Source organism: Streptococcus sp. ALY_208, from assembly GCF_058314295.1.
The window spans coordinates 1-57,671 of record NZ_JBZFUI010000001.1 but is presented as its reverse complement, the minus strand read 5'-3'; the positions used below and the strand labels follow the sequence as shown (position 1 = coordinate 57,671).

Below are 57,671 nucleotides of genomic sequence, written 5' to 3'. Positions count from 1 at the left end.
ACTTTGGTAAAGATGGCTATGGGGTTAAAGGTTTCCAAACTATCGATGGCAAACGCTATTACTTTGGAGATGGCGGTCAATCCGTTTCCAGCAATTATCCACGCCCTGTCACTGTAGAAGATGATCTTTACTATATCAAAAATGACCAAGTGGTCACAGACACTTTGGTGCAGTATGGTCTCGCATCATTTGGCTATAATCCATCTTATAATAATCAGGTGGGCTACTTTGGTGCTGATGGTAAACTGCAACAAGGCTGGTATGAAAAAGATGGCAAAACCTACTATACCGTAGAACCTGAAAATGCAGACATCTATCAGCCGTCATACACACGCGCCAACGGAGTTCACGGCGTTGATCAGGATGTTTATGGTTTTGATAAAGACAGCGGAGAACTCAAGCCAAGCGGTTGGTATCAAGCATACCCAGATAGAAATGAGTGGCGCTATCTAGATGCCAATGGAAAAGTCCTGACCGGCTGGCAGGTAATTGATGGCAAAACCTACTACTTCAGTCTTGGGCATATTGATAAGGGGGTCGGTGACGAATATAAGCGCCTGCAATTTACAGAAAGCACTGGTATCCAAGTCAAGGGAGAATTGGTCGACATTGATGGCAATCAGTACTACTTCGACCCTGATTCTGGTGAACTTTGGGTCAATCGCACACTGGACTACGAGGGACATACCTATCAGCTTGACGATAAAGGGAAGGCTACTTTAATTCATTAAACCTCGCCAAAAAGGGAAACTCTTTTGAGTTTCCCTTTTTATTATATACTCACTATAAACAATACTGTTCAATAGCACGGCTGACAAAATCAGCAGTTCCTGCTCCGCCAGCCTGATCAATGGTTTGACTGAAACGATTATCAGTCGCATACATCTTCCCAAGTCCGGCTAAAATTTCTGGGCTACAAGGGTAGAAATGCTCTGAGATATAATCCTGCAGAATCTTGACTTGGGCTTGAACCTTATCATCAGCGACATCCAAATCTCTCAGGCGTCCAAACTCAGCCATGATAGCCAACATCTCATCAGTCACTTGTGCAAAAGCTTCCTTATCCGTCTTGGCCTCAAAAATTTGATAAGCCTGAGTATCACCCCAACGCTCCTTGGCTTCAGTCTCAAGGGCTTGCAGCTGAGACTTATCATAAGCGGTAAATGTCATCGTATCTCCTCCTTCTTGCAGACGACGAGCATGAGCTAAAACGCCTTCCAAATGTGCCTTCTTGGCCTCCAAAAGGGCTATCTGCTTGGTCAAAGCTACCTTGCGGTCATAACTCGGACTGTCCACAATCTTCTTAATGGTTTTGAGGGGAAATTCCAGCTCCCGAAACAGCAAGATTTCCTGAAGGCGCTCTATTGCCTCATGATCATAATAGCGATAGCTATTCTCAGCCACCTGACTGGGTTTGAGCAGATCGATTTCATCATAATAATGCAGCGTGCGCACACTGACACCCGACAGCTGACTCATCTCCTTAACGGTCTTCATAGGAACCTCCTCTCTACTGAGGATACTAAGCTCTTACACTCCCAGAACCTTAGTAAGCCTGACAAAAGTAATCAAACACTTAGAAAGACTTAGCTATGTTCACAGAAGTGTAGGCTCTGTTCACCTCAACTATGAGTATAGACCATGACGCAGCGTAAGGGTCAAGGGGGAAGAAGGAAAAATCCCAAAAAAAATTTGGAGATTAGATTTAGTAATGATCTCGTAGTGAAATGAAAGTGACTCCATCATCTTCAATTAGATAGACAAGACGATTTTCAGCATCAATTCGTCTTGACCATGCTCCTTGATAGTCGTGCCTTAAGGGTTCAGGCTTACCGATTCCTTCAAAAGGAGAACGTTGAACATCTTTTAAAATCCTATTAATGCGCTTGAGTGTCTTTTTATCCTGATTCTGCCAATAACAGTAATCCCTCCACGCAGAATCTGTAAATTTCATAGGCATAACTAATCCTCAATCTCATGAACTTCAACCTGACCCGCTCTTGCTTGAGCAAGCCCTTCAATAATCTTATCCGAAAGATATTTATTTTGTGAAATTCGAAGGGTCTCCTGAATACTATCCCACTCACTTTTTGAAAGAACAACGATATCTTCATCAGGATTTTTATTAACAACTATAAGCGGTTCAAATTCATTATTGACCTTTTTCATATAGTCTTTGAGATTATTACGAAAAGTTGAATAAACGACTGCTTCCATGATAAAACCTCACTAATTCCTAATATTTAACCACAGTATAAAATAAAAGAAAAAACTTGTCAATAAATTGTACAAGTTTTCATATATAAATCCTTATCTGGAATAATATTAATTACAATTACATAAGTTCTTATCATTCTCAAAATAAAAGCTTGCAAAATCTACAAAAACCTTTAAAAACTAAGTTTAATAAACTGAATCACCATCATTGATGAGGCAACTTGATCTCTCACCACAAATAGCTTGTACTAAATCCCAAATAAGCCATACACTTCACAATATGGACATAGATTGAGTCAGACATCTAAATAAATTTCTACAAGATAAAATTTAATTTAGCAAAGCCTCTGCCAAGATTTTATCAAATCTCCGAATATCAACATCTTTTTTTAAATTAATTTTAATATGTCCTGCACGTGTCCATAGTTCAACTTCTGAGTTAAAATCCAATAAACCTGCATTCTCTGTAGACCACATATTTATGGATGAATATGGTAAAGAGTAAATTTCAACCTTTTTACCAGTTAAACCTTGAGCATCACGAACAATTAAACGTTTGTTTGTAAAAATTGCAACATCCCTGATTGTTTTGTAAGCAGCATAAGGTACTTCATCAGTTACAAGGGACGACGAAACATCTTCTGGAATCTGACATTCTGAAACAAAAGTCCACTCAAGTAAATTATTAATTAATTCCATTATATTCTCCTAAGACTTAATATTTACTATATCAGTATAACTTTTTATACTTAACTATTTACTAATTAATCAGAAAACCATCTTAATCATTGGAATTTCTCACCGGCACCCGCCCCCAGTTTTGTTCCTGAATATTGAGATCGCCTAGTTGATAGACTCTGTCGGCTTGCTGGGTCATGGCATCCCACGGTTTGGCACCAATACGAGCGGTCATTTTCACAGATTCTTTCACGGACTTGAGATGTTGCTGACCTTTCTGCGTGAAGCCCAAGACATGGATTTCTTCTGGTAAGGCTGTTTCTTTAGCATTGACCAAAATATAGGTCAGAATACGTCGCACACGCGCCTTAGTGTAGCGTTTGGTCGCCACCTTATCCACCAAATCATCAAAGTTAACCGCCGTCTTAACAGCCTCTTTGATTCGGCTAGCCAGCTCCTCATTGACCTGAAAAATAGCAGTCAGATCAAGATTTGTCAGGATTTGATACTTGAGTAGAGGAAAATAATTCGCCCAATTGACCTTCGTTGCCTGCTCTAAGAGCTGAGGAGCAGGCATAGTTTTCCCTAAAAACTCTCGATCATTCAAATGTTTACGAATAGCAGTGGCTGAGGCAATTTGCTCTCGCTTGCTTTCGGAATGATAGCCTGCTCCAATGCGCGAAATAGGCGCTAGTTTGATACCGTAGGCTGCGCAAGCCTTGGCATAAGCTAGACCCAGAATATGATTAGGAGTATTTCCAGAAAAATCTACACCTGCAAACTTTTCCCACATTTTCTGAGTCTTCTGGGGATAAGACAGACTGTCAGGTAACTGGGAAAGAAAGGTCTCCATCTCAGTCCCCCTCGCTGCATAAGTATCTGAAATAGCTTGGTAATCCAAAGCTTCCTCAGTTCCAAAGACCAACTGATCAATGCCCAATCGTGCCAATATATCCACAGCCCCCCGAGCAAAATAATCAGCTGACTGAACCGACACCAAAAACGGCAACTCAATCACTAAGTCAGCACCGCTTTCTAAAGCCATCTGGGTCCGTGTCCATTTATCAATAAGGGCAGGCTCCCCCCGCTGGACAAAATTACCAGACACAGCAATGATCTTGATACCTTCTGCCTGATCCAACAGATACTTGTGCCCATTGTGAAAGGGATTGAATTCAGCGATAATGCCTGTTGAGGTCATGAGGTTTCCTCCATTTTAGCCTAAAAGCCAGCTATCTAAAAAACAATAAGATGATAAATCAGTTATCAAGATAATAGCTGATAAAAAAATCATTCCTGTTATGCCACATCTGATAGGTTGCCTATATCTTTTATAAAAAGCATTAAATTTATCAATAAAAACATGATGTTTGTTGCACATAACAGCTAAAATCAGCAAGAAGAGCGGACTTTGGCTGATGAGTACCCAGAGAAAATTGTAAAGCAGTGATAAGAAAGTATCATTTACTTGACCGGACAAGGCTAGCACAGCTAAAAAAGTTGGATCCACGATGGCTGTATAAATCATGAAGACCGCTGCTGCATAGATTCCCTTACTGCTCTTTGGGCTATTTTGACGGTCCAGATCTTTTACTGCCAGCAGGCGTTTGACTCCCCAAGCTATTAAGACAGCAATAAGCACCAAATAAATCCAAACCCATACTCTATCAGGAAGTTGACTAAGGGCTTGCGCTAGATTCGATATCTCATTACCCAATATGAGTGATAAAATGAAACCCAGCAAAGCCGTTCCAAACAGGACTAAACCACCAAAAAGATAGATTTTTTTAAGTGATAAACCCACTGCCTGCATGGTCATCAGCAATATCATACCAACAGGATCAATGCCCGCTAACGCCAAGCCTATGACAAAAGCCAAATCCTTCATAACTGTTCCTTCCTACTTCTCACACACAAAGAACCATCTTTTGCTTGTTTCTGTCGGCTCTTTATCTTCAAAGTCAGCATAGACCTTGACTGTTTTAAAACCAGCTTGTTCCAATAAGATGTCGTAGGTCAAGAGCTCATAGGTGCGCTCTTCGTGAACTTCATCGTAGCGAGTAAATCGACCATCCTCATCCTGAATAAAAAAGGTTAACTCATGTACGATGGAGTGAGGCGCCTCGTCCTCATAACTATCCCAAACCATGGCAAACTCTTCCGCATTTTCATGATAGGAATAGCCCGGAAAGGCCTCATCAATCTGGTAAGTTGAGTGAACATCAAAGATAAAGATCCCACCGTCATTGAGGTGATTGTAAACCTCCTGAAAAGTGTCACCTACCTCTACTTCATCTTGTAAATAGCAGAGCGAATCCGAGTAACAGGTCACAAAATCGAATGTCCCAAGACCAGAGAGATCCAGCATATTCCCCTGCTGGAAATCGATCCTTTGCTTAGCAGATGTCGCCCGCTTTTTAGCAAGATCCAGCATCTCCTGACTGAGGTCAAAGCCTGTCACTTCAAAGCCAGCCTGCGCAAAACGAACCGACTGAATCCCTGTCCCACAAGCCAACTCTAGCAGCTTTTTCCTGCCCTTTGGAAAATGGCGCAGCGAAAAGTCCGTCCATTGATCATAAAGTGAATCGTCCATGATACTGTCATAGACGGAAGCAAATTTTTCGTAATTTTTTTCCATAGTCTTTTTCTTTTTTTGATATTGTCCTTAAGCAGTACGGACGTATGCGAACCTTTGGTTCCATTACTAAACTTCAAGTCAAAGTCTTGAAGTTTCCGCCGTCCTATAACCATGAACGGTTATAGGACTCTTACTGCGGCGGACAATATCTTAACAGGCGACCTACGGTCGCTAATACTTTCCATTCAGTTGTTCAAAAACCTTGCCCGGCGGCAAGGTTCTCGTTTACGCTAAGTATTCTGATACATCCACCATTGGTGCTTCGTGCCAGAGTTTTTCCAAATTGTAGTGCTCACGTGCCTCTCCAGTAAAGATATGAACGACCACGTCGTTGAGATCAAGGAGAACCCAGCCGGTTTTGTTATCACCTTCAATGTGGCTAGCATCAGCACCAGCTTCCTTGACCTTTTCACGGATATTATCCGAAATAGCTTCCAGCTGACGGCTATTCATAGCACTCATAATCACAAAATAATCGGTCAAGCTGGTCAAACCCGCCAAGTCCAAAGCCACAATATCCTCAGCCCGCTTTTCATCTGCGGCCTCTACAACAATTTTTAACAATTCATCTTTAGTCATTAATTTTTATTTCCTTTAATCAAATAGTCTCTCCAGAGGCAAAACCTGCGCAAAACGATTATGCCATAGCTTTTCGTAGTAAGGAACAAGAAGATCAGCTGAAATCAAGCCATCATCTATCTTTGTCGTACCACTTTTAGGTACAAAAACTTCATACCCCAACTCAAAGGCCACCTTAATTGTCGTATCGATACAGTAATCAGTTGCCATTCCTACAATGATTAATCGCTCCACACCTTTGCTCTCTAAATAAGCTCGCAAACCCGTCTCTTTAAAAGCCGAATTATAGGCTTTATCAATAACCAATTCATTTGCTTGAGGCGCTACTGAATCATGTATCTTCCACTCCCTGCTGCCCATTGGCAAGTCATCATCATGATGGCGGACATAAATTACCTCAATCTGACGTGTACGTGCTTGTTTTATGGTTTGCGCCACAGTTTCCAAGAAAAGCGACACCTGATAAGGCTGCTCCGCCATTAATCCATTCTGCACATCTACAACCAATAAAGCTGTCACCATCTAGGTCTCCTTCAAATAATTGACATAAGCATTGTAGGTCTCAATGGTCTGTGGATAGATGGGGACAGCTTGGTGAGCCAAATGCTCAATGGTATGGGCTGTTTCATAGGCAACAGCCTTATCCAAAGATACTTGGGCCAGTTGACGCGCTTCTTCAACGCCTGGAAAATGACGATTGTCTTCGATATAGTCAGCTACATAGACAATCTTAGCTAAGACACTCATATCCTTGCTTCCTGTCGTATGATCTTCAATAGCAGCTAGGATTTCAGAATCTGTTATCTCTAGATCTTCCTGAATCTTATAAATACCGACCTTGCCATGCCAAATATTATTGCCCCAGTTTTTCAAGTCTGGATCCAGACCATGCTTGTCAATCAGAGCCAGAAACTCCTCATCAGAGAGTTCCTTGGCATAGTCATGCAGAAGCCCTGCTAAGCCTGCTTTTTCAGGATCATAAGCATTTTGCCCAGCTAATGTCATAGCTGATTTTTCCACACCTAGACAATGTTGAAAACGCTTCTGACTGAGTCTTGATGCCATCAGAGACAGAAGTCTGTCTCGATCATAGCCAAAACCAATATAATCTTGATACATCAGCGATAGAGCCCCGCTTTCTTGATATAGGCTAAGACTGACTGAGGCACCATAAAGTTGGGGGTATGGCCAGTCTTAATCAAGTCACGCACACTCGTTGAGGAAATATCCATTAGAGGCACATCAACCCAGATAACCGGATAAGACGTTCCAACCTTATACTTAGGACGCTGCACCCCAACAAACTGCACCAGCTCAACCAACTCGTCAATGCGGTGCCACTTAGGAAGATATTCCACCATATCCGCCCCGATGATAAAGTAATAATCCGTATCAGGATTCTTCTCCGTCAAATACTTCATCGTATCATAGGTGTAGCTAATGCCTTGGCGTTCCAGCTCAATCGTCTCGATATCCAAACCTTCGATACCATTGATAGCCAACATGAGCATATTGAGACGATGTTTTTCATCAATCGTCTCTTTCTTATCAACATGAGGAGGGGTGAATTCCGGCATGAGAAGGACCTCGTCCAAACACAGCTGCTGACGGACCTGATCAGCGACCAACAGATGAGCATTATGAACAGGGTTAAAATTACCACCGAGAATACCAACCTGTTTGCGACCAGTTTCTTCGACCTTTTCCTCCAGCTCTACCTTGGTAAAGGGAGTGACTAAATCCAGAGCCATAGCATCCTCCTCCTAGCTTTAATGACCTTCATTATAGCACAAATAAGGGTAAAGAAAAAGTTGGAACCAAGGTCTATACGGAGACCTCCTCCACTGATTTTATCCTCCCCAAAAATTCAAAAACAGCAAAAAATTTTTCTTTAATGTTATCTCCTTTCTATCACACCAACCGACTTTTTTAATTGCCCATTATTAATTTTTTTGATAATTTTTATAAGTAAAGGAGATCACATATGAAAGAAAAAGAAACCCTAACAACCTTGCAAACATCTCAGCAAGAAACAGAAGAGATAATAGCTGATGAACAGCTGCCACCTCTCACAGCCAAGGAAAAGCTCATCACCTTAACACCAGTGCAGATCCAAGGCTTTAAATTAGCTGCCATGGTCAGCCTGCCTTTAGCCTATCTTTTAGTCTTAGGTTTTTTAGACCACATTGGTCACTTCCAGTCTCCCTACTTCCTCTATAGCACACTAGGGATACTGGTTCTCTTTGAATACCTCTGCCATATCATGGGAAAGACCTACGCTAGTTTAAAGGAAAAAGGCACTCGGATTGATTCCCTCATCCTAATAATCTTGATCATCTTACAAGCACTATCCCTAAGCCGATTAGCTGGCTTCTCCCATTCTGCTTTACCAAATGAATTTGGCTTCTTCCAACTTGTAGCACTGCAAGTCAGTATGGCTCTCTACATCAGTGCACGCACTGGCTGGCTTTCCCAAGGACGCATTGGTATCCTGATCGGACATGTCTGGCGCCAGTCCAGTTTCATCTTCCCCTTGAAAAATATCAGCTTGCAGCTACAGACACTGGCCCTCCAGTCAAAAAAAGATGAAGACCTCGAACACGCTGACTCTGAAACAGAGCCTAAGAATTGGCTCTTAGTTTTAGGAAGTCTGCTGGTTGCCTGCCTACTGGTAGGATTTGTATGGAGCCAGCTCAATACCGTATCCACTCGCTTTGCCCAAACGACCTACGCCATTCGAATCTCTCTGGAAAATATGATCCAGCATATTCCTATGTCCGAACAAGCTTGGATCTATGTCATACTCACTATACCAACCAGTCTGTGGTTATTTGGTCAAATAGCAGGCAGCTTCCTAAGTGATTCCTCTCAAAAAATCAGTTACCAAGATTTTGAAAAGGAAGTCAAAGCCTACCGCATTTTTCCCAACTACACAGCCTATATTATTATCGTAAGTCTTTGCCTGATATACACGCTTTTCTTCAGTGTGGCTCTCAGTGAGCTAGGGAGCCTCCTCTCCGATCAAAATATAGCACCCTATCAAGCATCAACAACTGCAGTTTCAGGATTTTGGCAGCTCGTTCGTGTAGCCCTAGTCAATTTTGCAGTCCTTGTTGCCTTTTACTTCCTGACAAAAAATCCCCTGCAAAACAGATCTACGGATCGGATACTTATCAGCCTTCTCTTTATCTTTTCAAGCCTCTTCGCCCTACTAGCTGCTTGGAAACTCTTTGGAATCTACATTGCCAGTTATGGTTTGACAGAGCTGCGCTTGCTATCTGGATGGTTCATTCTCGTTCTTTTAGTCTGGTGCCTCCTAATTCTCATCCGCCTGCACAAACCTATCCAAGCCATTCGCATTGGTTTTATCTATGCACTGACTAGCTTCACTCTAGCGAGCCTCATCTACACCTTTTTCCTATGATTTTAAAAACACATAACTAAAACCGCCTGCTTTGTCTAAAGCAGGCGGTTTTAATCTATCAGAGTTCTAAGAGTTTTTGCGAAATTTTGCGATTCTCTTTTCTAGCTGATTTTTTATACAGGGTCAAGATACGACCAGTCTTAGCCACAGGATCCGCACCAATTTCTACTTCCAAGATTTCTGCCACTTCATGGATATTCTCATCAGTATTTTGAAGCAGCTTAACCTTGATCAATTCACGCGCATCTAAAGCATTGCGGACGCTAGTTTTAATCTGATCATTGAGCCCGTTCTTACCGATTTGTACGATCGGTTTCATGGCATGCGCTTGACTATTGAGATAAGCCCTTTGTTTGGATGTCAACATGTTAGATTCCTCATCTTTTCTTTTTTAAATTAGCGCCTTGCGGACAACAACCCCAACCCCTTCGGGTGCCCAAGCCACAGCTGACACCGGATTTTCAGCTGTCGCCTTAATCCGGATCCAACCCAGACCCGAATAGACGATATCCATCTTATCCTTGATGGTAAACTCATGAGCGACTAGCCTTGGAAAATCTGTCACATCCTTGGCCTGCGGCGGTGTCAACAAACCACCCTTATGCTTGTCATAAAAGGCTGTTGCCCCATCGAGTTTGGTACGATGAATCTTGAGATTATTATCAAAGTATGCCGTAATGCCTTGTCTATCTCCCCGGGCAAAATCAAAGCGAGCTAGACCTCCCAAAAAAAGCGTCTGTTCAGCATTAAGCTGGTAAGTTTTAGGCTTGATTTCCTTTTTAGGACTGACATACTTGAGATCCTTGGCACTCAAATAGTGCGCCATCTGGTGACGATGGATAATCCCCGGTGTATCAAAGATATAGCTGCCATCATCCAGCGGAATCTCGATTTTATCAAGTGTCGTTCCAGGAAAGCGTGAGGTTGTAATCACATCCTTATCCCCAGTGATCTCTCTGATGATCGCATTGATCAGGGTTGACTTACCAACATTGGTCACACCCACCACGTAAACATCACGACCAGCACGAAGCTCTTCAATGCGTTCGATCAATTCCTTGATAGCCTGATGGTTTTGAGCACTGGTCAGCAGGACATCTACTGGACGCAAGCCTTCCTCATGAGCACGCTCACGCAGCCACTGGGTGACCTTGCCATCCTTCACAGATTTAGGCAAGATATCCTTTTTGTTACCGACCAAAAGCACATCATTGCCGGAGACGAAACGACTAAGACCTGGAATGACAGAGCCATTAAAATCAAAGATGTCAACCACATTGACCACTAGTGCCTGACTGTCTCCCACTTCATGAAGAAGCTTTAAAAACTCATCATCCGTGATGTTGACATCAACAATATCATTGTAGTGACGCAGCCGAAAACAGCGCTGACAATAGAGCTCACCGCTCTCTTCAGCCTTAGCAATACTGGATTGGGGGGTGTAGCCTACGGCTTCCTTATCCTCAGTCTGAATTTTAGCACCGCAGCCGATACAAAATAACTCTTCCATTAAATTTCCTTTTTGTAAGTAATCTCACCGTATTTAGCAGCGATCTTGCGCATCACACGACGCTCTCTTGCCCGGTTGAACTTTGTATTCCATGCATCCGACTCGACCAAAGGCTTAACCAAGATAGAGCGGATACCTGCACGATGACTAGCCCTAATATCGGTCATGAGCTGATCACCAACCAAGACAACCTCACTTCGATCAAAACCATAGCGTTTAATAGCCATATTAATCCCACGCGTAAAAGGTTTCATCGCACGGCTGACAAAATCAACATGAAAGGGCTCAACCGCTCGTTGGACACGCTCAGCCTTATTATTAGATACCACTACCACAGGAATATCAGCTTCTGTCATCGCATCTAACCATTCCCTAAGCTCAGGCGTGCCATCGGGGTTGTTCCAAGCAATCAGGGTATTATCCAAATCCACCAAAACAGCCCCAATCCCATGCTTGCGCAAACTCTCAGGCTTCAAATCATAAACAGCTTCCACCGCAAAGGTGGGTAGATAATCTTCAATACTCACAACTTTCTCCAAAATATGATAGTTCTCCTCATTATAGCATATTTTCAACCAAGATAGAGGGACAAAAAGAAGACAACCACAGCAAAAAATCCCTTCGAGATGAGTCAGCAGACACCATACACAAAAGGATTAAATTCTTATTTATAATAATGGAAAATAGGTGACGGTTACTCTTGAAACTTGACGCTAACCTTTGCCTTCTCGTCAATCGATGTCATTAGTTGCTTGTAATAAGCTTTGGCAGAATCCTTGACGAGATTCTGATAGTTCTTCAAGTATTCCTTCTGCTCCTTATTAGAAAGGCTATCTGCTACAATTTTTCCAGTATCAACATCCTCGGTTGAATAACTCAGTAAACCGCCAGACTTATCATATAATTGATACGGGTGATTCTTATCAAGTTCAAACCCAATAACATCAAATTTAGGGAGGGTAACCTCATAGCGATGTCCCTTCTTTTCATCTATCTGAACCGGCTGCTTGATACCAAATTTAGCCTTATAGTTGAGAATAATAATAGCTTCCTTCTCAGAAAATGGAATATCCCAATCTGTAAAAAGGACCTTAGTCGTTTCCTTCGATGTGACTATTTTTTGAATACCAACATCTAAAAAGACGGTTTGCTGAACCTTTTCAATGGAGGTAATTGCGGAAAAATCTTTTTGCTGCTCTTGTTTATTGTCGGTACTTTTCTGGAAAGAAGCAACCCAGGTAGAACAAACAATTAAAGTAATTGCACCCAGCAACAGCCAAGTAGGTATTTTTAACAAAAGCAACTTTTTTAACATTTTTGGTAATTGGATTAAGTATTTTCTCAACATATTATTTTTCCTTTAATGTAACACCTAACGCAAATAGTCCTAACATCACTATAACAGTACCAATCACTGGATTAAGAAAAAAGAGAGCAATTCCTAAAATTATCATCACAATGGATAAAATAGTCTTTTTCATCATACATAGCCTATCTTTCTAGTTTAACAATGACCGGATCAACATATACAGAAAATGATGGTGCAATTTCCAATTCCAAATTGCCATTCCCATTGACACCAAAATATTGAGTAGCTCCTTGATAAGAACGTCCTGATGAAATAGTTTCAAACGTATTATTATTTGGATAACTTTCCATCTTTTCATCACCAGAATAGAGTTCTAATTCACTACCAATAACATAGTCTTCACCTGACAAATTATTAATATCATAGGTAACCTTCAAAACTTTCTCTGGTTGATTATCTGCAAACTCATTCCTTTCATCCGTCCATTCTACGGCTGTAATAGTCACTTCTAATTTATCTTTAAAAGTGATTTTATCACCAACTTTATAAGTAGCTTTTTTACCCGAGTCAGAGTTTTGAATCTTACTTGCATCATTTTCTTTATTCTCTTTTTTCACTACAGATGTTGATGTTGTTGTTGAAACCGTTTGAAATGACTCAGTAATAGAATGAAGCATTGAATTGGCATAGATAGTCTGTGTAACCAAAACAATTAGAAATGCAAGAGTGGCAATGCCAATCGAAATTAATGAAAGCCAATTCTTATTCCTCCAATTCATAATCAAAGCGATTATTCCGAGTATTAAAGCAATAATTGCAACTAACGCCGATATGTTATTTACATAGGGAATCCATGAGGTCAGCAATGCTACTGCTCCAAATACTAAAGCAATAATTGCTATAACTTTTCTCTCTTCACTTTTAATTGGTTTCATCTCATCAGCCCTTTCATTAATTTTACAAAATAATTATATATATATATATAATGTCAACATCGTAACAACTATGTTTCAGTGAGATTTAAGAATACTCAAAAAGCCAGAATCTACTTCTGGCTCTTCTTATTTTTAGACTGACGATAGGTACGTTTAAAATCTTTTTTAGCCCCTTTAACAAGTTTGGCTAAAGAATCTCCACTCCTAGCGTATCCCCCTGTTTTATTGTAAAAACTGCGCTCAAAGTCAGGATTTTTTCGCTCCTTCCAAAAGCGTGCCAGGCGAATCTTCCCCAACTGATTGGGATTTTTATAGGGTTTAGCTATTTTCTTTCGAAAGGCTGGATCATGTACCCCGATAGGCAAAACGTCCAAGCGAACATGGCGCCAGGGCGTATTGCCATAGTTAAAACTAGCTCCATTGATAATACCATTATCCCTGACTTCCTCAGCATCCACCTCATTTAAAAAACGTCCCTTACTATCCAGGATAAACTCCGTCCTTGTCCCAAGCAGCACCTTAAAGTTATAGGACTCTTCCTGATCTGGAAAATGAAACAAACCAGCCTCAACTCTCCTTTTATTATGGAGACGAGCATTATCATAGATTCGGGGAGCTAGATGATTGGCACTCAGATAAGCAATCAAAGCATCCTGATCACTCATATGATCTTGCCGATAATGCCGGCGCACATACTGAGCCTGCTGGGAGGAGATGACATAGCGCAGTTGATGGAGACGACGGTTAAAGACCGTTTTTTCCCTAAAGTCAGCTGTCTTCATCACCCGACGTACCAATCTAGCCAGATTCTTCCAAAAGGGATCGTGGGGCGCTAAGTCCCCATCAAACTGAGCTACTAGACGCTGATTTTCTGCCAGTTCACCCGAAAGATCATCTGGCATGCCGATATGTTCGAGCAGGGCTGATAAAACCTCTTCTGGCGCCTTTGTTTGAATAGCTGTTTTCCACTGTAGCCGATGGGCTGTTGAACCTATGGTATACATACTCTCTCCCTTGAGTTTTTTCTTATTATAACGAGAAAATGATCGAGACGCAAAGACCCTGTTTACGCAAATTATGACGTGATCAGTCCTGTCATATCAGCCATATTCAAGCAGTTTTTAACACTACTATTATAAGGTACCGCCACCATCATAGCCAGGAGTAGATATATAACTGTGAACAACTGTATCTCCTCCTGTGACTAACTTCCCTAAGTTGGTGGTCTCTGTCGTAATGGTTGTTTTAATTTGGTCAGAAAATTGCCCCTTTATACTGGTATCTAGTTGTGAACTGATACTAGCAGCACTTGAGGAAATATCCGCTATAGCACTATCAAAGCGCTCATCATTGTCACTCTTTAGCTTCTTTTGCTTTTGCTTTTTTCTTAAGGCAGCAGCTCGGACAATACCCTTTTCATATTCTTTTTCAGCAGCATCTAAATCTCCATGAGCGACACTGCCAGCGACATTGCCCATATTAGTCCGCCCGACACCGGTAACCATTTCTACCCCAGCGTCCCAAGTATCTTTTAACCATCCCATTACAGTTTCTTTCCTTTCTCTCGTGATTCATAATCCGCCTGCCTCCTCTCGGCATAAGCCTGATTGAGCTTCTCATCTGCCTCGCGATAGGCTTTTCGATAGACCTGATCAAGATGATCTCTCTTATCCGCTAGATCTTGAAAGATCTGTGAAAAGCTATTTTCAACCTCCAATGTGACCCTTTCAACCGTATCCATAAAAGGGGAGTAATCGTCAATTTCCATTAGTCGAAAATCAGCCATCGCCTCTTGTACCTTAATATCTGTGAAATGACGGAATTGGCTTAACCTTTCATAATAGACATTCTCTTCTTCCTCGATCTCTTTTTTAAGATCACGGTAATCATCTTCTAGCTCTTCGATCTGCAGTTCATATTTGCGCACCTTTGCCTGTGCTACATCCCAGCGGTCCATGCACTAATCTCCTCTCCTAAGCCAGTATCCTCAGCCACCAAGGCTTGCAAGCCCGTCTCGATATTTCCGCTCAGATCTGACAGTTTGGTCAGGATTTTACCAACAGACTTCTGACGTCCCTCAAAATGCTCCTTGGGCTTAGTCACCATAGACTGGTAGGTCACGCCTTCTTCTTCATAGATTGCCTTGATCTCGTCCATACTCAGCTTATTGACTGAGGCAGGACGCTTCTTAGTCGTATTATAAAGGTCTTCAAATTCTTTAACAGCAGTATCTTTAACCCCCTCCAGTACAGTCTCACCATTTTGAGCCACCATGGCTAGACTGGCTGCCGCAGCGCTAGCTTCCAGATAGTCCAGAAAAATAGTTTCATGACCTGTCAGACCGCCTTTAGATAGGGCAGTCTTTTGTGCTGTAAAGGTCGTCTTCATAAACTCCTTCATGCCAGCTTCTGCCAAGACACCCACGCTGACCTGATTGCCATTTTTATCAACCAGATTTCCATCTTTATCAAATTGCCACTGAGTGACAGCATGGTCATCCATCATCCCACTATCTTGTCGAGCGACATAGATGGCGGTATCCGTCTCGTTACCCGTGATATTGCCGATAGCATCATTAGGATTGCGGTAGTTGCGAAACTGCTCCGGGTGTTTTTGCATATAAGCCACTTGCTTCTCACTGATCAGGTTGTGAATATCAGGACCGTTGAAACCGACATTGTTGTAATCTTGTTCCAAGGCGACATACATGGCTACGGATTCTCCCAAGGAGTGTCCAGTCGTCGTAATCTCTGCTTTTGGATATTTTTTTGCGACTTCCTCAGCAAAGTCTTTACCCGTAGCAAATTGTGACTCGGTAACTTTTTTCGGTGTATACTCAGAACCAGGCGATGACATGATTAAATAATCCGACCCTAGCCCTAAAGACTCTGCATCCGTCATGAGATCATCGAGATCTCCACTATTCGTTCCTGCGTAGGCAATCACCACTTGGCTGGTATCAGGATTACCGTTTTCGTCTATAGGCGCCACCGCCATAGCCTGCATACCGTTGTCAGTGTTGTCTTCGGTTGCTAGGACTTGAAAAGATTGATCATTTGACTTAAAAGTATAACCTTGTCTAATCGTATAATTTTCTTTACCTTCCTCAACAGCGTATACTCTAGTAGAAATATCATTATAATTCTTTTCTGTTATCATATTATTCTCCTAAATAAACAATTTCAATTGTATCTATGCTAGCCTCACCATCTTTATTATCTTTCTCTTTCAACTTAAAAGTTTTGGGATTCCATCCTGGTGAATAATGACTTACATCTGATACATCATTTCCTAAAGATAGAGACAAATAGTTAGTATCATTAATTTTCAAATTAACAAAAAGTGTCCCTGCCAACTTATTTTCACTAACTTCATCAAACTCGACCTTTTTAACTCCTTCATAAGTATCTGCGATATATTGGACTATCCGCTCTTGCTCTTGTTTTGTTAATTTTTCACCTTTTTTTCCAAACATACTACACCCTCCTAAAACTAATATTATACCAACAGCGCTCAGCGCTAATAACTTTTTCCATGTTTTCATGAACACCTCCGTTTATCTTATAGTTAAACTAGCTAATCCTAACTAGCTTAGGATATAAGATAAATCACTTTATCCTAAATAATAATGACTCGTTTAGTATCGACAGTACTCAGTACTCATGCTATTTCTCATTTTGATGATTTTTCCTATGAGTCATTTTAACGTAAAACAACAAAGTCGCCATTAGCAAAAAGATTATGATAGATGTAATAATTGTAAAATAATGCCAATCACTTAGCCTCATTTCGTGACCAGCTTCATCAGTTATCGTCTTCAATGGATACTCTGAAATGGCAAAAATTAGATAAAAAACTGATGTCAGACTAGATAAATAACCAATAATAATCGTACGTTTTTTATCTCCTGCTGCCAGGATAATACTAAGAAAAGGAAATCCAAAAAGTAATAAAGGAAACCCAAAAGTGAAAAGGCTAATAAATATAACTATTGAACCATTCCAAGAATATAAAGCTATAAAACAGATAAAATATGACATCATAAATAGTAAAGTCAATAAGGACTCATCGTCAATCAATTTTTTCCATAACTTCATAATAGCAATCTCCTTAAAAGTATCATAAATAGATGTTATTTATTATAGCAAAAAAAGCCATTCCTATGAATGGAACAGCCCTACTCAACTACCCTTATACTTATTTTTTTATTCCTACAAATTTAAGCATCAGCGCCCATAATAAGTGAACAGGAAAGCACTCACTTTTAAGATAAATCAGCAATTTCAATGCTGTGCTCACTGGGTTCCTTAAGATCTATAGTTATTTCCCCATCAGCTATTTTATCAAGTTTTTTATATAACTGGGGTGCTTTTGTTTTGTCAGCACTAATATCATAACGCCCTAGATCTGCTCCTGTTGGGAAAATATAACCACCTTTTGATAAATCTTGCAGACCAATACTGTTAAAATGAATATTCACATAAAATGGATAAGTCATTTCGTTTGGTATCTTACTAAAAGACATTTGAAGATAAAGCCCACCATTACCAGTACTGTCATCTATATAACCAAGTTCCGACAAACTAATTCGCGAGATTTCACCAAGTTCATCTGCAGCTTTACCATTCGCTTTATTAATTTCTGCCATCAGATTTGCTTTTAAGCTAGCTTCATGGATTTGCAACCACTGCTCAACTAGTGGTTTTTTCTGATCAAGTTCTGCCTGCCTTGCCTTCCGATCAGCTTCTTCCTTTGCCTCTTCTTCTTTGGCTTGCTTCTCTTCCTCATCTATTTTCCACTGCCAATCTTTACTATCAGTACGCTCAGCTGTCACCACCCACTTAGTCATATCTTGTCCCTTATCCTTATAGGGATTAGGCCATTTGAAAGTAAAAGGAGGAATTGATGCATCTGGGAAATTAATCTCGCTATCAATGGTATAGGATTTTTTCTGATTAGCATAAGCCTTAAATTTTATATGATAATTACCACCGACGTCCCCTCCATTATCGTAATAACCTTCTGCAGTTGAATTTTCCAAAGTAATAGAGGTTAAATGCTGATGGCTCGGATCTAAGAGATCAAGAATTTGTTTTTTAATATCATCCTCGTGCTCTTCCAAAAATTTTTGATCATTTGATTTTTCAGTCTTTGTCATCTTACTAGGAGACTGAAGGGACGAAAATTTTGTAAATGATATTCCTATAATAATTAATAAAATTAAAAACCAAAACACTACCATTAGAAACTTAATATTTGATAAACGATCAAAATGCTTCATAATGAATTCTCCTATATCCTAGCCATAAAGAATTTTTTCAATTAACGGTCAGGCTGAAAAGCCTGCTCACCCTCTTTGGCAAAACCAGATCCCTTCTTTTTATTTTCTAATTTCCAGCCAAGCATCCAAGCTAAAACTAACAAATAGTTTTCCACAGCACCTATTAAATTAATGTAGCGAGAGGGAACTGCAATAAAGCTCAACAAATGATTACTACCAATCCCCAGTCCTCCGACAATCAAAGCTAATAAAATAGCCTTCAAATAAAATTCATCATACTTAATGAGAACAGCCATCAATATCATAACAACCGCCAAATCCCAAAAAGCTATCTCACGTTGCCAACCATGAGAAATACCATAAGCCGACTGTCTCCCCATAAAATCTGGAAAAAATAATTGCAACAAGCTAGCAGAGACCATAGCTATAATAACAACGATAAAGGTAACTTTTAAAAATTTATTCATCTAACTACCTCCAATATAGTAAGGACGTACCGTTTCTTTAAGACAATCACAATCCTCCTCAGACAATAGTGGTAATTGATTGATCTTTAAAAAATAAGCAATGTAATCAATTTTTTTACAAACCACTGAAAAATCCCTACCCACAATAAGAGGATCCAACCAAACATCAATTAAAAGTAAAAAAACACTAGCTGTCTCTAAAGGATAAGGACAAGCAAATTCTCCCTGTCGGTTTCCCTGTTCGATAATAGTCCCAACATAAGTCGATAGATTTTGTAGAGTATTTCTAAGAGTAAAGAGCAGACCAAAAGGGATTTTCTCCGCCCAATCAATATGAGATAAATCTTGAAGAGTTTGCTTCCGACTAAAAAACTCTAACAACTCTCTCAAACGCTGCTGAGCAGATCGTTCTTGGTCATCACTCAGTTCTTCAAAAAATTGAGTGACTTTAGCAACTTCTTCTGACATAGCTTGCTCCAAAATGGCTTCTTTACTAGCAAATTGATGATATACTCCACCTTTTGATAAGCCAGTTCTTTTAACAATATCAGACATAGTCGCCGCTTGATAGCCTTTTTCAATAAACAAATTCATCGCAGCAGCAATAATTTTTTCCTTAGTCTGCAAAGACTTTTCTTTTTGCTTCATTGCAATCACTTCCAACCCAAAAAACAGACCGATAGTCTGTTTTTATTATAGTAACTGAATAGCTTCTTGTCAATGAAAAAAGAGTTTGAAATAAAAGTCCAAACTCTTTAACCTTATTCTTGATTTACCAAATTGACGTAGTGGTTGGGAGTCCTTATTCCCAGACTTCATCAATGATTTCCTTGACAAGGGAGAGCTTCTGCCACTGATCGTCCTCTGTGATCAGATTACCTTCTTGAGTTGAGGCAAAACCACATTGCGTTGCCAGCCAGAGCTGCTCTAGAGCTAAATATTCTGAAGCTTCCTTGATACGAGCGATGATCTGATCCTTATCTTCCAATTTACCATCCTTGGTTGTAATCAAGCCAAGAACTGCTACTTTATTAGGATCCTTGAATTCAGCCAAAGGCTCAAAACCACCAGAGCGCTCATTATCATACTCTAGGAAATAAGCTGTCGCACGCTCCCGTCCAAATAGCGTTTCTGCCACAGCTGTATAAGGTCCCGAAGTCGCATAGGTAGACTGATAATTTCCTCGACAGACATGGGTATTAATTTGTAAGTCCTCGGGAAGATTTTCGATCGCTTTATTATTGATATAAAGCAGACCTTCACGAATAGTATCCTTATCAATATTACCATCAGTAACGGTCTTGTAAAAATCATCATCCATGATCACGCCCCAAGTACAATCGTCCAACTGAATGGTGCGTGCCCCTTCATCATAAAGAGCAAGGATGGCTTGGTGATAAGCTGCTGCCAGGTCTTCTACGAGGTCCTCTTGATCAGGATAAATGTCCAAAGCCTTCTGAATATTGCTGCCACGCTGGAGCTCGACCAGACACTGGGCTGGTGCTGGGATAGTCATTTTGGCTTCAACCCCACGCTCATCAGCCAGCTTTTTCAAAAATTGATAATGCTTGATAAAGGGATGATTGGCCTTAGTAAAGCCAATCTTACCACTAACAATAGCCGAATCATCATTAGTTTCTACCCCTTCAAAGTAAAGTCCTGATCCGTATTGGTAACGTTCAATGCCATCAAATCCCCAGAAAAAGTCAACATGCCAATTAGCTCTGCGAAATTCACCATCAGTCACCTTTTCAAGACCAACAGCAACTTGCTTATCCACCAATTCGGTGATCAAGCGATCTTCTATAGCGGTCAGCTCATCCTGTGAAATCTTACCAGCCTGAAAATCCTCACGAGCCTGCTTCAATACCTCGGGTCTCAAAAAACTTCCTACATGTTCAAAATATTTTTTTACCATCTGCCACACCTCATTTCTTAAGATGGCTTTATTCTATCAGAGGGATATATAAGTGTAAAATATATATTATATATATTATTTTATAGTTTCAAGCTATAAGTACTCGGATAGCTTATCGCCAATGCCTTCTTAATGCTCGTCCGGTGCTAAGACAATAAGATAAGTTTTTCCCTTTCTTTGGAGATAGCGGACACGATAGCAGGCAGAAAGGTAGTGTGAACGCCCTAGATACGTTATTTGCTGTCGATTCAATGCTCTGACAAGACCGTATGGATTGCGATCCGTGACAAAACGGTAATCCATAAAACTAAGAAAATGCTGATAAGTAATAATCCCCCTCCATCCTTTATGCATCTCAATCGCTTCTTTTCCCTGCAAGACCAGCTCTTGCCCTTCCCGTCTCACCCGCCAGCTCCAATACCAACGATAGACCTTAAAAGGAAACAAGAGCAGCCAAATGACCGCATAAAAACAGATGAAAAAAATACTAAGCAACAAGATCGAATCCACCATTTTTCCTCTTCAACTAACTAAAAATGAACTACCAGCACACAAGCTGATAGTTCACAACATCACTCTTCTTTTAATTTTTGCAATTCTTGTGCCAAAAGTTTAAGTGCCACTTGGGGGTTAGCCTGACCTTTGGTAGCTTTCATAAGAAAACCAGTAAAGGCCTTGTCGGCATTGCGTTTACCTGATTTAAAGTCAGCCACAGCTGCTTCATTATCCGCAAAGACTTGATGGATGATAGGAATCAAGACTTCAGGATCTGAGATTTGAACCAAACCAGCTTTCTCAACATAGTCACGCGCACCGCCACCATTTTTCGCCAAATGGACAAAAACTTTCTTAGCGATCTTAGAAGAGATGGTAGCGTCCTCTATCAAACCTAGCATCTCTACTAGATTTTCAGGCGTCAAACCGATTTGATCGATCACCTTATCCTCACTATTAAGAAATTGGGCTACTTCACCTTGAAGCCAGTTAGATACCTGCTTAGCATCGCCACCAAGAGCAACAGCCTTCTCAAAGAAGTCAGACGTTGCCTTGCTAGCAGTCAACTGGCTAGCGTCATAATCACTCAAGCCAAGATCAGTCACATAACGACGGCGGCGATCTTTTGGAAACTCAGGTAAGTCTGCCCGCATCTCCTCAATCCAATCATCAGAAATCTCAAAGATCGGCAGGTCTGGCTCTGGGAAGTAGCGGTAATCTGCTGCCCCTTCCTTGACCCGCATAAGGATCGTCTGCTTATTAGCCTCATCATAGCGACGTGTCTCCTGGCGGATAATACCACCACTGCGCAAGATCTTGGCTTGACGCTCAACCTCGTATTCCAATCCTTTACGAACATTACTAAAGGAGTTAAGGTTTTTAAGCTCGGTCTTAACACCAAAAGCTTCTTGGCCATAAGGGCGTAGGGAAATGTTGGCATCTACCCGCATAGACCCTTCTTCCATCTTGACATCAGAGATCCCTGTATATTGGATAATTTCCTTTAAAGCTGTCAAATATGCATAAGCCTCCTCTGGAGAGCGCATATCTGCTTCAGATACGATCTCGATCAAGGGAACACCTTGACGATTGAGATCGACATAAGAATAGCCATCATCCGCATGTGTATTCTTACCAGCATCTTCTTCCAGATGAGCCCGCTCAATACGAATCTTCTTCGTAGAGCCATCATCAAGAGTCGCTTCTAACCAACCGTCATAACCAATCGGCTCATCAAATTGTGAAATTTGGTAGGCCTTAGGATTATCCGGATAGAAATAATTCTTGCGGTCAAAGTGCATGGTTTGATGAATAGACATATTAAGCGCCAAAGCTGCCTTGATGCCTGCATCAATAACCCCTTTATTCATAACCGGCAAGACCCCTGGGAAAGACCAATCGATGACATTGGTATTAGCATTGGCATCCTCCCCAAAGTGAGCAGACGAGGGTGAGAATATCTTAGAATTCGTGTTTAACTCCACATGGACCTCTAGTCCGATAATGGTTTCAAAATTCATTACTGGTCACCTCCAAAAATCACGGGCTGTTGTTTGTGATAATCTGTCGTGGCTTCAAAGGCACTAGCAGCTTGGTAGATGGTCTCTTCTGAGTATTTAGGTCCGATCAGCTGAAGTCCGACTGGAAGACCATCCACAAATCCTGATGGAATAGAGATCCCAGGCAGACCAGCCAAGTTGACTGGAATCGTCAAGAGATCAGCCAGATACATGGCAACAGGATCCTGATTTTGTGTGCCAAGCCCATAAGCCACCTGCGGTGCCGTTGGTCCTAAGATCAAATCATAATCCTCAAAGACCTTGTCAAAATCTCGAATAATAAGCGTACGCACCTGACCAGCCTTCTTGTAGTAAGCATCATAGTAACCAGATGACAAGCTAAAGGTTCCCAGCATAATACGGCGTTTAACCTCATCACCAAATCCTTGACTCCGAGACTGAAGATAAATATCTTCCAAACTTTGGACGTCTTGGGCACGGTAGCCATAGCGAATCCCGTCGAAGCGTTGCAGATTTGAAGAGGCTTCTGATGAAGCGATAATATAATACACAGCTACACCGTATTTACTGTGCGGCAGACTGACTTCCTCAACAACGGCTCCTAATTTTTCAAAGTGTTTAGCAGCCGCTAAGATATTTTCCTTAATCTTAGGATCGATTCCCTCACCCAGATATTCCTTAGGCAGGGCAATCTTCATCCCCTTGATATCTTGACCAATCTTGCTGGTGTAATCAGCAACACGCACAGGAGCAGAGGTAGAATCCTTGCTGTCGCTACTTGCAATGGCATTGAGCAACTGAGCATTTTCTTTAACCGTTTGTGAAAACGGACCGATCTGATCCAGAGAGCTACCAAAGGCAATCAAGCCAAAGCGTGAAACAGTTCCATAGGTTGGCTTAAGACCGACAACCCCATTGAAGGCAGCTGGCTGGCGAATAGAGCCACCAGTGTCAGAACCGAGGGATAGACGCACTTGTCCCGAAGCTACTGCTGTCGCTGAACCACCTGATGAACCGCCAGGCACCTTGGTTTGATCCCAAGCATTTTTAGTGGTTTTGAAGTAGGAAGTCTCCGTTGAACCACCCATAGCAAACTCATCCATGTTGGTCTTACCAACGACGATCATACCTTTTTCATAGGCATTTTGAACAGCTGTCGCATCAAAGATCGGCTCGTAATTGTAAAGCATTTTCGACGCAGCAGTTGTTAAGATTCCCTTGGTAGAAATGTTATCCTTGATCGCCAAAGGAATGCCTGATAGAACATTATCAGCGTCAATCCCCTGCTCATCAATAGCTGCAGCTTGAGCAAGAGCTGCCTCTTCTGCAACGGTAATAAAAGAACCGATTGCTTCTTCACGAGCGCTGATATCAGCTAGGGTCGCCTTGGTCAATTCTGTCGCTGAAATCTCTTTATTGACCAGAAGATCGTGCAGTTCCTCAATAGTTTTATGATTAAAAGACATTAAGCATCTCCTCCATCATCTAAGATCGCAGGTACCTTGATATAGTAGTCTTTTGACTCTGGAACATTCTTAAAGAGCTGATCGCGCTCCGTCCCTGCTTCTGCTAGGTCTGGCCGGACAACCGTCTTGCGCTCCGCCATGGTTGTGGTGACAGGTACCCCTATCGTATCCACTTCATTTAAGAGCTCAACCATGTCGACAATTTTAGTCAAAGTCGTCGCAAATTCAGCCGTTTCCTCATCAGAAAATGTCAACTTTGACAAAGTCGCCACATGGCGCACTTCTTCTTCAGAAATTTTCATGCCTTCTCCTTTATCTATCCTAGGCTCTCCAAACAGTAGGAAAAACCTAGTCATTACTTAGAATAATCTTCATAATTTTATCACAAAAAGAGCTGAAAGGCCATGACCTTTAGATCTGCCCCTTGTGCTCAATGCTCCTAATCAGATCCATCTTCAATGTAAAACTCCTCATAGTTACCTTCTTTCTGATAGAGCCACATAGGAGGCAGTATCGATTGGTAGGTGTCCTCTTGTTTAGCGCTCTCAACAATCCTACCTCGATGGACTTTTACAGTTGCCTCACCGATAGCATAGTAGCCATCCTCTAGCCGACTGTAAGCTATCTTGGGTAATACCTTTTCCTGCTCCTCTATAGGATAACTGTCTATTTTCTGAACCAGCATTCCTGCATCCAGATAATCTTCCACAGAAATCGCAAAATAGCCACCGAAAGCTTGTTTCCTAGGATCCTTGGACTTGCGGTTTTTCTCAGCCAATCTTTGAATCGCTTGAGGCATCTTTTCTATCTCTCCAGAATCGTCGTTAGCATCTTCAGAGATTTTTAACCGAACAGCATATACAGCCTTACCATGGGTATCCTTAGCATAACCTGCATTATCTGATTGGGTATAGCCAGCAGCTTGCGCCTGAGTGTAAAATTTTTCAAGCCTTTGTCTATCTTTAGCAGTGTCTGTCAGCTTAACTAAAAGTGTTTCAATACCTTGATTCGGACTCACAAAGTTGACACTGTAAATCCTTGAGTCTCGCATTTCCCCTTGAACGGGTAACCTCACACCATGATCTAGAACCTGAAAAGTCACACGATCCCGTCTTACTTTGACAGCTTCTAACTGATAATCATAACCTCGACGCCGATAGAAAGCTAATAGATCCTCCCTGACTCTCCCTTCAAGATTAAGCGTATACAAGTAAGTCAGCACTATAGGAATAGCTATAATAGCTATAAATATCCCGATAATAGCCCCTTTCAGCCAATGAATACCTTTCTGAGATAACTGACGATCAAAATCATTTAAAACAAAAAAAGCAAGGATCGGCAATAAGATAGTCAAACAGACCATAATGGCCAAGGGCGTGAAGGAATTGAACCAGGAGGGATAAAAATGAATCGAGTCTCCCGAAGAATGAAAAATGAATCCGATGGCTATATGAAAAACCACAATCGCAACAAAATAGCATTTATAAAACCATTGCGATAATGAGGATTTTCTCTGGACAGGCCAGCGAATTAGATTACTAAGAAGCCCAATCTCAGCCACAAAGACAAAGATCCCAGCAAAAGCAAAAAAGAGAAACCAAGACCCTAGGCTATTGTCGGTGTCCCCTTTCCAAAAGAGATCCATTCCCCAATAAAAACCAATACTGATCAGTAATAATAAAAGCGGCCCCATACTGACTATAGGTAGCCGCCATTTCCTGTCTTTCACCTTACTCTTTCTCCTCTTGCCCTCTAATCCTCAATCCTAGCTCCCAAGACATTTTTAAAATGATTCATAGCCCAATCGTGATTGGCCTGAGTCAAACTAGCTGCACAGGAAGCAGGTATGACGATCTCGTAACCTAAATTATAGGCATCGACAGCCGTATGGAGCACACAAATATCAGTGAGAACACCCGTCAACACAAGAGTTGTCACACGGCGTTCTCTCAGACGAATATCCAAATCCGTCCCAGCAAAAGCTGAATAATGGCGCTTATCCATCCAAAAGACACGACTGTCATCTTTGATAGCCTCATAGACATCAGCCAGCTCTCCATAAAGATCCCGGCCCTTAGTACCAGCAATATTATGTGGTGGATAGAGCTTGGTCTCAGGGTGAAACTCATCTCCCTCATCATGACGATCAATCGCAAAGAAGATATAATCACCAGCATCATAAGCAGCTTGAGTACGCTCAGCAATCGCCTGAGAGATTGCTTGAGCTGGCTTGCCTGCTGTTAGTTTGCCATCATCGGCTACAAAATCATAAGTATAATCAATAGAAATTAAAGCTCTTGTCATAATCCTGTCCTTTCGTTTCTATAGGGATAATCTGTAAACAGACCATTGCCACCAGTAACTCCTATCAATATCATAATATAAAAAATCCTGTCCGGCAACAGGATTTATAACTCATTCAAACTCTTTTAACTTATCAAAGATACCTTCATTGATAACCTTTAGATAAGTTCCTTTCATACCGAGAGACCGGCTCTCAATGATACCAGCACTCTCCAGCTTACGCAAGGCGTTGACAATAACTGAACGGGTGATACCGATACGATCAGCAATGACAGAGGCAGTCAAGCGACCTTCGGTGCCATCAAGCTCACCAAGAATAGCTGATACAGCCTTCATTTCTGAATAGGACAAGGTGTTGATCGCCATATTGACAGCTGTTTGTCGGCGAATTGTTTCTTCTAGATTTTCTGTCTGCAGATTGAGTAGCTGCAAGCCCACAACTGTCGCAGCAATCTCAACCAAGACCAAGTCTTCTTCCTCAAATTTGTGATCATTACGCCAGATGATCAAAGACCCCAAGCGCATCCCACCACCATAGATCGGTGCCAGCGTCGTCAATCCATTTGGATAGACATCTCGGGACTCAACCGGAAAGATGGTCAGCTCGCTATCCACTGGAATGTTTGCCTCGGTATCGTAAACTCTGCTGATCCCCCTGAGGTAATCCTTTGGAAACTGCTTGGCATCAAAAATCTCCTCAACACGGTCAGTATTGGTTTTATACTTCATGGCATAACCTAGCAAAACACCTCCACCGTCTACGATACAGGCGTTACAATCAATAATATCAGCCAGCTGCATGGCCATAATATTATAAGGAAGTTCGTCTTGGAGGCTATCGACTGAGCGTTGCAAGATAGATGTAATTTTACGCGTTTTTTCTAATAGATTTGCCATTGCCTTTTGTCCTTTTGTTTGATTTTTCACCTCATTATAGCAAAGCACTTTTTAAATTGCAAACAATTATCAGAATATTTCCTATTGCGCCAAAATTATAATATCTAAGAGTAAGACAGAAATGAAAAAGAGTCTGGATCTTTGTTCCAAACTCTTCATATTAGTCCTTCATGCAATCAGCTTACCGACGATATTGAGCCAGGACACGAGTGATCTTTTCTTGCACCTCTGCCAGTTCTTCAACTCTAGGAAGGTAAACAATACGAAAATGGTCTGGCTTATGCCAGTTAAATCCCTTACCAGGAACCAGCATAACCTTCTCTTGCTTAAGTAGATCCAGAACAAAGGCTTCATCATCTTCAATGCGATACATATTTTGGTCGATCTTTGGAAAGATATAAAGACCGGCCTTGGGTTTAACAGCTGAGAGGCCAGGGATATCATTGATAGCCTTGGTAATAAACTCACGCTGTTCATAGATCCGGCCGCCAGGAATCAACAGTTCATCACCTGACTGATAGCCACCCAAAGAAGTCTGAACCACATGCTGTGCCAAAACATTGGAACACAGACGCATATTAGACAACATGTTGAGTCCTTCGATATAGCCTTTGACATGATGCTTAGAACCAGAGAGAACCATCCAACCCACACGAAAACCACAGATCCGGTGGCTCTTAGAAAGACCATTCATAGAGACACAAAAGACATCCGGAGCCAGACTGGCAATAGCTGTATGGTGGGCACCATCCATGACCAAGCGATCATAAATCTCATCTGCAAAAATGATAAGATCATTCTGACGAGCGATCTCTACAATCTCCTCCAAAACATCCCTAGGATAGAGCGCTCCCGTTGGATTATTGGGATTGATAACGACGATAGCCTTAGTATTTGAAGTGATCTTGGAGCGAATATCATCCATATCCGGATACCACTCTGCCTGCTCATCACAGATATAGTGAACGGCTTTCCCACCAGACAGACTGACACAAGCTGTCCACAAAGGATAGTCTGGCATAGGCACTAAGACCTCATCCCCATCATCCAAAAGAGCTTGCATAGACATAGAAATCAGCTCAGAGACCCCATTGCCAATATAGATATCTTCAACATCTACAGGTGGAAATCCCTTGGTCTGGCAGTACTGCATAATCGCCTTGCGAGCTGAAAATATCCCTTTAGAATCAGCATAGCCCTCACTATCACGAACGTGCACCATCAGATCCCGAATGACCTCATCTGGAGCTGTAAAACCAAAGGCAGCTGGGTTACCGGTATTTAAGCGCAGGATCTTTTCACCATTAGCCAGCATGCGATTGGCCTCATCCAAAACAGGCCCCCGTATATCATAAGCCACATGTTCTAACTTAGTCGATTTATCAAATTCTTTCATATTCTGTTTACCTCTATTGCCCTATTATAGCTTAATTTTTACCAGTTGAGGACAGATAAGGATTAAAATTCAGAATATTTTTTCAAAAACCACAAAAGATTTCCTCTCCGATTCGGCGATTTCCAAATATAAATCATAAAATTTTCGGAAAATTCAAGTAATCGCTTTCAAGATTATAAGAATTGGAGTATAATGTAAGCGAAGTAAAAATGAAAGGCGGAAAGCACCCCTATGACTCAATCTTACAAACATATCCTTGTCGCTGTTGATGGCTCTGATCAAGCTGAGTTAGCCCTCAAAAAAGGAATAGCTGTTGCTCGGCGTAATCAGGCAGAGCTACTCCTAGCTCACGTCATTGACACACGTGCCATTCAAAATGTAGCAGCCGTAGACACTTTTACCTACGATAGCTTGGAAAAAGAAGCGAATCTGCTTTTGGACGGTTACATCAAAACTGCTCAAGACGCTGGCCTCACCAATGTTCACAAGATCATCGAATTTGGTAATCCTAAACGGCTCTTAGCGGTTGACATTCCTGAAAGAGAATCCGTTGACTTGATCCTACTTGGTGCAACAGGTCTCAACAGCTTTGAACGTCTCCTCATCGGCTCATCTTCTGAATATATCATGCGCCATGCCAAGGTTGATATCCTCATCGTCAGAGATGAAGAAAAGACAATCTAAGATAGTCACCCCAAGTTTACGACACTCAAAAAGCCTTCTGCTTACTGAATTGAAAGCAGAAGGCTTTTTACCCCCTATCGATGTCAGCGGGACTTCTTCTTAGCATTTTGATCACGCACCATGGCTTTTCGCAGCTGGCGGTCCACCTCACGCTTAATAGCAGGCTCTGGCGCAAAGCGCTCCTGCCAGTCATCTGGCTTGAGAACCTTGTGGGTAACAGGATCGAAATGGGCCTTGCCATCTGGAAAGATCTTGCCCATATTAGCCGCATGGACAGTCTCAAAGATATGACTGGGATCCACCCCCATCAAGACAAAAGACCCATAAGTCAGATAGAGCAGATCGGTCAGAGCATCGACTTGACCAACCAGGGGACTTTCTGGATGATCCTTACTATTGACCTTAGCTACTGCCTTATCTAAAGCCGTATGAAGTTCCGATACAGCCAAGTCAAATTCGTCTTGATTATGACTAGCTGCATGTAGATATTCGACAATTTCCTCAAGCTTGAAATCGGCACGGTGACTAGCTTCACTAATGGTATAGGTACGAGGGGTATTGGTAACCTCACCATCCATAAGACGATGGAAATCACGAACTTTATTGAAGTTTTCATCAGCTGATAAGAAGTCATTCTCACTCTCAAAATGAATGAGTCCATAATGACCCAAAGCCTTAGCAATCCCATCTTGATTGTTGCTGTCAGTGACATAGGTAGCGACAGCTCTGGCTCCATCAGTCGCATTTCCCATGGCAACACCGACACCAGATTCTTGGAGCATTTCGAGATCATTTTCCGAGTCCCCAAAGGCCATAACCTCATCCATGGTAAAATCAAGAAGCTCACCCAAGCGCTCGATCCCTCTGATCTTGGATTGACCCTCAGAGATGAGATCAAGCGAATAGGGGCTGGAGCGTGTCATTTTGATATGAGGAAATTTATCCTCAAGCGAAGTGGTGTCCTGCTTGGTAGCCACCATGACCACCTGAAAGACCGGCTCACGCATAATCGTCTTGAGAGTCTCTAGATTCTGGGGCTTGATCCGACGAATAACATTTTTAAAGCTGCGTTCGACCAATTTCGTGAACTTTTTAGGAACTAAACGGCTGACTAGCTGACCGAAAGTACTGGTCCCCATATTGATAATATTAGAGCCTTGCAGACCAAAAGCAGTCCCTAGAGAGACCTCTCTTCGGCGCTCTTGAGCATACTTGATCAGGCGATAGACCGTTGACTTAGGTAATTGATTCTGATAGATAACCTTATCTCTGGTGAAAATATACTGACCATTGTAAGTCACTGCAAAGTCCAGTCCCAGATTCTCCATAAAAGGACTGACAAAAGCCGGACCACGTCCAGTCGCAACACCAACCAGAATGCCTTGCTGCTTGAGCTTCTCGATCGCCTGCTGCGTTGAGCGTGACACATTCTTTCGATCCGTCAACAGTGTCCCATCAATATCAAAAAATACCGATTTAATCGCCAATTCCAAGACTCCCTTTCTCACTGATTGTGTTAAAATTAATTATAACACAATCAAAGAAGGATACTTGCCAAAGATGAAAAAAATCCTGGTTCTCCACACAGGTGGTACCATTTCCATGCAGGCTGATCAGTCGGGGCATGTCAGCCCTAGTCACGATAATCCTATGAATCATATCAGCTCTGATTTCTCTGATATTCAGCTAGACGTTGTAGACTTTATCAACCTCCCCAGTCCCCATATCACTCCCTACCATATGCTAGCTCTCTATCATAAAATCCGTGAAACAGCTGGTCAGTACGATGGGGTCGTCATCACCCACGGGACGGATACCTTGGAGGAAACAGCCTACTTCCTCGATACTATGGAGGTGCCCCAGATCCCCATTGTGCTGACCGGAGCCATGCGCTCATCCAATGAGCTAGGCAGCGACGGCGTCTACAACTACCTCAGCGCTATCCGGGTAGCCAGTCATGACAAGGCAGCAGATAAGGGGGTCTTGGTCGTCATGAATGATGAGATCCACGCAGCCAAGTATGTCACCAAGACCCATACTACCAATGTAGCTACCTTCAACACACCAACACACGGCCCTTTGGGGGTCATCATGAAAAACGATCTCCTCTTTTTCAAAACAGCTGAGCCCCGTGTACGCTTTGACCTTGACAGTATTTCTGGTACAGTCCCCATCATCAAGGCCTATGCCGGCATGGGACTTGGAGATGGCATCATCAGTCTATTAGACCCTGACAAAATCGATGGGCTCGTCATCGAAGCGCTCGGCGCTGGTAATCTTCCACCCCAGGCTGCCGAAGAAATCAATAAACTCATGGCGCAAGGAATTCCCGTCGTCCTTGTCTCTCGTTGCTTCAACGGTATTGCAGAGCCAGTCTATGCCTACGATGGCGGCGGGGTCAAGCTCCACCAAGCAGGTGTCATGTTTGTCAAAGAACTCAATGCCCCCAAGGCCCGTCTCAAACTCCTCATTGCCCTCAGTGCAGGGCTACAGGGAGAAGCTCTCAAACATTATATTGAAGGTTAATAATCAGATAAGACAGACAAGCCCAACTAGTTAATAGACAAAAATACATAGGAGGTTAAACAACCATGAAAATGCAAGTCTCAGCATATGACAGATCAAAAGGTTCTTCTGTTGAATACCGATTAGAATTATCAAAGGCCCATCTCTATGCCTTCTTTGGAACCATAGTAGCCACCACAGCACTGATCTGTTGGGTCAAGAAAACAAAATAAAATATCCACCAAAGAATCACTAACCGTTGCTAATCCAGCCAATCTAAAACATATAAAAAGAGACTGAGACAAAAGTTCTCAGCCTTATTTATTTGGTCAATTTTATTTGCTAGGCGCAGTGGTTGGGAGTAAGACTTGTTGGCTATGCCAACTTTAGTCTTACCCCTGCACAGTTCATTAGGTGCTTTAGTACCAATGAACCACTGCTGATTGGTAGTCCTTATCCCTTGCCATGCAAGTGATAGTCTCTAAACATCCACTGGATGTTTAGAGCTTAATCAACTGTGCGGAGGTGGGAGTGAAACGGTCTGGGGAGAGACCGTTTCAGGTCGAACGCCTAGAAATAAAAAAGCGGAGAGAAATCAAATTCTTCGAATTATTGATTTCTGTCCCACTCTCTTTTTACGGTAAACGATTACCAGCACTTCTATAAATATCATACCACTCAGGACGAGTGAGCTCAAAATCTTCAGCCTGAGCAATACGCTGCAGGCGCTCTGGATTCATCGAGCCAACAATCGTCTGTATCTGAGCAGGATGACGCAGGATCCAAGCCACGATAACTGCTTCTGTAGAGACTTGATACTGCTTGGCATAGGTTTCAATCTTTTGCGTCAGCTCCTGATAATCAGCACTTCCCATAAACAAGCCTCTACCAAGATCAATCTGAAAAGGGGACCAAGCCTGCAGGGTTACCTTATTGAGTCGACAATACTCAATAGTACCATTATCACGGTCGACACTAGCAGCATTAGTCATATTAACATTGAGACCAGCATCAAGCATGGGGGTATGAGCCGGAGAAAGCTGCATTTGATTGACGACTAAAGGTTCCTTGAGATAAGCCTGCAAAAGCTCCATCTGATAGCGATTGTGATTGCTGACACCAAAGTGCCTAACCTTGCCAGACTCCCTCAAACGATCAAAAGCTTCTGCCACTTCTTCTGGCTCAACCAAGGCATCTGGACGATGAAGCACCAAAATATCCAAATAATCGGTCCCCAAGCGCTCCAAAATACCATCTACCGATTCCAAGATATGCTCTTTGGAAAAGTCAAAGTAGCCCTGCCTAATGCCACACTTAGACTGTAAAATAATAGAATCACGTGCAACTTCCAAGGTTTTCAGGACTTCACCAAAGCGGATCTCTGACTGACCGCCACCATAAATATCGGCATGATCAAAAAAATTAATACCAGTTTCCAAAGCTGTCCCAATCACACGTTCTGCCTGAGCACGCTCCAAATCCGCCATACGCATACAGCCCAGTGCAATACGAGAACCTTCAAGACCTGTTTGTCCAATTATTTGCTTCATCAGTTTCTTCCTCACTAGTAAGATGACTAGCTAAATTATACAAAAATATGTAAGCGATTTCAAATATCTGCTGTCAAGAGCTGGACAACAAAATCAAAACCGTGATTTTCTCACGGTTTACTGATTGAGCCCACTCTCCTTTTCATCACTCTTCATCTTCCCGATACTCCAAAATATCTCCTGGCTGGCAATCCAGTTCCCGACAGATGGCTTCAAGAGTCGTGAAACGAATGGCTTTAGCCTTACCGGTCTTGAGAATGGAAAGATTGGCAGGTGTAATGCCGATACGCTCAGCCAGCTCACTAGACTTCATCTTTTTCTTAGCCAGCTCAACATCTAAATTGATAATGATCATAAAGCCACTTCCTATATCGTAAATTCATTTTCTTTAGCGATGGCAACCGCTCTTTCTAGCACTACAGAAATCACCCAAACCAAAAGTGCAATTAAGATATAAGCCAAGTTAAATAATGAAATATCATCATTCTCCATACCGACACTAAAATTAATGATACCTGATCCACCTGTCAAAAACGACGCTAACAATAAGTATAGACTAGTCCGACGAGCTAATGTGACATTTTGATCTGTAAAAATATGATCATCAAGCAGATTCCTCAAGAATTGCTTGATATTTCTAAGAATTAATACAGTTGTTACAAAATAATAGAGGATACTAAATAATAATAAACCAATACCCCACCAAGAGACTTTATCAAAATCTAATCCCCTACTAATCTCATCCCTAAATTCTGGCATAAACACAGCAACACCGCTAGATATCACACCGATCAGAACCAAAATTCCCAAAAGTAAATAGTTAAATCCTAATACAAGGTTTATAACATAGTAGATCGCTTTTATAAGTTTGTTTTGTCTAGACATCAGAGAACTCCTTTATTCATTTTTATTTCAGATAGACCTGCAAATTACCATCCACCTCTATCTTGGCTTGGCGCTTAGTATTGGGTCCAGATTTTGGACGGTGAGTGATATCACCTGCCCTACTCGTCAGATTAAACTGACCATCAAAGCTCTTTGGCAGGGTAACAGCCGCATCTCCATTATAGCTCTACCACCTTCTATTTAAATTCACGCTTATAAAATAAGCCAAAGCCTAATACCGCATAAATCAGACTAGCAAAGAGAGCACAGATAACGGTCTTAGTCAAATAGACACCAGTCGGATCTACCTGCCCCAATTGATTAAACATCAAATAAGGCATAAATACAGAGGTCTTAAAGGTAAGAGCCATCAATAAGGTAAAAAGATTATCAAAGAGCAGGGCCAAGAGCAGATAGACCGTATAAGATTGGTAACTGCGCTTGAAAAAGTTGAAAATCAAGCCAATCAAGCTAGAGATAACCAGATAGATAGGCAGTTGGTAAAGGAAATACTTCATGGCTACTCCAAGATGAGCATGCCCAGACCAAATAAGAAATAGAAAGCTCGTCAGGACATAGGCAAGGAGAACAAATAAGATACTCATGCCTAAGTGGGCAACCCATTTGTAACTAAATACCTTCAAGCGATCTTGACTCTTAATCAAAAAATTATTGACAGTCCGATTAGCAAAATCCTCTCCGAAGAATATCTTAGCCGGCGTCACTAAAAACAAGGGCATCAAACTAGACCATACAGAGATCGCATTGACCATGGCACTATCTGAAACATCCTTGCGATAGACATAAGCAAAGATCATAGCAAACACCAAAAGCAACACCAGAGATACTAAAGCCAACTTCTCCTTAACAATACGATAGAGATCTGCTTTTATATAATTCATGAGAAATCCTTCCTTTCTAATCAAGTAAGTTCAGATAGTAATCTTCAAAGCTACTACCAGCATGGTAAATATCAGTAATTTCAATCTCCTTATCCAACAAATCAAGAATGATCTGATGCACAGAGCGATCCGGATCCAGAACGATCTTATCATCTTGCAGACTAGGATTTAGTCTCAGCTTTTCCAATACGGAAAAAGCTAAGCTATTATTGGTCGTAGCTAGGTAAACTTTTTCAGAGACAACACTCTTGAGTGCTGATTTTTCAATATCCTTGATAATCCTACCCTTATGCAGGATCACAAAGCGATCCACCACCAGCTCTAACTCTGATAAAATATGGCTGGAAATCAAGATTGTAATACCATACTGATCTCTCAGCTGATGGATAATATCCCGCATCTCCTTGATACCTGCAGGATCTAAACCATTGATCGGCTCATCTAAAATCAGAAAATCTGGAAAATCTAGAATAGACAAAGCAATAGCCATGCGCTGGCGCATACCAAGTGAAAAGTCCTTGACCTTCTTCTTACGGTCGACATTGGCTAGCCCCACCAGATTCAAAACTTCCTTAATCCTTTGATCTGCCTGTTTAATCCCGATTTGTAAGGCGGAGTATTTAAGATTAGCAAAGGCTGACATATTAGGATAGAGGACAGGCGACTCGATAAGAGCGCCGATTCTATAATTAGACGTTCGAGTGATCTCTCCGCCATTCTTGGCAATCAAGCCTGATAAAATACGGATCAAGGTCGTCTTACCAGCACCATTTTGTCCCACTAGACCTAATATCTCACCTCTGTGAATAGGAAAAGAAACATCTGCTAAAACGCTATGTTTCCCATAGGTTTTAGTCACGCCTTGAATCCTTAACAACAAGTCTTTTGACATAAGATTTCCTCACTTTATCTTTTTATCGATATGTAATTATCGTCTTTCGATAATTACATGTTACCTGAGAAAAAACCTTTTGTCAATAAAAAATTATTAAAAAACGATAATTTTTTGAACAAAAAAGCTGAAGTCTAAAACCTCCAGCTCTATAATATTTAATCAAAATTTCCGCTCTCTTTTAGGTGGGGGAGCAATAGTTGCCAATTAGGATCCGTCTGCCAGTTAGGATCTTGAACGATCTGAGCAGCCATGCGTCTGGCTTCTTCTAAGATATTATAATCTTCCACAATATCAGCCACTTGAAATTCTGGAATCCCTGACTGGCGCGTCCCAAAGATTTCCCCAGACCCCCGCATTTTGAGGTCTTCCTCAGCTAGGGCAAAGCCGTCCGTCGTCTCACACATAGCTGTCATCCGACGTTTTCCGACCTCATTTTTAGGATTGGCCACCAAGATACAGTAAGACTGCTTATCTCCACGACCAACTCGCCCCCTAAGCTGGTGGAGCTGGCTGAGGCCAAAGCGATCAGCATCCATGATAATCATAACCGTAGCATTGGGAACATTGACCCCAACCTCAATAACCGTTGTAGATACAAGGACTTGTGCTTGCTGATCTTTAAAGGCCTGCATGATAGCATCTTTTTCTTGCGTTTTCATCCGCCCGTGCATTAAGGCAACGCTGGCACGATCACCAAAGTAATCAACCAAATCTTGGTGAAGTGCCACAGCATTTTTTAGATCTAAAGCCTCTGACTCCTCTATCAAGGGTGAAATAATATAGGCTTGAGCCTTTTTATCCAACTCACTACCTAACCAGTCCAAGACTGTCTCGAGCTGTTCATGCTTGACCCAGCGTGTGATAATAGGCTTACGCCCCGCTGGCAGCTGATCAATAATAGACACATCCATCTCACCAAAAGCCGTAATAGCTAAAGTCCTTGGGATCGGTGTTGCCGTCATCATCAAAACATCAGGATTATCACCTTTTTCACGAAAGACCCGACGTTGATTAACCCCAAAGCGATGCTGTTCATCAGTGATGACCAAACCCAGCTTGTGATAATCCACTCCATCTTGGATCAGGGCATGCGTCCCTATAACCATATCAACTGATCCATCCGCAATCCCTGACAGGGCCGCCTTTTTAACCGCAGCTTTCATCCCTGAGGTCAAAAGGGCAATATTGAGTTGAGGAAAGAGAGCTATCAAGCTCTCAAAATGTTGCTGAGCCAAAATTTCAGTCGGCACCATAAGCGCTGACTGAAATCCCGCAGTATAGGCCGCATACATGGCTAGACTAGCTACTATTGTCTTTCCAGAGCCGACATCTCCTTGAAGCAATCGATTCATATGGGCACCTGATCGCATATCAGCCAAGATCTCATCGAGACTGCGCTTTTGAGCAGCAGTCAGCTCAAAAGGCAACTGAGCTACTCTTTGTGCTAACTGATCGTGATCATAGGCTATCGCAAGACCGCTGGTCTCAGACCTATTAGCCGATTTGAGAACGTGAAGGTTGAGTTGAAAATAAAAGAGTTCCTCAAACTTAATACGTCGCAGAGCCTGGTGGTAGTCAGCTAGATCCCGAGGAAAATGCATAGCCCTAACAGCTTCCTGGCGTCCCATAAGACGATACTTATCCAACAGGATCTGGGGTAGACTTTCTCTTAACTCATTCAGAGCACCGCTGTCAAAGGCAGAGCGAATAGCCTTGATCAAGGCAGTTTGTGAAATGCCCTGAGCCACATGGTAAACCGGTTGCATATCATCTTCTATCTGGGCTAAGACCTTGATCCCAGTCACAGCAGACTTAGCTGCATCCCATTTCCCAAAGATCGCCACCTCTGCTCCTAGCTCAATCTTGTCCGCCAGATAAGGCTGATTAAAAAAGCTAACGGCAATGACCGCTTCGCCCTGCTTAATCTTGAAAGAAAGACGATTGCGCTTAAAGCCATAATACTGGACATTAGCAGGTGTCACGACAGTCCCTGTAATAACAGCCTTCTCCCCATCGACAAGCTCAAAGACCGATCTCCTCTTAAAATCCTCATAACGAAAAGGAAAATACAATAGCAGATCCTCAATAGTAAAGAGTCCCAATTTAGTAAATTTTTCTGCCGACTTAGGGCCAAACCCCTTAAGTGCAGCAATTGGTTGACCTAATAACATAGAACCATTATAGCACGTGAGCCCCAGGCAACCAAAGGATTTTATTAGAGCAAACAAAAAGCACCTCCTAAAAGAAGATGCTTAGATAACTTTCGATCATTATCAGATACTCTAACTCTGTTATATCATCCCATTACCAGCAGTTTACTCGGTAGGAATGAGATGGGTAATGAGCTCCTGAGTAACCGAAGCATGAGGCATAGTTATAACTACGGCTATAGCTGGTACGTAGGCTATATCTTGAATATGAATAGCTGCTGTACGACAGACGTGAGCCATAAGGATAGCAACCAGCTGCTACATAATAGTAGGTTGGTGGGCAATAAGATACAACATATGTTACTGGTACATAGGCAACATAAGTATACTTAACTGGGATGTAGCATCTGTAACCATTTGGCTTTTGTGGAACATCCTTAGTTGGCTCTTCTGGAGTTGGTTGCTCTGGAGTCGGATTTTCTGGAGTTGGGGTATGCGGAGAATTACCGCCAGGAATCGTTGTTGGAGCATTTTTTTCATAAGTATAGGTAACAACAATTGTACCACGAGTAAATTGACCTGATGTATTATCACTTGAACTTACATAAGAATAACCATCAAAGTTTGAACGAGAAGTCTCGTAAGACTCACCTTCTTTACCGGCACGCGCTGGCTCTTCCTCAAGCACAACACCATCAGTAGTAACATGACGAACCACAACTTTTCCTGTAAAAGCAGCTTCTGCAGTGATGCTGTTTCCATAGATATTAGCTGTGTCATTATCGTGCTCAGTTGTATAAACAAGATTTCCTGATGGATCAGTAATTGTCAACTCAGTATTATTGATTCCTGTAATTTTTTTACCATCTTCACTGATTTCATCAGAACTTGGTGTATAGCTTGCTTTTAGCTCCAAGGCAAATTTATTAGTCTTTTCGAGACCCTTCAGCGATTTAAGAACAATAGACTCACCATCATTTGAAATCACTTCAAAGATAGCTTGTTCACGATCATTTAAAATGATATTGTGAGCATTTACAACAGTATCATCATAATAACCACGCTGTGAATCTTGTTTGAGAATATCACCAACTTTATTGGTCAAGGTCACAAGAGCAGTACCATCAACTTTAACCGTAATTATTGAACCTTCTACGATTGGATTGTTAGCACTATTTTTTAAAACAACCGCAAACTTACCATTGGTCAATTTCAAACCATTTTCAGCTGATTCTACAGAGTTTAATGGGCTAGCTACTTCAACAACAGTCTGAGGAATGCTTTCTTTTCCGTAGGCACCAACTTTAACCTCATCAGTAGCTACTTCCTTACCACCGGCAGCGATCTTAGTAACATAAGCATATTCGACTGATGACAGTAAGTGAGTATAGTATTGATTGGTATAACCAAATTTATAGGAAAGATCAATCACATCCTCAGCTGCTTTATTGAAAACAACACGTAGTTTAAAGCTATTAGCCATAGTCTCTGCTGATAGCTGTTGATCTTCCACAGAGTTATTATCACGAGTGTTATTTTGTTGATTATTGAACGGCTCTGATTCTTTACCAACCAATTCTAACTTACCAACAACTGTTCCATCAGCAATGGTCACATCTTTACCATTTAGACCACCTAAGGGCAGGTTAGTGAAAGTATAGTCAATAGTATCACCTTCTTTAACCTTTGTATCCACTTTTGTAGATACCTCAATGGATGCACGTGATTCAGAAACAGTTGTTTGCTCGTGGGTTACGGTAGCTGTCGTTGTGTTGGCTACTGATGCAGCCTCTTCTTGAGTCTCGGGTGCAGCAGTTGTCGAAACAGGAGCTGATGCTTCTGCAGGCGTTTCTACTGCTGCAGTATCAGCTGCAATCTCCGCCAAGGCAGCTTCAGAAGTTGAACCTGTTTGACTGTCAACAGATGCTGTCAATGAGAAGGTTGCTGAGTTTTCAGAAGCAGCGGGAGCCACCTCATCCCCATAAACTGTTTGTGAACCTGCTATGGCAGCAGTCGCAAAAAGCATCAAGACACCTGCAAGACCAATATCTTTAAATTTCTTTAAGGTACCATAGCCTTTAGCATTAACTTGTTGTTTCATATAAAATTCTCTCCCTTTCACGCTCTTTTGAGCGTCATAATTATAATTCGCAACTTCTTATTAATTCAATGAATAGCTCTCTCATCAACAGAGCCAAATTCCTAAACTTGTCTCTCATCTCAGGCTTAGGAATTAACTCTGCCTCCCTCTTAATCCTTTGAACAGGGAACTCTCACCTTCCCTATTCAATCTGAGTTATTTATGTCCTTAATGGAAATTGCGATTTTATTGTATCACCACATGTCAGTATCGTCAATTTATTTGACTTCAAAATGTAATCTTTTAGTTACATTTAAGAAATATTACATTTCTCAATTTGCTGATAGGTCATTGCTTAAACATCAATAAGCAGCCCACTTTTGAAAAAAATAGTTCTATTGAAGGATGATAAAGATAAAATCCCTTCCATCCCTTAACTGTGAGGTCAGGTGTATTTAAACCAAGCAAAAAGGACCGAATCCTGTCCAAAACAGAAAAATCAGTCCTTGAGAATAGGTTTAGTCAGCTTTCAAAAATCAGCCAGCCATTAAAGATTTGTAGCTGAGTGAATACGTTGCCCATCTACCTCAAACTCAACAGGTAAAGGTGTCTCTTGGTAGCCTTGAGCTGCTGCTTCTTTTAGATCTTCACCATAATTGTTGGTCAGATAGGCTCTATAGTCTATTGGCGCAAAAACCTCATAGCCAGAAAAAGGTAAGGGATAGACTTCGTCAAAAATGTGACGATCCAACATCTCACCAAAATAGCCCTTGGCAGCACCAGGAAGACTGACCTGTTGACTAGAGGTATCACTATAGCTGCCATGCCACTGATAAGCACGGGCATTCCAGTAGCTGTAAGACTTAACACTAAAGAGAGTCCCCAACACTTGGATACCTAGCTTAGCGCCGAAGGAATGACCAGCCAGCTGGTGGTGGCCATCATGCGTCAAAAAGACACTAGAAGCGACGATATCCAAAAGCCGACTCTCAAATCCATAGTAAAAACGCTTGAGGGGATTATCAGGAACAGCTTCAATGGTATAAAGATCCATATAGAGTTTTTCCGCATAGGTCACGGGAGCATGGGTCTGTCTATAGAGCGAATCCTTTAAATAGAGACGAGGATGGCTGACCTCCTGGCCTGCTTGTCCTATCTCAGGTATCATGAGCTCATAGCGATCGGATCTTGACAAAGCTTTTGCCAATCTAGCAACGTCAGACCGATAAAGGGCCATCTCTAAGCTGGCCTGACCCGGTAGAAAGCCATAAGCCTCACTAGCCCCAAGCAGGGTATCTCCCACAGCATAGAGACTAATCCCTTCTCTAAAGCACAGATTAGTCACATCTACTAACATAGATAGCAGATGCTCCTGCATGCGTGTAATGACAGCTGAGTTGCTCACGTCACTTTCTCCTTACTTTTCTTTAGGTGGTTTTGGTTAATCAAAACTTAAATCATATCTGCTTTCCATTATACCAAAAACCTCCCAGATAGTACCTCCATATCTCAAAAAGCAAACTTATTTTTCTAATGCAATCACTCCCTAGCTAAAAATCTCAGCGATACCAGCCATACCAATCGTCCTCATCAATCACACCACTATCTGATGCAGTGTAAGAGCCCTGATGTCTAAACGTATTGCTTTCAATAGTGATGTGATGATCACGTAAGTAAGTCGGGCTCTTAGAAAATTTATTCATATGGATAGGGTAAAGAATCCGCCTATCCATCCCTTCAGCATAAACCGTATGATCAAAAGTATTATGGACAAATCTAATATGATGATAATCAGCATTGCCATGCGTATGAGATCCCAAGGTCGGACCATAGGGACGCTGCACTCGTCCAGTGATATTCCCCTCGATGAGTTGTTGCCCCGATGGACCATGGTAAGGAAGAAATCTGGACTGCCTCACTGTAATATAAGAGGATGGTTCCTGATCATAACGGTCAGTCTTCCAGAGCACAGTCTTTGAAAGATCCAAGCCCCCAAAAGAAGTCTCAATAGCACTATCGACCTGTATGGCCTCAGAATAAAGAGAATGCGGTGACCTCTTGTAACGAGCCTGAATATCAGCTGAGGTCAAATCCTCTCCACCATAGCCTTTAAATGTGAGACCTTCAAAGCTAATATGACGGCTCCCTGCTAGATCAAAAATATGATCATCAGACTTATGAGCATTCTTAAAGGTCATGTTTTTAAAGACCAAATCACTAGCATGGAAAAGACGAGTATGGAAGTGGCCGCGCCAGCTATACGGTTGAAAAATTTCACCTGTCTGCTGATCTGTCTGCTCATCCATACTTCCCGTAACAATAAGATTAGATAATTGACTCGCCCTGCCCAGTCTTGTCTTATGACTTCCAGCGATATCCCAAGTAAAAAAACCTCTCTCTCCGATTAGTATCCTAGAATAACCAAAGTCAATCGATCCCTTCGATTTTTCGGAAATATACCAGAAAGTAGGGGCTAATATACGGTAGACCTTATCCTCAGGAAAAGATAGCGGCCTAGTGTTCTCAAAATAAACGCTGTCCTGACTCCAGTTGCTACCTGTCTTCTCTAAATAGTTGTCAAGGTCTGCCTGGGTTTTAATATGAACAGTCATGTGATTTTCTTTTGATTTAGTTTTGGGACTCATGATCCATAACATCATTAAGCCCAAAAGCAAGAAACAGATAAAGAATCTTTTTTTCATGATAATTTTAGTCGTCACCCTTAAAATAACAAACTTGGCAAAAATCCATAAAACTTAGACAAGGGTCAGGCTTTGATGGGGAGCCCTGCTATTAATTCTTAAGGATCTCCAAAGTTCGCTCAATACCTTCTTGAATAGCAAATCGAGGCTGCCAGCCTAAGGCTCGTAATTTACTGCCGTCTAGACGTGCCTTCGTTGCCTTGCTGTAACCTTTTGCTTCCCTAAGCTCCGGTAACTCAAAAACAACCTTAGTACCAACCTGCTCAGCAATAAGACCAGCTAGATCTTTCAACCTGATATCTGATGTCACATCCGCAATGTTGTAGGCTTCTCCTGACTGACCTTCTGTCAAAATCACCAACAAGCCAGAAATAGCATCAGCCATATAAGTATAGGAATAATATTGATTTCCTTCACTTTTGAGGACGATATTTTCTCGATGAATCGCTTTAAAAATAAACTGACTGATAGCTTTTGTATCTGTTGTTAAAATTGAAGGACCATAAGAGCGGGTGAAGCGTGGAATCACGACATCCACACCATACTGTTCCTTATAGGCTTGACAGAGTGCCTCCCCGGCACGCTTACTCTCAGGGTAACCAGCACGTAAGGTATTTGAATCAATGTAGCCACAATACCTTTCATCAAAAAGCTCTACATCGCCTCGATTTTCGCCGTATATCTCATTTGTTGAAGCAAAGGCAAAACGTTTGACCTGATTAGAAACACAAAGATCCAACATATTTTTTAAGCCGATGATATTAGTTGTAATAGTTCCTATAGGATCTGTCGCATAGGCCAGAGGATGGGTATGGCTAGCCAGATGGACAACAAAGTCTACCTGACGACTAAACTGCAAGGGCTCATTGATATCATAAGAAATAAATTCAAAAAAATCCTCATCAAAATAAGCGAATCGCTCTTGAGCTTTTTCTTGATTTCGACCCAAAGCATAGATTTTGCAGTTAAGATTATCCTGAAAATTCTTTTGGGCAAGCACATCCACTAAGAAAGAGCCCAGTAGTCCTGTGGCTCCCGAAATAAGGATAGAAGAATCCTGAAATTGCTTCCAATCAATCGCCAGCTGTGAGGTGTAAGCGACATCATCTAAATACAGGTCATGCTTATAAAATACCATCTTTCAACCCTACTTTAACCACTTATCCTTATCCGCTTTGAGATAAGCCTTAAACATTTCTAAGTCATCCTTGGTCGTCAACTTAATATTCTTGTCAGAACCAGCTGCGAAATAAAGTTTTTCTCCCAGCTCAACCATCATCGTATTGGTATAAGATGACCCATAGATACCAATGCCCTTTTCAAAAGCTTCCTGATATTTCGCATTCAACAAACCAAAATGATAGGCTTGCGGTGTTGATACACGGCGTAGCGTTTCACGTGGAATATACTTGGTCGTTGTCATCTCATTATCGTCATCAATCACAAAAATTTGTTCATTATAAGGCAATGAAGTGACAGCATTCCCATATTTTTCTGCTTTTTGGATGACGTCAGTCAAAACGCTATCATCTACCAAAGGACGAATACCGTCATGAATGATGATAACAGCCTCATCATCTACTTCCCCTCGAAGATTGTAGATTCCATTACGAATAGACTCTTGACCCGTATCTCCACCAGAGGCTACCCATTTAAGCTTAGTGATATTAAATTGCCTAGCATAGGCTTTCAAAATGTCATGCCAGCCATCAATACAGACTACTTCAATAGCATCGATGAGGGGATGATTTTGAAAGGACTCTAAAGTATAAAGTAAGATCGGCTTATCATAGACATTGATGAATTGCTTGGGAATATCCTGTCCCATACGCGAACCTGTCCCTCCAGCAATAATAACGGCTATATTCATATTCTTCTCCTTATTCTTCTGGTGCTCCACCTAGGTCGATAATATCATATTGATGCTGAACCCTCTTTTCAACGGGGGGCAGATCCATATAGTTGGGCCCGTAAATAGCTGCCAAGTACTCCTTATACTTTGTAGGTACCCTCAGTTGAACACCCGCAAAGTCTAGATAGGCACCTTGCCCAAAATAATCTGTCGGAACAACTTCCTTTAACTTATAAGCCCCTGATAGGTTGCCCGAGAAGGCTTGTGTCATATCATATTTGGATAAGGTTTTGATATAGTATCCTTGCCACCGCTTATAAGGTAAGATTTTTTCTATCTTGGTCACACTAGCAAACTTAATCAAAGCCTTTTCAAGAAATGGTCGATTGTCCTTATTTTGATTGACAATGGTATTGAACTGAGAGAGCTGTACCATCATGCGTGAAAACAGGTAGCGTTTCTCATGAATAAAACGAGAAAACTTCCCTCCCGGCATACCATCTATTGGAAAAATATCAATCCAAATACTCTGATCCTGTGCAACATTACTATAAGTCATGCGGATTTTGGTGCTGGTATCTTGGATATTCATAAAAGCCTTAGTAAATGAAGGCGTATTTTTTTCATTGATACACTTATAAGGTGCTTGAAATTCAGTCTCAGGTAAAGCCATCAGCTTATCGTAGTCTGCCCTAGGCATGCCCAAGTCAATATCATCATCCCATGGGATAAATCCTTGATGGCGCACAGCTCCCAAAAGCGTACCACCCAAGGCAAAATAGTGAAGACGGTGTTTTTGGCAAACTCTGATGAACTCAGTAAGAATCCCGATTTCCTTTTTCTGGATGATCTCAAGACTATTCATTGATTTTCCTTCCTAGTCAAAGCTAATTGATACAGTTTTTCATGAAGCATGAGTGCTGTCATAGCTAGCTTACGCCCTCTTTTAACATAGGGATTTTTTAGAATATCCAGGTAATGACGTCTGAGGTACTTGATAATGCCTTTTTTTTGGTCATAATCACCAAAGTCTCTCGCCTGAAGCATCTTGTCTAAGACATAGAAACGACTCCAATACAAACGGTACTTGGCTCCATCTCTAAACTTAGGATTATCCTTTAGGCGTTGATAGTTGGCTTCATGAGCGTAGATGACATTCATATCTTTTGGAAGATAAGTTGTATTGACGATACTGCCTTCTCGCTTTATATAATAATACAAGGGTTCCATAATACCGACCGCCTTTTGACAATCTAAAAAGTAAGGAATGATAAAGAAGGCATCTTCGTAGGTCTTTCCAACTGGAAAAGGATATTTTAAAGCAAGTGCTCTTTTATATAGCTTGTTCCACAAATGCATGGTGACATTGTTAGAATATAGGACATTCTCAACCAACTCATCACGGCTTAAAACAACTTTCCCCTTATTAGTATCATAGTCTAACTTTTTAAGCGCACCATGGACATGATAGAAACCACAATAAGCCACGTCAGCATTTTCCTTCATGATTTCATGATAAAGACGCTCATACATGGTTTGGTCAATATAGTCATCCGAATCAACAAAGCCAATATAATCAGCTCTTGCATGTTCTATTCCGACATTTCGAGAATCACTAACGCCCCCATTTGGCTTATGGATTACCTTGACACGCTCATCTTGTGCAGCAATACGATCGCAAATCGTTCCAGACTGATCGGTGGAGCCATCATCAACCAAAATAATTTCTATATTTTTTAATGTCTGATTCCTAACAGAATCAACACTTTTTTCAAGGTATTCCTCAACATTATAAATTGGAATGATCACTGATATTAGCGGCTTTGCCATCTCTTACCTCGTTTTAGTCATGCTATCATTAGCGAATGCCTTTTGTCCTAGCATACTTAGCCAGTAAGCCAAAACAAAAAGCATGCCCAATAGACAAAAGACCAATTTTTTTACTATTAGCCTTTGCTAAACGCCAAATCTCAGGATTCAGCTCTTTAACCATTGACTGATAGCTTAGATATTCCTGCTTAGCTTGCTTGGTATCGTCCATGAAAAGACTGATATTGGTATCCAAGGCTACCTCTGTCTTGCTTAATTGATTTTCCAGTATTTTTAAGCGAACAGAATTAGGGTGGCTTGAGGCCAATCTATTATACAAACGAATCAGCTGATACGTTACCTTGCGGTGCATCTCACGGTTCTTGACAAAATTAGCAGGATTAACGCTTTGCTCCGCTGTCCCCATGCGGTAACAATAGACCTTATAAGGAAGATAAATAGCAGTTTCAAGATAGGGCATAGGAAAGCTAATATACTCCATATCGACATAGAACATCTTTTCATCAATATGAATGCTATGCTCTTTTAAAATACTAGTTTTAAAAGTTGTCGCATGCATCATAGGAAGACGGCCCGCTTCCTCAAGCAGCTCATCATAGCTTTGAAGTTTCTCAGCAGTAATCGGATAAGATTGCTCTACGATTTCATCTGTATCCATATTATGATCTTCATAAGGAGAGATGACGATATCCGCATCAATTTTTTCAAGGTGCTCGACTAAGGACACAAGTTCCTCTGTATTGACCCAGTCGTCTCCATCGACTACCTTAAAATATTTACCTCTGGCTACAGCCATACCACTGTTAATCGTTGACCCATGACCGCCATTTTCTTTATCAATAACCTTGATGGTTGCTGGGCATTTTTCCTCATATGACTTCGCTTTAGCAAGAGTGCCATCCGTGGAACCATCATTAACTAGCAGGATTTCCAGCTTGTCGTTGATACGCTCGTCGAGAAGCGTCGGCAAACAAGTATCCATATAGCTTTCAGTATGGTAAGAGGGAACAGTAATGGTTAAAATTTTTGTCATATTGGATTATCCTATCATTTATTTAAAGTGACGTTTATCTCGTAAATAAGCTAATCTTGGGAGATAAAGGACAAGATTATAAATCATGTTTGTCTTGGGACTGCTATCTAAACTAGTAAAGAAATTCCTTTTATTGGTCGCTGCGATCTGACGTAAACGACGAGTTTTAGCCTTATCATGCTTATGCATGAGCAAATTAGCTCTCAAATATTGAATGGCAATGCGCCCCTTCCTAGCAAGAACAGCCTTCCTAGCCCTGGGTAAGTCAGACGGTATTAATTGTTCAATGCGATCCATACAGTCTAAAAAATTGTCAAAATACTTATCATAACCTGCTTGCAGACTAGCCAAGCGAGTCTTATTACTGCTATTACTAAATATCATATAACGGTAGAGAGGCTCATTCATTAGCTTGACTCTTCCTGTCATCGCTATCAGATACTCTGCCACAAAGAGAAGATCCTCAGCCATGAAGATTTCTCTGTTAAAGACTAATGAGCTTCCTTTGATAACACTCGCTAAAAACAGCTTATTCCACAGATAACCCTGAGGACCTTTTTCTGCTATGAGATATTCCAATGCCTGATCCTTGCTGAACATACCTGCTTTGATAGAATAGACTGTCTTCCTTTGCTGCTCCCTATCTACTGCAGTATAGGAGCACACTGCCAAGGCAACACTCGGGTCTTCAAATGCTCCATAAAGTTTGGCTAAATAGTCTGGTTCAACACTATCATCCGCATCGACAAAAGCTATAAAATCACCACTGACATGGCTTAAGCCTAAATTCCTAGCCGAAGAGACTCCTTGATTAGCTTGATGAAGCACTTTGATAGTCAGCTCTTCATGACTAGCTTTTAAAGCATACAACTTATCCAAGGTTTGATCCGAAGAACCATCATCGATAAAAATCAATTCCCAATCAGCATAAGTCTGCTGAATAAGACTATTAAAACAAGACTCAATCGTCTCCTCTGCATTATAGCAAGGAATGATCACACTAATCATGTCAATTACTCCTAGTCAAATTTTTTATACGCAATCAAATGCGACGGCACCTGCTTTTCTTTTGGAGGATATTTAACGATATCTCCATACTGGATATGAAGATAATATTCCATATCTTTTGGAGCTGGATACTCAGCCTCTCCAAACTTGACCTTTTGAAGAGGAAATACACGTTTCTTTTCAAGGAAATAGTGCTTATTTTCACGGGTGCTGCAGCGATAATCCAGACGCATATACTTAGCCTGAGGATCTATACGGTAATGCTTTTCGAGACTGCGTCGATTGAGCTTTTCAAAAGGGTAGAATTTACAGACATTGTAAAACATCCGACTGTAGAGTTCTGCCTGTAAGCGCCATTTGTGCTTGAAACCTGTTTGATCATAGCTAGGAATATCGGTGTCGTCATATACAAAAATGTCCACAAACATCCCTTGATAGTCATTAGACTCTGAAGACCAGTAACGACCATCATTGAGATAAGAATGCTTATCTCTTAGTTTATAAAATTTGACGCTATTAAATCCCTTATCATTCCCATAGGTTTGAAGTACCATATCCTTCCATTGAGGATTGAGGGCTTCTAACTTATTCCAATTTTCACGAGTCATAGCCAAATCAAGATCATCATCCCACGGGATAATAGCTTGGTGGAAATAAGCACCGATCAGTGAACCACCTTCCAACCAGTACTCAATGCCATGCTGCCGACAGAACTGATCGAAATCAGCCAACATACGATAGTGAATACCATTGATCTCCTCTTTTTTCTCCCAAAATAAATCAACCTTTACACGGGATTGAATTTTTTGATGATGCTTTTCTAATAAGCGCTTAAACATAAGGTGTGTTCCCGTAGACTTTCTAATATTTATTTTCTTAGGATGATGTAACGTGCTGGATAAAAGATAAAATCAACATAAGGTAGTTTTGTCATTAAATAAATGGCAAAGATGCTACCAAACCAACCTGCCAGTAGTCCTAATGGCAAGTGCAAAAATAGATTACTTATTCCAAGTTTTAACAAAAAGATACGTGTCACACTGACAATCGGTGCATGTAGAATATAGATGACGATACTATCTTTTCCGTAGCCAACAAAGTATTTTTTCATGCGATTTGTAGGAAATTTAGCAAATACCATGAAAGCAAAAGGCACAACTATGAAGAAAATGGCACCCCAAAATCTTGGCAGTGAATAGGAAATACGATTAGTAAAATCAAACTGATACCAAATCACAAGATAGGCTAAAATTGCGAGGCTCAAGGTTGGTAACCAGAACTTCACATTCTCAAATGACACCTCTCGAAGCAGACTTCCTAGCATAAAGATAGATGCCCACAGACCAACACGCTGAACTATCATCAAGTCACTTGGAAAAAGGTTAACCGCTAAAAGCATGGCAAAAGTAATACTAAATAAAATCTTTTTATCCTTAATCCAAATAGACAATAATCCTAAAACAAGGAAAATCCCCCATAGTACATAAAGGAACCAAGAAACACTCAATGGTACCTTATAAATATTAACTAGGTCTGATAAACTGGTAGCATCTCTAACACTCCCACCACCGACTTTCTGGAGTACAAAATGGATAATATTATAAGCGATATAAGGAATTCCAAGTTGTAAAGTTTTTTGCAACGCAAAATTTATATAACTACTAAATGATTGTTGAAATTTAAAAAAATAACCAGATAATGCAAAAAATACAGGGATATGGATAATATAAATAGACTGAATAGCTACCCAAAGACTATCTTTGAAATTTGGAAATCGCTCTGATTGGTATAATCCTAAGAGAACATGCCCTATTACCACTAAAAAGATTGTAAAACCTCTTCCAAAATCAATCCAACTAATCCTAGACATCTTTATTCCAACATTTTTTTCTGTCACTGATAACAGTCTCCTTTATAACACCTTATCTGTATAATTTAATTTTAAGTTTTCCAATTCGAATTGATTTTTCAAAAATTAGCCCAGACAATATATAAGCAATAAACAACATGCGGATCGTGTTAAAATCTAATATTGTTTCAAAAAAGCGATTAGAAAAAATCAACATGATTAGATCGTTAAATAAAAATGCGTATAGAAACAACCTAAAATCTATTCTTGATAGACTAATAATGCCATATTTGAGCTTATTATAGGCATAAGCATAATAACCAGCAATTATCGAAATAAGCGGAATAAATCCGAATAAGCCAAAATCATATATAAACTGATAAAAGGTTGTATAAACATTGCCCAGACCATATGTCGCATTATATCTAACAAAAGGGATGTCTAAAGGTATATGAGGAACCTTTTGTATATCCCATAAATAATGATAAAGGCTAATAAATGTCTGTTGACCAAAATTCTGTTGAGGTATTGGAAGATTATGCGTTTGTATAAAAACATCTAAATTATACAGTGGCGCTCCTAAATAGATAAATAAATAGTGAAAGCTATTAATCTCACTATAAGAATTAGTTCTTCCAAATAAGCTCAAGGTCGATAAGAACAAGAATACTATAACGATAGCAGCAGTCAACAATCTCCTGAGTAATTTTTTATCAATTTGAAAATGATTATTTTTCTGATAGAAGTAATAATAAACTACTCCAAAAAACGTTATAACTCGGAAAATCCCTGAACGACTACCAGAGAGATAAGACAAAATAATCATCAAAACAATGACTAAGAAATAAAGAAGATTTGCCCGTTTTTTTATCACTAAATTATTAGCAAATACGTATACCGTAAGGTATCCAAAAGCTTGTGCAAACGTATTAACAATATTATAAATCCTAGATTGAAATATTCCCAAACTACGATAACGTTGCATATCAAACTTAACTAAATTATCAAATAGGGCAATTTTTTCACTTAAGCTACCATTGCCCAATCCAGCTGCACTTGCAACTCTATCTAAATGATTATACTTCAAGTAAATAGCATAAATAAAGACTACAATAAAAATGAGAACCAATATATTTGAAATTTTTAGTGCTTTTAATGGTTTCTGCTGTTCCAGCTTGACATCCAAACTATAGCGAGAATTTTCAATTTTAGAAAATAGCAAGGTAAGTCCTGTAAATATCATAAAGGATGCTACAAGGATTAATAAAACTTCAGCATGAAACTGTAAATCTAGATAAAACAATGCGAACAAACATACAAGTGCCTGCACAAAAAACGTTCCCGAAAAAATAATTGCAGGACTCAAGAAGTCATTATTGAACAATCTAAAATTAAAAATAACAAAAAATAATGCGACAGCTAGTATCAAGAAAAGCATCAAAAACTCCTAAATAAATAATTATAGGGCATTTCTTACCCCACTTCTTTCCTCACACACTGTAGGGCAGCGGCGATGACTTGGTGCATATCGTAGTAGCGGTAGTGACCGAGACGTCCACCAAAAATAACCTTATCTTGCTTTTCAGCCAGATCCTTATAGGCCTTATAGAGGTGATTGTTGCGGTCATTATTGACAGGATAATAGGGCTCATCCCCACGATGCCAGGTCTTAGAGTATTCCTTGGTAATAATGGTTTTCGGTTGGTTCCCAAACTCAAAGTGCTTGTGTTCAATAATACGAGTATACGGTGTATCTGCATCTGTGTAGTTGACCACGGCATTCCCTTGGTAATTTTCCATGTCGAGGGTTTCGGTTTCAAAGCGCAGACTGCGGTATTCCAGCTCACCCAGCTCATAATCAAAGAACTGATCGATCATACCGGTAAAGACAATCTTAGGAAAGTCTGCCAAGTAGTGATCCTTCTCAGCAAAGAAATCAACCCCCGTCTCTACATCAATATTGATATGATCCAGCATCTTCTCAACGATCTGAGTGTAACCCCCGATCGGAATTCCTTGGTAGGTATCATTGAAATAATTATTATCATAGGTTAAGCGCACCGGCAAACGGCGGATAATAAAGGCTGGTAGCTCAGTGGTTGGCTTGCCCCATTGCTTTTGCGTATAGTCCTTGATCAGCTTTTCATAGATATCGGTACCCACCAGAGAAATAGCCTGCTCTTCCAGATTTTCAGGTTTCTTACCACCTAGAACTGCCCGCTGCTCCTCAATCTTAGCCTGAGCTTGAGCTGGTGTCACCACTCCCCAGAGCTTGTTGAAGGTATTCATATTGAAGGGGAGATTATAGATCTCACCCTTGTAATTCGCAATGGGACTGTTGGTGTAGCGGTTAAATTCCGCAAACTGATTGACATAATCCCAGATTTCTTTGTCTGATGTATGAAAGATATGCGCACCATACTCGTGCACTTGAATGCCTTCTACCTCTTTAGTGTAGATATTCCCTGCGATATGGTCACGCTTTTCAATAACCTTGACTCTCTTGCCCTTGAGAGCCGCTTCATGGGCAAAGACAGCCCCAAATAGACCTGCCCCAACAACTAAATAATCATAGTGTGTCATGATACCGTTTCCTTTACTTTTTAAAAACTTGCTTCATATTTTTTACCAAAGAACTTAGCCATAAGAAAGCCCATGCCTTTCTTCCAGAGATTGACCTTCTCCATATAGATAAAGGGGACTTCCTTGACGCTCAGACCTTGCTGTCCTAACCAGACATTAAAGAGTATTTCACTGACCCGGCCAAATAATCTAGCCTCAAAAGGCGTCAGCTTATCCGTCTCAATCGTCTCAAAAAGAGCATCAATAATAGGAAAGAGCCAAGCGCAGTAAGCATCAGCATTTTCCTTAGACATGATAAACATGTTAAACATATAGCCTGAACGCTGCTTCATGACCTTATCATAGGCTGAGAGATAGTCAGAACAGATGTGCTCAATAATCTTGCGAGTCTCATCCAGATGCCTCCCATCAAAGGTATGAGCATAGTGGGAGTACAAAGTTTCGATGTAATACCTACGACGACTCGGCACGATAACCTCAGCTTGACCTAAGAGCCTATCAAGATCCTCTTGGTCAAGGATCAGCTCATCCATAGCCAGACCTTCCTTATAGCTCACGCGCTTTTTAGCAAAATAACGCCGATAATGAACAAGCCCCAGATAATCACAGTCTAAGTTTTTCCAAGCCCAGTAAAGACCAGTCAGTTCACTGTAGTAGGGATTTTTTTCTGAGATATGATCCCCAGTATTATCCGGTCTAAAGCCGATAGTGTCCTTTCCTTGAGCACCGACCTGAATAGGCATGTAGAGATGCTTATCCTTAGGCACAGCAAAGGGTTTGTGGGCTGCAACCAATAATGTAACGTTTTTCACGCAGTCTCCTTACTTCTTGTAATAACGATAAAGATAGCTAGTAAATTCTTCCTTGACCAGGCTTGTCATCAAAAGGTAGCTAGATCCAAACAGCATGGCACTGATCAGCAAAGTCAGAAAAGTCGATGCTTGCCCTAAAAAGTACTGACTCATAAAATAGGTCACAAAGCTAGCAAAGACCACTGCTAGAACCACCTTATAAACCTTGATCTCTGATCGAATCTCCCAGAGAAAGTCTCGCAGGACATAAATCTGATACAAGGTCACCCCTGCTTCAGCCACCAAGGTCCCTAAAGCTGCACCAGCTGCACCATAGCTGGGGATGAAAAGCAGGTTAAATGCAATGTCGATCACAGCCCCCAGAACTACAGACTCTAAGACCTTGTGCTCTCGATCCATCGGTACCAAGATCTGAATACCTAGGAGGTTAGATACCCCGATCAAAAAGAGAGTAGGCATGATGATCTGCATCGGAATGACAGAGCCCGCATAAGCACTCCCCGACAAAAAATAGATCCCTTCTCTTGCAAAGAGAATAAAATAAGTACTCAAAGGAATGCCAATAAAGAGGACAAACTGTAAGGAACGCACCGTCAGACTGCGAAATTCATCTGAGCGTCCTTCCTTGATATAAAAGGATAAACGAGGCAGAAGGACACTCCCCATAGAAGTGACCAAGCTGACCAAAATCCCCTTGATTTTAACAGCAGCATTATAATAACCAACGGCCTCATCCCCCTTCATAAAGCCAAGCATGACACTATCGAGGTTGGTATAAACCGTCGTTGCAATCGTCATCATAAAAAAGCTCATAATAGGCTTAAGATGCCGTTTATAATCCTTACCAGAATACCATTTCAAGCTGACATAGCGTCTAAGGTTAAGGAGATTTAAAAAATTAGAGCCAACACTAGCTAAAATCGTAATCGCACCGTAAATAACATAGTCACCCTGCTGGTGAACCAGCAAAAACATAAGGAGCAAGGCTAGCAATTTAAACATAATAGAACGCACGGTGATATACGTATACTGCTCCAACCCCTTATAGAGCCACTCACAACCCATCAGATTAAAGACCAAAATAGCTGTATTAATCATAAAAAGGGTCCGATCCGCTGCCATACGTGGCACCAGAACAATCGCTAGCAGATAGAAAAGCAAAGAGACGCCCATAGCCACTGTATTGATGACCAGGATCTCCTGAACCGTCTTTGATAGTTCTTCCTTATCCTCTCTAACCTTAGCGGTAGCCCGAATCCCATAAGTCGGAATCCCAAGCATCCCGATCATAGCAAAGTAGGACACCATAGATGTCGCAAAAGCAACCTTACCAGTCCCCACTGGCAAAAGAATACGAGATACATAAGGAAAGGTCACCAATGGGAAAATTAAATTCGACATCGTCAAAATAAAATTCATGACAATATTTATTTTAACGGAAGTTTTTTTCACAGTAATCCCTCAATTTTCTAATGGTTTAATGAGCACCTGTCCTGGTCAGGACGTATTTGATCGTCAGAAATAAAATCTTAATATCTAATCCAATTGAAAAATTGCGCGGATAGTATAATTCTAACTCACAGCGCTCTGGATAGCGAACATCGCTGCGTCCGGAAACCTGCCACCATCCTGTCGCACCAGGCTTAACAGATAAAAGCTCCACTTGCTCCTGATCTGTATACTCTTCTAGCTCTACTGCTAAGATCGGACGAGGACCAACAAAGCTCATCTCACCCTTAAGGATATTAATAAATTGCGGAAATTCATCCAGACTGGTCTTACGGATAAAATCTCCAATCTTGGTCAAGCGTGGATCCTGACCTTCTGGAAATTTATAGCCATTGGCTACATAAGTCTGATAGAGGGCTGGATCCTCTTTTAGCATGGCTTCAGCATTTGTTACCATAGAGCGAAACTTAATAATCTTAAACGTCTTACCCTTATGGCCCATACGCTCTTGCCTAAAAAAGACTGGCCCCTTGTCACGTCCAAAAGCGTAACAGATCGCCACAAAAATCGTCAAAGGGATGACAAAAACAACTATGCCAATCAACCCGACCGCTATATCCGCTAGACGTTTAAAAACAGTTTGATACATGATGCGTCCTTAACTTAGTTTCCTACCACTATGACATAAAAAGATCTGAGCTAATGAGCCCCATTCTATATAAAAGAAATAGGGATGATACCTATTTCTGATAATAGCTTTGTCACAATAATAGCACGTGTAATAGTATACCTTAAACATAACATATTATCATCAAACCTCACTTAAAAAATGAGTACCATACCATATTTTTCTAGACAAAATAAAGAGCCTGAACTCGATTAGAACAATTCAGACTCCTAGATATTCAAACTATTTCAGAGAGAGCGCTAGACAATAAATCTTCTCTGTCAAACTCACCATAGCACCGTTCAATCTGATACTTTGTCTTACCAATCATCCACTTATCATCATATTTCCAGTCAAGACGAGTTGTTTTTAGGTATTGAAAGTAGATAAAAGCAAATAAGAGAAGACCGAAAAATACTTTAACAGGTGCCGAAAATCTAATCTTAACCTTGCCTTTCGTTATAATGTTCCTCTCTTTGCTTTTGATAATAGGGCTTATCAGTATTGTAGTAATTGTCATCTAAACCATATGAACCACTTTCTTTTTTCTCCCCAAGACCCATATCAGCACGAATATCACACTCTCTCATCATTTTATAGTAGCATTAACCAGTGAGTGAAGATTAAGCAACTTCCAGCAGACTGTCTTCTAAAAAGCTCAATCTTCTTTTACTGTCACGGAACTAATCTTAACATCACCCCAATTTTTTTCTGAAAAGTGGCTCTTAGTATCTTTTGCACCTATCCATGCTCGGATAACCGTACGCCCTAGAATATCTCTAGTCTGCCTTTGAAAGTCTTTTACTGTCAGTCCTTTGTCTGTAAGTGCTTGCTGAAAATCACTCTTTGTCCCATTATTCTTTATTGTAAGGGTCTGTGACAATGTTTGACTATCTTTGAAATAATCAAAAGAAACCTGTACCTCCAGCTTATCTGTCAATTGGTAATAATAGTAGATAAATATTGGCTCTTCGTCAGGCTTTTGGCTGACCTCTATACTTACGGAGGTGACAGTTTTTGGTAAACCAGTATTTTTCCCTTTTTCATTGCTAGCTGAATAAAAGTATGAATCAGGCGGAACACCATTGTCTTCCAAAAAGCCCTCTCTATAGGAAACTTCCCCACCAAGATTTTCCGCCAATGTCCCATTAGGACGTTTTTGTAAATTCTGAGCCATCTCATCAAAAACATTATCGTAGTG

General features: G+C 41.1%; 64 protein-coding genes and 1 pseudogene (1 of these 65 running past the window's edge). 5 read left to right on the top strand and 60 right to left on the bottom strand.

What is annotated here, in order from left to right:
* A protein-coding gene (locus tag AC4HAI_RS00325) for a KxYKxGKxW signal peptide domain-containing protein (protein ID WP_491109975.1) crosses the window boundary here: on the top strand, nt 1-731 show its 3' end. The gene continues 2,158 nt to the left of window position 1, outside the view; only the last 731 of its 2,889 coding nucleotides appear in the window; the start codon falls outside the window, past its left edge; its stop codon occupies nt 729-731.
* Nucleotides 732-783: 52 nt separating this feature from the next.
* Here the strand turns inward: AC4HAI_RS00325 and AC4HAI_RS00320 are convergent, their stop codons facing one another.
* The 11 genes and pseudogenes from AC4HAI_RS00320 to AC4HAI_RS00270 form a co-directional block, all read right to left on the bottom strand.
* A complete protein-coding gene (locus AC4HAI_RS00320; RefSeq protein WP_491109973.1) occupies nt 784-1,497 on the bottom strand; it encodes a MerR family transcriptional regulator in 714 nt (237 codons plus the stop codon).
* Between the two features lie 208 nt (nt 1,498-1,705).
* Nucleotides 1,706-1,960 carry a Txe/YoeB family addiction module toxin gene (locus AC4HAI_RS00315; protein WP_165329226.1) on the bottom strand — a complete coding sequence of 85 codons (255 nt, stop codon included), beginning with the start codon at nt 1,958-1,960 and terminating at the stop codon, nt 1,706-1,708.
* A 2-nt stretch (nt 1,961-1,962) separates the two neighbouring features.
* Nucleotides 1,963-2,217 carry a type II toxin-antitoxin system Phd/YefM family antitoxin gene (locus AC4HAI_RS00310; protein ID WP_165329227.1) on the bottom strand — a complete coding sequence of 85 codons (255 nt, stop codon included), beginning with the start codon at nt 2,215-2,217 and terminating at the stop codon, nt 1,963-1,965.
* A gap of 330 nt (nt 2,218-2,547) precedes the next feature.
* Complete coding sequence (locus AC4HAI_RS00305) at nt 2,548-2,916, bottom strand: PH domain-containing protein (RefSeq protein ID WP_491109972.1); 369 nt, start codon at nt 2,914-2,916, stop codon at nt 2,548-2,550.
* Between the two features lie 82 nt (nt 2,917-2,998).
* Complete coding sequence (locus tag AC4HAI_RS00300) at nt 2,999-4,096, bottom strand: nucleotidyltransferase (protein WP_491109971.1); 1,098 nt, start codon at nt 4,094-4,096, stop codon at nt 2,999-3,001.
* Between the two features lie 420 nt (nt 4,097-4,516).
* A pseudogene (locus tag AC4HAI_RS00295) lies at nt 4,517-4,726 on the bottom strand (hypothetical protein); the annotation flags it as partial.
* A 69-nt stretch (nt 4,727-4,795) separates the two neighbouring features.
* Nucleotides 4,796-5,533, bottom strand: coding sequence for a class I SAM-dependent DNA methyltransferase (locus AC4HAI_RS00290; protein ID WP_491109970.1), 738 nt, complete (start codon nt 5,531-5,533; stop codon nt 4,796-4,798).
* A gap of 225 nt (nt 5,534-5,758) precedes the next feature.
* Complete coding sequence (rsfS, locus tag AC4HAI_RS00285) at nt 5,759-6,112, bottom strand: ribosome silencing factor (protein WP_491109969.1); 354 nt, start codon at nt 6,110-6,112, stop codon at nt 5,759-5,761.
* A 15-nt stretch (nt 6,113-6,127) separates the two neighbouring features.
* Nucleotides 6,128-6,634, bottom strand: coding sequence for a cysteine hydrolase family protein (locus AC4HAI_RS00280; RefSeq protein WP_447462332.1), 507 nt, complete (start codon nt 6,632-6,634; stop codon nt 6,128-6,130).
* Nucleotides 6,635-7,231, bottom strand: a complete 597-nt coding sequence (yqeK, locus tag AC4HAI_RS00275; RefSeq protein WP_491109968.1) for a bis(5'-nucleosyl)-tetraphosphatase (symmetrical) YqeK — start codon at nt 7,229-7,231, stop codon at nt 6,635-6,637. It lies immediately after the preceding gene.
* Nucleotides 7,231-7,863 carry a nicotinate-nucleotide adenylyltransferase gene (locus AC4HAI_RS00270; RefSeq protein WP_491109967.1) on the bottom strand — a complete coding sequence of 211 codons (633 nt, stop codon included), beginning with the start codon at nt 7,861-7,863 and terminating at the stop codon, nt 7,231-7,233. Before AC4HAI_RS00270 ends, yqeK begins: the two co-directional genes overlap by 1 nt.
* 233 nt (nt 7,864-8,096) lie before the next feature.
* Between AC4HAI_RS00270 and AC4HAI_RS00265 the strand changes: the two genes are divergently transcribed.
* Nucleotides 8,097-9,536: a DUF4153 domain-containing protein gene (locus AC4HAI_RS00265; protein WP_491109966.1), complete on the top strand. Its 1,440-nt coding sequence runs from the start codon at nt 8,097-8,099 to the stop codon at nt 9,534-9,536.
* 58 nt (nt 9,537-9,594) lie between these two features.
* Here AC4HAI_RS00265 and yhbY read toward each other — a convergent pair whose 3' ends face one another.
* The 24 genes from yhbY to AC4HAI_RS00145 form a co-directional block, all read right to left on the bottom strand.
* Nucleotides 9,595-9,903: a ribosome assembly RNA-binding protein YhbY gene (gene yhbY / locus AC4HAI_RS00260; protein ID WP_491109965.1), complete on the bottom strand. Its 309-nt coding sequence runs from the start codon at nt 9,901-9,903 to the stop codon at nt 9,595-9,597.
* Between the two features lie 24 nt (nt 9,904-9,927).
* Nucleotides 9,928-11,046, bottom strand: a complete 1,119-nt coding sequence (yqeH, locus tag AC4HAI_RS00255) for a ribosome biogenesis GTPase YqeH (RefSeq protein ID WP_491109963.1) — start codon at nt 11,044-11,046, stop codon at nt 9,928-9,930.
* A complete protein-coding gene (locus AC4HAI_RS00250) occupies nt 11,046-11,573 on the bottom strand; it encodes a YqeG family HAD IIIA-type phosphatase (protein ID WP_491079136.1) in 528 nt (175 codons plus the stop codon). Before AC4HAI_RS00250 ends, yqeH begins: the two co-directional genes overlap by 1 nt.
* A 167-nt stretch (nt 11,574-11,740) precedes the next feature.
* Complete coding sequence (locus AC4HAI_RS00245; RefSeq protein WP_491109961.1) at nt 11,741-12,394, bottom strand: DUF4230 domain-containing protein; 654 nt, start codon at nt 12,392-12,394, stop codon at nt 11,741-11,743.
* A 1-nt stretch (nt 12,395) separates the two neighbouring features.
* On the bottom strand, nt 12,396-12,530 hold the full coding sequence (locus AC4HAI_RS00240) for a hypothetical protein (RefSeq protein ID WP_491109960.1): 135 nt from the start codon (nt 12,528-12,530) through the stop codon (nt 12,396-12,398).
* Between the two features lie 7 nt (nt 12,531-12,537).
* Nucleotides 12,538-13,290: an immunity protein gene (locus tag AC4HAI_RS00235; protein WP_491109958.1), complete on the bottom strand. Its 753-nt coding sequence runs from the start codon at nt 13,288-13,290 to the stop codon at nt 12,538-12,540.
* A gap of 110 nt (nt 13,291-13,400) precedes the next feature.
* On the bottom strand, nt 13,401-14,294 hold the full coding sequence (locus AC4HAI_RS00230; protein WP_491109956.1) for a DUF3114 domain-containing protein: 894 nt from the start codon (nt 14,292-14,294) through the stop codon (nt 13,401-13,403).
* A gap of 129 nt (nt 14,295-14,423) precedes the next feature.
* Entirely contained in the window at nt 14,424-14,834 is a 411-nt protein-coding gene (locus AC4HAI_RS00225; RefSeq protein ID WP_491109955.1) for a hypothetical protein, read from the bottom strand.
* The gene (locus tag AC4HAI_RS00220) at nt 14,834-15,247 is read right to left on the bottom strand and encodes a hypothetical protein (protein WP_491109954.1); all 414 of its coding nucleotides are present in this window, start codon (nt 15,245-15,247) and stop codon (nt 14,834-14,836) included. The genes AC4HAI_RS00225 and AC4HAI_RS00220 overlap by 1 nt, the downstream gene beginning before the upstream one ends.
* The gene (locus AC4HAI_RS00215; protein ID WP_491109952.1) at nt 15,229-16,449 is read right to left on the bottom strand and encodes an alpha/beta hydrolase family protein; all 1,221 of its coding nucleotides are present in this window, start codon (nt 16,447-16,449) and stop codon (nt 15,229-15,231) included. The genes AC4HAI_RS00220 and AC4HAI_RS00215 overlap by 19 nt, the downstream gene beginning before the upstream one ends.
* 1 nt (nt 16,450) lies before the next feature.
* On the bottom strand, nt 16,451-16,834 hold the full coding sequence (locus AC4HAI_RS00210) for a hypothetical protein (protein ID WP_491109951.1): 384 nt from the start codon (nt 16,832-16,834) through the stop codon (nt 16,451-16,453).
* Between the two features lie 121 nt (nt 16,835-16,955).
* A complete protein-coding gene (locus AC4HAI_RS00205) occupies nt 16,956-17,387 on the bottom strand; it encodes a hypothetical protein (RefSeq protein WP_491109949.1) in 432 nt (143 codons plus the stop codon).
* Nucleotides 17,388-17,554: 167 nt separating this feature from the next.
* Nucleotides 17,555-18,571 (bottom strand): hypothetical protein, encoded by a 1,017-nt coding sequence (locus AC4HAI_RS00200; RefSeq protein ID WP_491109948.1) that lies wholly within the window; start codon nt 18,569-18,571, stop codon nt 17,555-17,557.
* Nucleotides 18,572-18,612: 41 nt separating this feature from the next.
* Entirely contained in the window at nt 18,613-19,038 is a 426-nt protein-coding gene (locus tag AC4HAI_RS00195; protein WP_491109946.1) for a hypothetical protein, read from the bottom strand.
* The gene (locus tag AC4HAI_RS00190) at nt 19,039-19,686 is read right to left on the bottom strand and encodes a TetR/AcrR family transcriptional regulator (protein ID WP_491109945.1); all 648 of its coding nucleotides are present in this window, start codon (nt 19,684-19,686) and stop codon (nt 19,039-19,041) included.
* Nucleotides 19,687-19,840: 154 nt separating this feature from the next.
* On the bottom strand, nt 19,841-20,956 hold the full coding sequence (locus AC4HAI_RS00185) for a 5-methyltetrahydropteroyltriglutamate--homocysteine S-methyltransferase (protein WP_491109943.1): 1,116 nt from the start codon (nt 20,954-20,956) through the stop codon (nt 19,841-19,843).
* A gap of 129 nt (nt 20,957-21,085) precedes the next feature.
* Nucleotides 21,086-21,469 (bottom strand): hypothetical protein, encoded by a 384-nt coding sequence (locus AC4HAI_RS00180; protein WP_491109942.1) that lies wholly within the window; start codon nt 21,467-21,469, stop codon nt 21,086-21,088.
* A 59-nt stretch (nt 21,470-21,528) separates the two neighbouring features.
* A complete protein-coding gene (gene gatB / locus AC4HAI_RS00175) occupies nt 21,529-22,971 on the bottom strand; it encodes an Asp-tRNA(Asn)/Glu-tRNA(Gln) amidotransferase subunit GatB (protein ID WP_491109940.1) in 1,443 nt (480 codons plus the stop codon).
* Nucleotides 22,971-24,437 (bottom strand): Asp-tRNA(Asn)/Glu-tRNA(Gln) amidotransferase subunit GatA, encoded by a 1,467-nt coding sequence (gene gatA / locus AC4HAI_RS00170; protein WP_491109939.1) that lies wholly within the window; start codon nt 24,435-24,437, stop codon nt 22,971-22,973. Before gatA ends, gatB begins: the two co-directional genes overlap by 1 nt.
* Nucleotides 24,437-24,739: an Asp-tRNA(Asn)/Glu-tRNA(Gln) amidotransferase subunit GatC gene (gatC, locus tag AC4HAI_RS00165; RefSeq protein ID WP_491079117.1), complete on the bottom strand. Its 303-nt coding sequence runs from the start codon at nt 24,737-24,739 to the stop codon at nt 24,437-24,439. The genes gatA and gatC overlap by 1 nt, the downstream gene beginning before the upstream one ends.
* A 137-nt stretch (nt 24,740-24,876) precedes the next feature.
* Complete coding sequence (locus AC4HAI_RS00160) at nt 24,877-26,166, bottom strand: hypothetical protein (RefSeq protein WP_491079116.1); 1,290 nt, start codon at nt 26,164-26,166, stop codon at nt 24,877-24,879.
* A 23-nt stretch (nt 26,167-26,189) separates the two neighbouring features.
* Entirely contained in the window at nt 26,190-26,741 is a 552-nt protein-coding gene (locus AC4HAI_RS00155) for a cysteine hydrolase family protein (protein WP_491079115.1), read from the bottom strand.
* Nucleotides 26,742-26,852: 111 nt separating this feature from the next.
* The gene (gene codY, locus AC4HAI_RS00150; protein WP_491079114.1) at nt 26,853-27,638 is read right to left on the bottom strand and encodes a GTP-sensing pleiotropic transcriptional regulator CodY; all 786 of its coding nucleotides are present in this window, start codon (nt 27,636-27,638) and stop codon (nt 26,853-26,855) included.
* 181 nt (nt 27,639-27,819) lie between these two features.
* Nucleotides 27,820-29,034, bottom strand: coding sequence for a pyridoxal phosphate-dependent aminotransferase (locus tag AC4HAI_RS00145; protein WP_491109938.1), 1,215 nt, complete (start codon nt 29,032-29,034; stop codon nt 27,820-27,822).
* Nucleotides 29,035-29,265: 231 nt separating this feature from the next.
* Between AC4HAI_RS00145 and AC4HAI_RS00140 the strand changes: the two genes are divergently transcribed.
* On the top strand, nt 29,266-29,718 hold the full coding sequence (locus tag AC4HAI_RS00140) for a universal stress protein (protein ID WP_491079112.1): 453 nt from the start codon (nt 29,266-29,268) through the stop codon (nt 29,716-29,718).
* Between the two features lie 83 nt (nt 29,719-29,801).
* Here AC4HAI_RS00140 and AC4HAI_RS00135 read toward each other — a convergent pair whose 3' ends face one another.
* Nucleotides 29,802-31,205 carry a Cof-type HAD-IIB family hydrolase gene (locus AC4HAI_RS00135; RefSeq protein ID WP_491079111.1) on the bottom strand — a complete coding sequence of 468 codons (1,404 nt, stop codon included), beginning with the start codon at nt 31,203-31,205 and terminating at the stop codon, nt 29,802-29,804.
* 73 nt (nt 31,206-31,278) lie between these two features.
* Between AC4HAI_RS00135 and AC4HAI_RS00130 the strand changes: the two genes are divergently transcribed.
* Both AC4HAI_RS00130 and AC4HAI_RS00125 read left to right on the top strand, forming a co-directional pair.
* Nucleotides 31,279-32,244: an asparaginase gene (locus AC4HAI_RS00130; protein ID WP_491079110.1), complete on the top strand. Its 966-nt coding sequence runs from the start codon at nt 31,279-31,281 to the stop codon at nt 32,242-32,244.
* A 65-nt stretch (nt 32,245-32,309) separates the two neighbouring features.
* Nucleotides 32,310-32,456 (top strand): hypothetical protein, encoded by a 147-nt coding sequence (locus tag AC4HAI_RS00125; protein ID WP_491079109.1) that lies wholly within the window; start codon nt 32,310-32,312, stop codon nt 32,454-32,456.
* 402 nt (nt 32,457-32,858) lie between these two features.
* Here AC4HAI_RS00125 and AC4HAI_RS00120 read toward each other — a convergent pair whose 3' ends face one another.
* The 24 genes from AC4HAI_RS00120 to AC4HAI_RS00005 all read right to left on the bottom strand — a co-directional run.
* A complete protein-coding gene (locus AC4HAI_RS00120) occupies nt 32,859-33,773 on the bottom strand; it encodes an aldo/keto reductase (protein ID WP_491079108.1) in 915 nt (304 codons plus the stop codon).
* A gap of 145 nt (nt 33,774-33,918) precedes the next feature.
* Nucleotides 33,919-34,128, bottom strand: a complete 210-nt coding sequence (locus AC4HAI_RS00115) for a helix-turn-helix domain-containing protein (RefSeq protein ID WP_491079107.1) — start codon at nt 34,126-34,128, stop codon at nt 33,919-33,921.
* Nucleotides 34,129-34,139: 11 nt separating this feature from the next.
* Nucleotides 34,140-34,658, bottom strand: a complete 519-nt coding sequence (locus AC4HAI_RS00110) for a DUF2975 domain-containing protein (protein WP_491079106.1) — start codon at nt 34,656-34,658, stop codon at nt 34,140-34,142.
* Nucleotides 34,659-34,855: 197 nt separating this feature from the next.
* Nucleotides 34,856-35,560 carry a hypothetical protein gene (locus tag AC4HAI_RS00105; RefSeq protein WP_491079104.1) on the bottom strand — a complete coding sequence of 235 codons (705 nt, stop codon included), beginning with the start codon at nt 35,558-35,560 and terminating at the stop codon, nt 34,856-34,858.
* Nucleotides 35,561-35,576: 16 nt separating this feature from the next.
* On the bottom strand, nt 35,577-36,452 hold the full coding sequence (locus AC4HAI_RS00100; RefSeq protein WP_491109937.1) for an ABC transporter ATP-binding protein: 876 nt from the start codon (nt 36,450-36,452) through the stop codon (nt 35,577-35,579).
* 158 nt (nt 36,453-36,610) lie between these two features.
* Nucleotides 36,611-38,626, bottom strand: a complete 2,016-nt coding sequence (recG, locus tag AC4HAI_RS00095) for an ATP-dependent DNA helicase RecG (protein WP_491079102.1) — start codon at nt 38,624-38,626, stop codon at nt 36,611-36,613.
* A 133-nt stretch (nt 38,627-38,759) separates the two neighbouring features.
* A complete protein-coding gene (locus AC4HAI_RS00090) occupies nt 38,760-40,706 on the bottom strand; it encodes a MucBP domain-containing protein (RefSeq protein ID WP_491109936.1) in 1,947 nt (648 codons plus the stop codon).
* Nucleotides 40,707-41,232: 526 nt separating this feature from the next.
* Nucleotides 41,233-42,090, bottom strand: coding sequence for a hypothetical protein (locus AC4HAI_RS00085; RefSeq protein WP_491079100.1), 858 nt, complete (start codon nt 42,088-42,090; stop codon nt 41,233-41,235).
* A gap of 154 nt (nt 42,091-42,244) precedes the next feature.
* Nucleotides 42,245-43,297: a hypothetical protein gene (locus AC4HAI_RS00080; protein ID WP_491079099.1), complete on the bottom strand. Its 1,053-nt coding sequence runs from the start codon at nt 43,295-43,297 to the stop codon at nt 42,245-42,247.
* A 181-nt stretch (nt 43,298-43,478) separates the two neighbouring features.
* Nucleotides 43,479-44,525, bottom strand: coding sequence for an NAD-dependent epimerase/dehydratase family protein (locus tag AC4HAI_RS00075; RefSeq protein WP_491109935.1), 1,047 nt, complete (start codon nt 44,523-44,525; stop codon nt 43,479-43,481).
* A gap of 9 nt (nt 44,526-44,534) precedes the next feature.
* Nucleotides 44,535-45,257, bottom strand: coding sequence for an IspD/TarI family cytidylyltransferase (locus tag AC4HAI_RS00070; RefSeq protein WP_491079097.1), 723 nt, complete (start codon nt 45,255-45,257; stop codon nt 44,535-44,537).
* A 10-nt stretch (nt 45,258-45,267) separates the two neighbouring features.
* Entirely contained in the window at nt 45,268-46,104 is an 837-nt protein-coding gene (locus AC4HAI_RS00065; protein WP_491079096.1) for a LicD family protein, read from the bottom strand.
* A complete protein-coding gene (locus AC4HAI_RS00060) occupies nt 46,101-47,069 on the bottom strand; it encodes a glycosyltransferase family 2 protein (RefSeq protein ID WP_491079095.1) in 969 nt (322 codons plus the stop codon). The genes AC4HAI_RS00065 and AC4HAI_RS00060 overlap by 4 nt, the downstream gene beginning before the upstream one ends.
* A gap of 28 nt (nt 47,070-47,097) precedes the next feature.
* Complete coding sequence (locus AC4HAI_RS00055) at nt 47,098-48,102, bottom strand: glycosyltransferase family 2 protein (protein ID WP_491079094.1); 1,005 nt, start codon at nt 48,100-48,102, stop codon at nt 47,098-47,100.
* An 18-nt stretch (nt 48,103-48,120) separates the two neighbouring features.
* The gene (locus AC4HAI_RS00050; protein ID WP_491079093.1) at nt 48,121-49,110 is read right to left on the bottom strand and encodes a glycosyltransferase; all 990 of its coding nucleotides are present in this window, start codon (nt 49,108-49,110) and stop codon (nt 48,121-48,123) included.
* 11 nt (nt 49,111-49,121) lie between these two features.
* Nucleotides 49,122-49,949: a LicD family protein gene (locus AC4HAI_RS00045; protein WP_491109934.1), complete on the bottom strand. Its 828-nt coding sequence runs from the start codon at nt 49,947-49,949 to the stop codon at nt 49,122-49,124.
* Between the two features lie 29 nt (nt 49,950-49,978).
* The gene (locus tag AC4HAI_RS00040) at nt 49,979-51,007 is read right to left on the bottom strand and encodes an acyltransferase family protein (protein WP_491109933.1); all 1,029 of its coding nucleotides are present in this window, start codon (nt 51,005-51,007) and stop codon (nt 49,979-49,981) included.
* A 25-nt stretch (nt 51,008-51,032) separates the two neighbouring features.
* Complete coding sequence (locus AC4HAI_RS00035; protein WP_491109931.1) at nt 51,033-52,397, bottom strand: O-antigen polymerase; 1,365 nt, start codon at nt 52,395-52,397, stop codon at nt 51,033-51,035.
* A 35-nt stretch (nt 52,398-52,432) separates the two neighbouring features.
* Nucleotides 52,433-53,542, bottom strand: a complete 1,110-nt coding sequence (gene glf, locus AC4HAI_RS00030; RefSeq protein WP_491109930.1) for a UDP-galactopyranose mutase — start codon at nt 53,540-53,542, stop codon at nt 52,433-52,435.
* Between the two features lie 20 nt (nt 53,543-53,562).
* Entirely contained in the window at nt 53,563-54,354 is a 792-nt protein-coding gene (locus tag AC4HAI_RS00025) for a DUF4422 domain-containing protein (protein WP_491109929.1), read from the bottom strand.
* 9 nt (nt 54,355-54,363) lie between these two features.
* On the bottom strand, nt 54,364-55,812 hold the full coding sequence (locus AC4HAI_RS00020; protein ID WP_491110267.1) for a flippase: 1,449 nt from the start codon (nt 55,810-55,812) through the stop codon (nt 54,364-54,366).
* A gap of 19 nt (nt 55,813-55,831) precedes the next feature.
* Nucleotides 55,832-56,452 carry a sugar transferase gene (locus AC4HAI_RS00015; protein WP_491109927.1) on the bottom strand — a complete coding sequence of 207 codons (621 nt, stop codon included), beginning with the start codon at nt 56,450-56,452 and terminating at the stop codon, nt 55,832-55,834.
* Nucleotides 56,453-56,913: 461 nt separating this feature from the next.
* The gene (locus tag AC4HAI_RS00010; RefSeq protein ID WP_491109926.1) at nt 56,914-57,060 is read right to left on the bottom strand and encodes a hypothetical protein; all 147 of its coding nucleotides are present in this window, start codon (nt 57,058-57,060) and stop codon (nt 56,914-56,916) included.
* Nucleotides 57,061-57,128: 68 nt separating this feature from the next.
* Nucleotides 57,129-57,671: TipC family immunity protein (locus AC4HAI_RS00005; protein WP_491109925.1), on the bottom strand; the 543-nt coding region annotated here is incomplete at its 5' end.

Excerpts from the sequence above, each read along its gene's own strand:
- AC4HAI_RS00215 (WP_491109952.1), bottom strand. The coding sequence starts at position 16,449 with ATGATAACAGAAAAGAATTATAATGATATTTCTACTAGAGTATACGCT.
- AC4HAI_RS00210 (WP_491109951.1), bottom strand. The coding sequence starts at position 16,834 with ATGAAAACATGGAAAAAGTTATTAGCGCTGAGCGCTGTTGGTATAATA.
- AC4HAI_RS00130 (WP_491079110.1), top strand. The coding sequence starts at position 31,279 with ATGAAAAAAATCCTGGTTCTCCACACAGGTGGTACCATTTCCATGCAG.
- AC4HAI_RS00015 (WP_491109927.1), bottom strand. The coding sequence starts at position 56,452 with ATGTATCAAACTGTTTTTAAACGTCTAGCGGATATAGCGGTCGGGTTG.
- AC4HAI_RS00195 (WP_491109946.1), bottom strand. The coding sequence starts at position 19,038 with ATGAATAAATTTTTAAAAGTTACCTTTATCGTTGTTATTATAGCTATG.
- AC4HAI_RS00115 (WP_491079107.1), bottom strand. The coding sequence starts at position 34,128 with ATGATCATTATCAATTTAGATGTTGAGCTGGCTAAGAAAAAGATGAAG.
- codY (WP_491079114.1), bottom strand. The coding sequence starts at position 27,638 with ATGGCAAATCTATTAGAAAAAACGCGTAAAATTACATCTATCTTGCAA.
- yqeK (WP_491109968.1), bottom strand. The coding sequence starts at position 7,231 with ATGTATCAAGATTATATTGGTTTTGGCTATGATCGAGACAGACTTCTG.
- AC4HAI_RS00240 (WP_491109960.1), bottom strand. The coding sequence starts at position 12,530 with ATGATGAAAAAGACTATTTTATCCATTGTGATGATAATTTTAGGAATT.
- AC4HAI_RS00290 (WP_491109970.1), bottom strand. The coding sequence starts at position 5,533 with ATGGAAAAAAATTACGAAAAATTTGCTTCCGTCTATGACAGTATCATG.
- glf (WP_491109930.1), bottom strand. The coding sequence starts at position 53,542 with ATGACACACTATGATTATTTAGTTGTTGGGGCAGGTCTATTTGGGGCT.
- AC4HAI_RS00190 (WP_491109945.1), bottom strand. The coding sequence starts at position 19,686 with ATGAAGCAAAAAGAAAAGTCTTTGCAGACTAAGGAAAAAATTATTGCT.
- AC4HAI_RS00010 (WP_491109926.1), bottom strand. The coding sequence starts at position 57,060 with ATGAGAGAGTGTGATATTCGTGCTGATATGGGTCTTGGGGAGAAAAAA.
- AC4HAI_RS00315 (WP_165329226.1), bottom strand. The coding sequence starts at position 1,960 with ATGCCTATGAAATTTACAGATTCTGCGTGGAGGGATTACTGTTATTGG.
- AC4HAI_RS00220 (WP_491109954.1), bottom strand. The coding sequence starts at position 15,247 with ATGGACCGCTGGGATGTAGCACAGGCAAAGGTGCGCAAATATGAACTG.
- AC4HAI_RS00045 (WP_491109934.1), bottom strand. The coding sequence starts at position 49,949 with ATGTTTAAGCGCTTATTAGAAAAGCATCATCAAAAAATTCAATCCCGT.
- AC4HAI_RS00060 (WP_491079095.1), bottom strand. The coding sequence starts at position 47,069 with ATGGCAAAGCCGCTAATATCAGTGATCATTCCAATTTATAATGTTGAG.
- AC4HAI_RS00200 (WP_491109948.1), bottom strand. The coding sequence starts at position 18,571 with ATGAAGCATTTTGATCGTTTATCAAATATTAAGTTTCTAATGGTAGTG.
- AC4HAI_RS00230 (WP_491109956.1), bottom strand. The coding sequence starts at position 14,294 with ATGTATACCATAGGTTCAACAGCCCATCGGCTACAGTGGAAAACAGCT.
- AC4HAI_RS00310 (WP_165329227.1), bottom strand. The coding sequence starts at position 2,217 with ATGGAAGCAGTCGTTTATTCAACTTTTCGTAATAATCTCAAAGACTAT.
- gatA (WP_491109939.1), bottom strand. The coding sequence starts at position 24,437 with ATGTCTTTTAATCATAAAACTATTGAGGAACTGCACGATCTTCTGGTC.
- AC4HAI_RS00055 (WP_491079094.1), bottom strand. The coding sequence starts at position 48,102 with ATGACAAAAATTTTAACCATTACTGTTCCCTCTTACCATACTGAAAGC.
- AC4HAI_RS00225 (WP_491109955.1), bottom strand. The coding sequence starts at position 14,834 with ATGGGATGGTTAAAAGATACTTGGGACGCTGGGGTAGAAATGGTTACC.
- AC4HAI_RS00090 (WP_491109936.1), bottom strand. The coding sequence starts at position 40,706 with ATGAAACAACAAGTTAATGCTAAAGGCTATGGTACCTTAAAGAAATTT.
- gatC (WP_491079117.1), bottom strand. The coding sequence starts at position 24,739 with ATGAAAATTTCTGAAGAAGAAGTGCGCCATGTGGCGACTTTGTCAAAG.
- yhbY (WP_491109965.1), bottom strand. The coding sequence starts at position 9,903 with ATGTTGACATCCAAACAAAGGGCTTATCTCAATAGTCAAGCGCATGCC.
- AC4HAI_RS00305 (WP_491109972.1), bottom strand. The coding sequence starts at position 2,916 with ATGGAATTAATTAATAATTTACTTGAGTGGACTTTTGTTTCAGAATGT.
- AC4HAI_RS00280 (WP_447462332.1), bottom strand. The coding sequence starts at position 6,634 with ATGGTGACAGCTTTATTGGTTGTAGATGTGCAGAATGGATTAATGGCG.
- AC4HAI_RS00265 (WP_491109966.1), top strand. The coding sequence starts at position 8,097 with ATGAAAGAAAAAGAAACCCTAACAACCTTGCAAACATCTCAGCAAGAA.
- AC4HAI_RS00140 (WP_491079112.1), top strand. The coding sequence starts at position 29,266 with ATGACTCAATCTTACAAACATATCCTTGTCGCTGTTGATGGCTCTGAT.
- AC4HAI_RS00185 (WP_491109943.1), bottom strand. The coding sequence starts at position 20,956 with ATGGTAAAAAAATATTTTGAACATGTAGGAAGTTTTTTGAGACCCGAG.
- yqeH (WP_491109963.1), bottom strand. The coding sequence starts at position 11,046 with ATGGAAGAGTTATTTTGTATCGGCTGCGGTGCTAAAATTCAGACTGAG.
- AC4HAI_RS00080 (WP_491079099.1), bottom strand. The coding sequence starts at position 43,297 with ATGACTGTTCATATTAAAACCCAGGCAGACCTTGACAACTATTTAGAG.
- AC4HAI_RS00035 (WP_491109931.1), bottom strand. The coding sequence starts at position 52,397 with ATGCTTTTCTTGATACTAGCTGTCGCATTATTTTTTGTTATTTTTAAT.
- AC4HAI_RS00120 (WP_491079108.1), bottom strand. The coding sequence starts at position 33,773 with ATGAAGCAAATAATTGGACAAACAGGTCTTGAAGGTTCTCGTATTGCA.
- gatB (WP_491109940.1), bottom strand. The coding sequence starts at position 22,971 with ATGAATTTTGAAACCATTATCGGACTAGAGGTCCATGTGGAGTTAAAC.
- AC4HAI_RS00110 (WP_491079106.1), bottom strand. The coding sequence starts at position 34,658 with ATGTCTAGACAAAACAAACTTATAAAAGCGATCTACTATGTTATAAAC.
- AC4HAI_RS00075 (WP_491109935.1), bottom strand. The coding sequence starts at position 44,525 with ATGGTATTTTATAAGCATGACCTGTATTTAGATGATGTCGCTTACACC.
- AC4HAI_RS00155 (WP_491079115.1), bottom strand. The coding sequence starts at position 26,741 with ATGACAAGAGCTTTAATTTCTATTGATTATACTTATGATTTTGTAGCC.
- AC4HAI_RS00070 (WP_491079097.1), bottom strand. The coding sequence starts at position 45,257 with ATGAATATAGCCGTTATTATTGCTGGAGGGACAGGTTCGCGTATGGGA.
- rsfS (WP_491109969.1), bottom strand. The coding sequence starts at position 6,112 with ATGACTAAAGATGAATTGTTAAAAATTGTTGTAGAGGCCGCAGATGAA.
- AC4HAI_RS00205 (WP_491109949.1), bottom strand. The coding sequence starts at position 17,387 with ATGAAGTTATGGAAAAAATTGATTGACGATGAGTCCTTATTGACTTTA.
- AC4HAI_RS00145 (WP_491109938.1), bottom strand. The coding sequence starts at position 29,034 with ATGAAAGAATTTGATAAATCGACTAAGTTAGAACATGTGGCTTATGAT.
- AC4HAI_RS00300 (WP_491109971.1), bottom strand. The coding sequence starts at position 4,096 with ATGACCTCAACAGGCATTATCGCTGAATTCAATCCCTTTCACAATGGG.
- AC4HAI_RS00050 (WP_491079093.1), bottom strand. The coding sequence starts at position 49,110 with ATGATTAGTGTGATCATTCCTTGCTATAATGCAGAGGAGACGATTGAG.
- AC4HAI_RS00180 (WP_491109942.1), bottom strand. The coding sequence starts at position 21,469 with ATGGTGGATTCGATCTTGTTGCTTAGTATTTTTTTCATCTGTTTTTAT.
- AC4HAI_RS00245 (WP_491109961.1), bottom strand. The coding sequence starts at position 12,394 with ATGTTGAGAAAATACTTAATCCAATTACCAAAAATGTTAAAAAAGTTG.
- AC4HAI_RS00125 (WP_491079109.1), top strand. The coding sequence starts at position 32,310 with ATGAAAATGCAAGTCTCAGCATATGACAGATCAAAAGGTTCTTCTGTT.
- AC4HAI_RS00270 (WP_491109967.1), bottom strand. The coding sequence starts at position 7,863 with ATGGCTCTGGATTTAGTCACTCCCTTTACCAAGGTAGAGCTGGAGGAA.
- recG (WP_491079102.1), bottom strand. The coding sequence starts at position 38,626 with ATGTTATTAGGTCAACCAATTGCTGCACTTAAGGGGTTTGGCCCTAAG.
- AC4HAI_RS00320 (WP_491109973.1), bottom strand. The coding sequence starts at position 1,497 with ATGAAGACCGTTAAGGAGATGAGTCAGCTGTCGGGTGTCAGTGTGCGC.
- AC4HAI_RS00105 (WP_491079104.1), bottom strand. The coding sequence starts at position 35,560 with ATGAATTATATAAAAGCAGATCTCTATCGTATTGTTAAGGAGAAGTTG.
- AC4HAI_RS00065 (WP_491079096.1), bottom strand. The coding sequence starts at position 46,104 with ATGAATAGTCTTGAGATCATCCAGAAAAAGGAAATCGGGATTCTTACT.
- AC4HAI_RS00235 (WP_491109958.1), bottom strand. The coding sequence starts at position 13,290 with ATGAAACCAATTAAAAGTGAAGAGAGAAAAGTTATAGCAATTATTGCT.
- AC4HAI_RS00100 (WP_491109937.1), bottom strand. The coding sequence starts at position 36,452 with ATGTCAAAAGACTTGTTGTTAAGGATTCAAGGCGTGACTAAAACCTAT.